Consider the following 56,473-nt stretch of genomic DNA (forward strand, 5'->3'; position numbering starts at 1 on the left):
CGCCCGCGGGCGGGCCGTCCGCGCGGGCGATCGTCGCGGTGTGCGCGGTGTCGGCGGTCGCGGCCGTCCTGCTCGGCGTCACCGCCTTCGTCGTCGCGGACGGCGCACCCGACCGGCGGGCGGACGCCGCGGGCGCCCGGCCCACGGCCACGACCCCGGACGCGGCGTCTCCGTCCACGCCGCCGTCCACGCCGCCGTCCACGACGCCCCCGTCCACCGCGGCGTCCCCGGCCGGGCCGGCCATGCGCAAGATCGTCTACACGTTGTCGGGAACCCTGCCGAAGGCCCAGGTGCAGGTCTTCCACCCGGACGGCGGCGCGTCGACCCGGACCGTGAAGCTGCCGTGGCGCGGGACGTACGAGGTCGAGGACTTCGTCATCCTCGGCGTCGGCGGCAACACCGGCGTGCGGTCCGGGACGATCCGCTGCAGCATCAGCGTCGACGGCGAAGTGGTGCAGCGGCGCTCCTCCGAAGGGCAGTTCGCCAACGTGAGCTGCCAGTACCAGGAGCCCGTGGGCTGACCGGCGCCGGTCACCCGATGCCCGTCGCCGGCAGCGACACCCAGCCGCGGGTGAACGGCGACATGATCCGTTCCGCGTTGTCCAGGTCCACGCCGACGCGGGGGTGCGCCCCGAGCAGCTCCTCCAGCGCCACGCGGGCCTGCAGTTTCGCCAGGTGCGAGCCGATGCAGAAGTGGGCGCCGCTGGAGAAGCCCAGGTGGCGGTGGATCGTCCGGGTGACGTCGAGCCGGTCCGCGGACGGCCCGAACTCCCGCTCGTCCCGGTTCGCCGACCCGAACAGCATCATCACCTTCGCGCCCTCCGGGATCTCCGTGCCGTGCAGCGTCACGGGCCGCGTCGTCGTCCGGCCGAGGGCCTGCACGGAGCCCTCGAGGCGCAGGAACTCCAGCAGCGCGCCCGGGATCAGCGACGGGTCCGCCGCGAGCCGCTCCCGCTGCGCGTGGTCGCCGTCCAGCAGCGCCACCCCGTGCGAGATCAGGTTCGCGGTCGTGTCGGTGCCGCCCGCGACCATCACGAAGCAGAAGCCCAGGACGTCCCAGTCCGTCAGCCGCCCGCCGTCCACCTCGGCGGCCGTCAGCGCGCCGATCAGGTCGTCGGACGGCTCCGCGCGGCGGGCCGCGATCACGTCGCCGAAGTACGCGAACATCTCCGCGACCGCGTCCACCGCGTCCCCGGCCATCGACGCCGGCGCGAACCCGTCGTCCTGCAGCGTCGTCAACGCCCGCACCCACGGGCCGAACCGGGCCCGGTCCGCCTCCGGGACGCCCAGCAGGTGCGCGAGCGCGAACGCGGGGAGCGGCGAGGAGAAGTCGCGGTGCAGGTCCGGGGTCCCGCCGTCGGCGGCCGTGCGTTCCATGTCCGCGATGCGCGCCCGGACGAACTCCCGGAGCGTCCCCTCCAGCGCGGCCGTCCGCCGCGGCGTGAACCCGTGCCCCACCAGCCGCCGCAGCGCCGTGTGCCGCGGCGGGTCGAGCATCACGAGCGTCGGCGCCAGGCCGAGCGCGCCGATCTCGTCCGGGTGGAACGTGAGGCCCTGCGCGGACGAGAACGTCGCCGGGTCCCGCGTCGCCGCCCACACGTCGGCGAACCGCGAGAGCGTCCAGAACGGGGGATCGTCGTGCCGGTGGACGGGCTCGTCGTCGCGCAGCCGCCGGTACGCCGGATAGGGGTCGGCCTGGAACGCCGCATCGAACGGGTCGTAGACGTCCGCCATCGCGGCCTCCCAGAGTTGTAACGACCGCCGTTATTAACGCCCCCTGTTAGTATCATCCGCGTGCCGAGAGACGCAAGGGCCACCCGCGACCGCCTGCTGCGCGCCGGCGCCCGCCGCTTCGCCGCCGACGGCATCGACGCCGCCCGCACCCGCGACATCGTCGCCCTCGCCGGCCAAGGCAACGACTCCGCGATCACCTACCACTTCGGCTCCCGCGCCGGACTCCTCGAAGCGATCCTGCGCGCCGGCGTCCACCGCATGGACCCCGCCCGCGCCACCGACCTCGACCCCGCCGACCTCCCCCGCATCGTCGCCGCCATCGTCGAACCCACCGCCGCCGAACTCCGCACCGACCACGGCCGCGACTTCCTGCGCATCATCGCCCAGCTCGCCGGCCGCGCCGGCGTCCGCGACCACGACCTCCCCGCCCTCCTCCACGGAACCAACCTCGCCCGCCAGCTCACCCTCCTCGAAACCGCCTGCCGCACCGCCCTCCCCGAACCCGTCGCCCTCGAACGCATCGCCGGCGTCATCGGCTTCCTCACCACCGCCCTCGCCGACCGGGCCGTCCGCGGCGACGAAGGCTCCCTCCTCGGCCACGACGCCTTCGTCACCGACCTCACCGCCATGCTCACCGCCGCCCTGCAGGCCCCCGTTCACGCCCCCGCAACGCCGCGTCCCTAATCAATTTGCGCAACCCCCCGCCGCCCCATACAGTTAAGACATCAACGCGACGCGGGGTGGAGCAGTTCGGTAGCTCGCTGGGCTCATAACCCAGAGGTCGCAGGTTCAAATCCTGCCCCCGCTACGAATCGGGAATCCCCTGGTCGGTGCGCTTCGCGCACCTTCCAGGGGATTCTTCGCTTTTTACCGGGGGGGCGACCCCCCGAACCCCCGTGCCTCCGCCATCCCCCGCCCGCCCCTTTTGGGGCGGGCGGGCGGGGGTGGCTTTTCGGGTCAGTTTCTCGGGGTCGCCGCTTCGATCTTGTTCTTGAACTGCTCCACGTCGCGGACGCTGCCCCAGGAGGGCGGGAGGTCCGAGTGCTCCACCGTGATGCCGAACATCTCGTCGTCCCGCTCACCCTGCAGCCAGATCCCGTCCGTGTACGGCGCGTAGAGAGGCGCCGCGGCGGGAATCGCGGACGGGCGCCGCACCGCCGTCACCGGATCGGGCCGCCAGCCGGTGATGTCGTCCAGCACCGCCACGATCTCGGCCTTCGGGTTCAGCTCGGCCAGCCGGTTCGGCGTGACCGAACGGTTCTTGCGCATCGAGACGTAGACGCGGCCGCCGGTCACCTGCCGCGCATCGCCGTCGAGCACCCTGTCGACGTCGATCACGAAGGTCGCGTACGCGCCCTCTTCCCGCTCGTCGCGCGCCCGGTCGCCCTGCACGAGCCGGATCCCGTCCGTGACGTCGACGAGGGTGCCCGACACGATCAGGTCGGCCTTCCCGACGGCGTCCGCCGGCGAGGACAGCGGGGTGTAGTCGACGTGCCTGCCCTGCCCCGCGGCGCCCGCGAGACCGCGGGCCGACCCGCCGTTCGCGTCGGCGGTGGCGGCGGAGCAGCCCGCGGCCGTCACCGCGAGCGCCGTCGCCGCCAGCAGCGTCTTCAGTGCGAACTTCCTTCTCATTCGAGGTCTCCCATCGTGGCGACGCGGCGTCAGTACGTCTGGTTGATGTGGTACCGGTCGTGCGGATGGAACCTGCGCCACGTGACGTCGGTGTTGGGCACCTCACCGCTCATCATCGCGCAGTCGTGGGCGCCGGGAGAGTGGTGCCCGAGACCGACCGTGTGGCCGAGCTCGTGGACGGCGGTCTTGCGCCGGTCGTGCCAGTCGTTGCCGCCCTTGTCGAGCTCCGCGAAGTCGAGGCGGATGTCGGCGCTGTCGCACCGGTTGCCCGAGACCCAGGTCATGCACTGGGCCTCGCCGCGAACACCCGGCCCCAGGTCCCGCTTCCACCACCAGACGTCGGTGCCCGAGGCGCAGGACTCCCGCTTGGCGACCATGTCGGTCGGCTTTTCGAGCTGCTCGACCATCGCGTACTCGACGGCCTCCTTCTGCGAATGCCACCAGGGATTGCTCCCGGACGACTCGATGAAGCAGTAGGCGTGGGTGCGGCTGTCGGCCAGCCACGTCTCGGGGAACGGGGTCGCCTGCGCCGCTCCCGGGGTGAGGGCGAACGCCGTGGCGGCGGCGAGCGCCACCACGACCACGCGCCAGAGCCGGTCGGCGAGCCGCCGGGCGGCCGCCATGGGGGGTCTGTTGGCCATGTCCTGCCTCTCCGTGCCGATCAAGATCACGATTGATCAACAGAAACGGTGCGGAATGGACATCTGGTGTATGGCGTGTGAATAGCGGCGAAATCAGTTGGGTTGGCCGGACGGGTCCTGGGCTTTCCGCTCTCGGCGATCACTCGCGGGGGCTCTGCGCGACCGGTCCGGCCCCGGAGTCGGCCGCCCGGTCGAGCGGGCGTGCGCGTGCGGATAGCGTGAACGCATGCAGCGGAGTGTTCTGGCCGGTCTCGCGGACGTCGTCTGCGTGCTGGCGTTCGTGGTGATCGGGCGGGCCGAGCATGACGGGTCCGGCGGGCCGATCGGGTTCGCCACGACGCTCTGGCCGTTCCTCGCCGGCGGCGCGGCCGGGTGGGCGATCGGGCGCGTGTGGCGTCGGCCCGAGGCGATCGTGCCCGCCGGGGCGGTCGTGTGGGCGTCGACGGTCGCCGTCGGGATGCTGCTCCGGGTCGTGTCCGGGCAGGGGACGGCGCTCGCCTTCGTGATCGTGTCGCTGGTGTTCCTCGGGGTGACGATGCTCGGGTGGCGCGGGGTCGCGCTGCTGCGGGCGCGGAAGGTCGCCGCCGCGAAATGACCGGGCGGTCTTTTTGGTGATTCCGGCCGGTTGACGCGGACTGCCGGGCGCTGGTGAAGTTACCCACGAGTCACGTGGGTGACCGATCTGGTATGTCGAAAGGGACATGATGGCATCTGCGCTGCGCGACTGGCTGGACAAGCCGAACCCCGGACGCGGCGTTCACCTGGCGACCGACGACGGCGGGTGGGACTTCCGTGACTACGGCGCGCTGGCGACCGCCGCGCGGCGCACCGCCGGGGCGCTGATCGACGAGGGCGTCCGGCCCGGCGACGTGGTGTGCGTGATCCTGCCGACCGACTTCACCTGCGTCGAGACGTACTTCGGGGTGTGGGCCGCCGGGGCGACCGTGTGCCTGATCACCCCGCCGCTGTTCCAGGACGGCGACGACTACGTGGCGCACGTGGCGGCGATCCTGCGGCAGGCGCGCCCGGTGCTGGTGGTGGCGTCCGACGACCTCGCGGACTACGCGGGCCGGGCGATGGCGCAGGCCGGGATCGACGGGACGCCGTGGCGGCCCCGCCAGGGCGACGACGTCGCGGTGCAGCCCGCCGGGGAACTGGCGCTGCTGCAGTTCACGTCCGGGTCGAGCGGCTCGCCGCGCGGCGTGATGGTCACCTGGGAGAACCTGGAGGCCAACAGCGACCTGATCGCGCGGACGGCCGGGTTCGAGGACGACGACGTCGTCGCGTCCTGGCTGCCGCTGTACCACGACATGGGGCTCATCGGGACGTTCCTGACGCCGATCGCGCGGCAGGGGATGCTGCGGCTGATGCGGCCCGACCACTTCATCCGCGACCCCGCGCGGTGGATCCGCTGCTTCGCGGAGGCCGCCCACACGGCGGCGCCGCCGTTCGCGTACGCGTACTGCGCGCGGCGGGTCAAGCCGGAGCAGTTGGAGGGGCTCGACCTGTCCGGCTGGAAGATGGCGCTGATCGGCGCGGAGCCGATCGACCCGCACGCGCTCGAGGTGTTCGCGCGGCTCGTGGAGCCGTTCGGGTTCTCCCGGTCGGCGTTCCGGCCCGCGTACGGGATGGCCGAGACGACGCTGCTCGTCACGATGGACAACACCTGGCGCCCCCCGCTCGCGGTGCGGCCCGACCCGGACGCGCTGTCGTTCGGCGAGCCCGTCCGGATCCTGGAGCAGCATCCGCTCGGCCCGGAGTCGCTCGGCGCGAAGGCGGGGTGGATCGTCGGGTGCGGCACGCCGGAGGACGACGTCCCGGTGGCGATCGTGGACGACGCGGGCCGCGAGCTCGGCGAGGGCCTGCTCGGCGAGATCGTCGTCGGTGGCGCGTCGGCGTGCCCGGGGTACTACGCGGGCGCGGAGGCGAAGTCGACGCGGTTCATCGGCGGGCGCGTGTTCACCGGGGACGCCGGGTTCTTCCACGAGGGGCAGCTGTTCGTCCTCGGCCGGATGGGCGACAGCATCAAGGTCCGGGGCCGCTCGGTCTACGTCGAGGACCTCGAGGCGAAGATCGCGGAGAGCACCGGCCTCGGCAAGGGCCGCATCGTGGCGGTCGGCGTGCCCGGCGCGGGCCGCAAGGGCATCGCGCTGTTCGCCGAGACGCAGGACGAGACGTGGGCGCCGGACGTCCGGGAGATGCTGCGGCGCCGCCTCGGGGACGACGTGGAGGTGACGATCGTCGTCGGCGGCGGCCTGATCCAGCGCACGTCCAGCGGCAAACCGCGCCGCCGGTACATGCTCGAGCGCTTCCAGGCGGGCCTGATGGAAGGCGCGCGCGTCCTCGATTGATAAACGCGGCGCGAACGGACACCATGTCGTTGACGCTCTGAAAGGTCGACGATGCCGTCTGTGTCCGGAATGTTGCGCCGGTTGGGGTCCACCGCGCAGAACGCCCTGGAGGTCGCCCGCTTCGGCGGGTTCGACACCGATGAGGACGCCTCCCCGTGCGAGGTGGTGACCGAGCAGCGGGTGTACCGGCTGCGGCACTACTTCCCGGACGCCGGCGGCGGCCCGGCGGTGCTGCTCGTCCCGCCGCTGATGATCACCGCGGAGGTGTACGACGTCTCGTCGCGGTCCAGCGCGGTGGGCGTCCTGCGCAGGCTCGGCGCCGACCCGTGGGTCGTCGACTTCGGCGCACCGGAACGCGAGCCGGGCGGGCTGGAGCGGACGGTCACCGACCACGTCCTCGCGGTGAGCGACGCCGTCGACCGGGTCCGGGAGGCCACCGGACGGGACGTGCACCTGGCGGGGTACTCGCAGGGCGGCATGTTCGTCTACCAGGCGGCGGCGTACCGGCGCAGCGAGGGCGTCGCGTCGGTGATCACGTTCGGCAGCCCGGCCGATACGAGCGTCGGGCTGCCGTTCGGGGTGCCGAGCCGGGTCGCGGTCGAGGGCCTGGAGCGCGTCCCCGACTGGCTGCTGGGCGAGTTCGCCGTCCCCGGGTGGGTGACGCGGCTCGGGTTCCAGCTGCTCAGCCCGGTGAAGTCGGTGCGGTCGCGCGCGGAGTTCATCCTGCAGCTGCACGACCGGGAGCGGCTGGCGCCCCGGGAACGGCAGCGGCGGTTCCTGGAGCGGGAGGGCTGGGTGTCGTGGCCCGGGCCCGCCCTGGCGGAGTTCCTGCGGCAGTTCATCCAGCACAACCGGATGCTGACCGGCGGGTTCGTCATCGGGGACCGGCTCGTCACGCTCGCCGACATCACCTGCCCGGTCCTGACGTTCGTCGGGGAGGTCGACGAGATCGCCGCGCCCGCGATGGTGCGCGGCATCCGGCGGGCCGCGCCGCGCGCCCAGGTGTACGAGACGTCGCTGCGCGCGGGGCACTTCGGGCTGGTGGTCGGGACGGTCGCGACCGAGCAGACGTGGCCCGCCGTCGCCGCGTGGGCGCGGTGGCGCGACGGGACGGGCGGGCCGCCGGATACCGTCGTGCCCGTGACGGGCGACGAGGAGGTCCGCGCGCCGCGCCCGCCGGGCGGCCTCGCCGGATACGGGCTGCAGCTCGCGATGGGCGTCGGGTCGAGCGCGGCGACGTCGGCGGTGCGGGCGGTGTCGCGGGCGGCGAGCGGCACCCGGCAGCTCGCGGGGGAGGCGGCGCAGAACCTGCCGCGCCTCGCGCGGCTGGAGCGCATCCACTCCTCCACCCGCATGTCCATGGGCCTGCTGCTGGACGAGCAGGCGGCGCGGATGCCCGACGAGGTCTTCTTCGTCTACCAGGGACGCGCCCACACGCACGAGGCGGCGAAGCGGCGCGTCGACGCGGTGGTGCGCGGCCTGATCCACATCGGGGTGCGGCAGGGCGACGCGGTCGGCGTGCTGATGGGGACGCGGCCGTCGGCGCTCGCGCTCGTGGCGGCGCTGTCCCGGCTCGGCGCGGTCGCGGTGCTGCTGCGCCCGGACGGCGACCCGGCGGCGGAGGCGCGGCTCGGGAACGTCACCCGGGTGATCGCCGACCCGGAGCACGCGGCGCGGGCGGCGGACCTGGGCGTCCCCGCGCACCTGCTCGGCGGCGCCCGCGGCGAGGGACGCGACGTCCTGCCGGACATGGAGCGCATCGACGTCGACGCGTTGAAGCCGCCCGCCTGGTACCGGCCGAACCCCGGACGGGCCGGCGACCTCGCGTTCGTGGTGTTCAGCGGGGACGGCGAGCATCTGCGGGCCAGCCGGATCACGAACCGGCGGTGGGCGCTGTCGGCGTTCGGCACCGCCTCGTCGGCCGCGCTGTCGCCGTCCGACACCGTGTACAGCATCACCCCGATCCAGCATCCGTCGGCGCTGCTGATGAGCCTCGGCGGCGCCGTCGCGGGCGGCGCGCGGCTCGCGCTGGCGGGCGGCTACGACCCGGCGACGTTCTGGGACGAGGCGCGCCGGTACGGGGTGACGGTCGCGTCGTACACGTGGACGCTGCTGCGCGACCTCGTGAACGCGCCCCCGGACCCGGCCGAACGGCACCACGCCGTCCGGCTGTTCATCGGGTCGGGGATGCCGCGCGGCCTGTGGCGGCGGGTCGAGGAGCGGTTCGCGCCCGCGCGGGTGCTGGAGTTCTACGCGTCCACGGCGGGCGAGTCGGTGCTGGTGAACCTGAGCGGCAAGAAGCCGGGGTCGCTGGGCCGTCCGCTGCCGGGCAGCGCCGACGTGCGGCTCGCCCGCTACGACCTGGAGCGGGGCCGGCTCGCCGAGGGCCCGGACGGGCTCGCGGTCGAGTGCGAGCCCGACGAGATCGGGATGCTGCTGTCGCGGGTGCGCCCCGCGGCGCTCGGCGACGCCGCCCGCCCGGTGCGGGGCGTGTTCGAGCCGGACGACGCCTGGTCCATCACCGGGGACCTGTTCACCCGCGACGCCGACGGCGACTTCTGGCTCATGGGCCGGGACGCCGAGCTGATCCGGACGGCCGAGGGCATCGTCCCGCCGGGCCCGATCCGGGACGCGCTCGGCGACCTGCCCTACATCGACGCCGTCGCCGTCTACGGGATCCCCGTGGGCGACGCGGAGATCGTCGCGGCGGCCGTCCGGCTGCGCGACGGCGCCGACCTCAAACCCGTCGACCTGTCGGAGGCGCTGCTGCGGGTGGACCCGGGCCTGCGGCCCGCGCTGGTGCGGGTCGTCGACGAGATCCCGGTGACGGCGGGACGGCGCCTGCAGACCGGGCCGCTGCGGGACCAGGGCGTCCCGAAGGCGGGCGACGGGGCGTACGCGCGCGACCGCGGCGGCGGCTACCGGCCGCTGTCGGAGTACGCGCGCCGCCGGCTCCTCACGCCGCCCGGCAAGCCCCCCGGCAAGGGCGTCGCAGGTCACCCCGGATAAGTCTGGACTTACCGGCGTCCGCTGCGTTACAACGAAGCAACAGATAACGAAGCAACAGTTTCCGTCCCTTTGTTGCGCAACCCCCCGGAGGTGCCATGACGGGCGTCCTCGCGCCGCCGCCCCAGGGCAGCGACCTCAAACCGGTCCCGGGCGTGCCGGGCATCCCCTACATCGGCAACACGCTCGCCGTGATGCGGGACCCGATCGGGCAGGCGCGCAAGCGCTACGACGCGTACGGGCCGGTCGCCTGGGGCTGGCTCCTCGGGCAGCGCACCTGCACCGTGCAGGGGCCCGAGGCCGCGGAGGCCGTCCTGGTCAACCGGGACAAGGCCTTCGCGAACGGCCCCGCCTGGAGCTACTTCATCGGCCCGTTCTTCAACCGCGGCATCATGCTCCTGGACTTCGAGGAGCACCTGCACCACCGCCGCATCATGCAGCAGGCGTTCACCAAGGCCCGGCTGCGCGCCTACATGGACGCCATGGCGCCCGGCATCGTGAAGGGCCTCGACGCGTGGGAGCCGGGGCAGGGGTTCAAGGTCTACGACCACGTCAAGCAGCTCACGCTCGACCTCGCCGTCGACGTGTTCATGGGCGTCGAACTCGACCGCGCCGAACGAGACCGGGTCAACGGCGCGTTCATCGACGCCGTCCGCGCCGGAACGGCCTACGTGCGCTTCCCCGTCCCCGGCCTGCGCTGGCACAAGGGGCTGCGGGCCCGCAAGGTGCTCGAGGAGTTCTTCTACCGGCACCTGCCCGCCAAGCGCCGCGACGGCGGCGACGACCTGTTCGCCGCCCTCTGCCAGGCCGAGACCGACGACGGCCACCGCTTCACCGACGAGGACGTCGTCAACCACATGATCTTCGCGCTGATGGCGGCGCACGACACCACCACCATCACGCTGACCACGATGGCGTACCACCTGGCGAAGTACCCCGAGTGGCAGGAGCGGCTCCGCGACGAGTCCCTCGCCCTCGCGAAGCCGCAGCCCGATTACGAGGACCTCGACGCGTTCACCGGCATCGACATGGTGATGAAGGAGTCGCTGCGGATGGTCGCGCCCGTCCCGGCGCTGCCCCGCAAGGTCGTCAAGGACACCTCCATCCTCGGCTACCACGTCCCCGCCGGGACCGTCGTCGTGGTGCCGATGCTCAGCAACCACCACATGGCGCAGTGGTGGCCCGACCCGGAACGCTTCGACCCCGAGCGCTTCTCCCCGGAACGCCGCGAGGACAAGGTGCACAAGTACGCCTGGGCGCCGTTCGGCGGCGGCGCGCACAAGTGCATCGGGCTGCACTTCGCCGGTATGCAGGTGAAGACGATCCTGCACCAGGTTCTGCAGCGGTACCGGTGGAGCGTCCCGGCGCGGTACGAGTGGCCGCTCGACACCACGTCGCTGCCCTCGCCCAAGGACGGGCTGCCCGTCCGCCTCGACCGATCGGAGCAGCCGTGAGCAAGGTCATCGCGATCACCGGCGCGGCGCGCGGCATCGGCCTCGCCACCGCCCGCGCCGCCAAGGCGCGCGGCGGGACCGTCGTCATCGGCGACATCGACGAGGCGGCGGTGAAGGCGGCGGCGGACGACCTGGGGATCACCGGGCTCGTCGTGGACGTCACGTCCCGCGCGTCGTTCGCGGCGTTCGCCGACCGCGCCGAGGACGAGGCCGGGCCCCTCGACGTCCTGATCAACAACGCGGGGATCATGCCGATCGGGCCCGTCACGGGGGAGAGCGAGGCCGACGCCCGCCGCTGCATCGACATCAACGTGCACGGCGTGATGACCGGCACCAAGCTCGCCCTCGACCGGATGCTGCCGCGCGGACGCGGCCACGTGATCAACGTCGCGTCGCTGGCCGGGATCCTCTACACCCCGGGCCTCGCCCTCTACAACGCGAGCAAGGCCGCCGTCGTCGCGTTCACCGAGGCGACGCGGCTGGAGGTGCGGGACCGGGGCGTGCACGTGAGCGCGGTCCTGCCGTCCTTCACCAACACCGAGCTGGTCGCCGGGACGGCGAGCCCGGCCGGGATGCGCAACTGCGAGCCCGAGGAGATCGCCGCCGCGATCGTCGAGCTGATCGGACGGCCGCGCCCGCAGGTCGTCGTGCCGAAGAGGCTCGGGACGCAGACCCGGCTGGGCGCGCTGCTCCCGGACCGGGTCCGGCGGGCGGTGGCCCGCCGCTACGGGCTCGACCGGATCTTCCTGGAGTACGACCCGGCCGCCCGGAAGGGCTACGACGCCCGCATCCGCTCCGGGACCTGAGCCCCGCCCCGCCGCGGGCCCCGCTGCGGGCCCCGCCGCGCCCTCCGCGCCTCCCGGAAGGCGCGGCGGGCCTGCGGCAGGTACCGGACGGACTCCGGCAGCAGCGGCCACACGGCGTTCCCCCGCCGGACGAGCGCGGCGAACCGCCGGTGGCGGCGCTCGTCCGCCGCGCTCCACGGCAGGCCGAGCAGCTCCCGTGTGCGGGGCGGCAGGCCGCCGACCGTGATGAACCGGGCGACCGCGTTCAGCGGCGGCGACACCGCGCGCCACACCGGCGCCGGGACCCGCGGCGGCGCCGGCAGCCCCTTGGTCACGTAGCCGACGCCGTACCTGGCGGTCTTGTGCGCGACGAGCTCCTCGTCGAGCATCCGGCGCCAGTACCGGCGGAAACCGTCCCAGTCGTCCGGCATGGCCCGGTCGCTGACCCCGTACATCCGGAACCAGACCTTCGACTCCGCGTAGATCCGGCGCTTCTCCGCGTCCGACAGCGGGCGGACGAACGTCTCGACGCCGTAGATCATGTTGTCGAGGAAGGTGGCGTGCGCCCAGTAGTACGTCTCCGGGTCGAGCGCGTGGTAGCGCGAGCCGTCCGGCATCGTCCCCTTGATGTCGCGGTGGTAGTCGCGGACCGTCCGCCCGGTCGCGGCGGCGCGCTCCCCGCCGTAGACGGTGTCGAGGATCGGTCCGGCGGACCGCCGGAGCCGCGCGAACGTCTCGGTGAAGAACACCGAGTGGTCGAGGACGCCCTGGCCGAGCGCGGGCAGCATGTTCTGCAGGACGGCCGCGCGCGGGCCGACGAGCAGCATGCGGGTGTCGCCGAAGTAGCGCCAGGTGAGCGAGCCGGGGCCGAGCGGGCCGGGGGCCGGGTCCGTCATGAGCACCGCCTGGGAGGACGCGGAGGAACAGAATGACGAAGATTGTAGCTTTGTTGCCCGGCGGTGGTCCGCGGCGGGTCCGGGACGCGGCTAGGGTGCGGGCATGACGACGGATGCGACCCGCGGGAACGCGGAGGGCGGCCTGCTCGCCCGGCTGTCGTCGCCCGAGCCGGGCGGCGCCGACGACCTGGACGGCCGGATCCTGGACGCCGCGCTCACCGAGTTCGAGACCTACGGGCTCCGCCGCGTCAGCGTCGAGGACGTCGCCCGGCGCGCGGGCGTCGCGCGCACCACCATCTACCGCCGGTTCGCCAACAAGGACCGGCTGCTGCAGGCGGTCATCCTGCGGGAGGTGCGCCGCTTCCTCACCGCGATCGCCCGCGCCACCGAGGGCCTCGCGACGCCCGAGGACGCCGTCGTCGAGGGGTTCGTCGCGGGCCTGCAGGGCGCCCGGCGGCACCCGCTGATGCGGCGCGTCCTGGAGAGCGAACCCGAGACCCTGCTGCCGCAGCTCGGCATGAACGGCGGCGCGGTGCTGGTCGCGGCCCGCGACGTCCTCGCCGACCGGCTGCGCCGCGCCCGCCCGGCGGACGCGGCCGACCACGACGCGGTCGCCGAGGTCCTGGTGCGGCTCGCCGCCTCGCTGCTGCTCGTCCCCGGCGGCGGGCTGCCGCTGGAGGAGGACGCCGAGATCCGCGCCTTCGCCCGCGACTACCTCACCCGCATGCTCCGCCGGTGAGGAGCCGCCGTGAGGGGCGGCCGATAGGGGGTCGCAGGTCAGGGTGCCGTCCCTTAGTCTTCGGTTGTTCGAATTTCGTTCTAGAACCGGAGGCGCGAAGATGGAGCCGGTCGTCGGCACGCAGCACGGCAGGGTCCGCGGCATCACCAGGGACGGCGTCACCGCCTTCCTCGGCGTCCCGTACGCGGCGCCCCCGTTCGGCCCGAACCGCTTCCAGGCCCCGCGACCGCCCGAGCCGTGGGACGGCGTCCGCGACGCGACCGCGTACGGCCCGACGGCACCGAAGCCCGGCTACTCGGGCCCGTTCAAGACCCTCCTCCCCGACCCGGACATCCCGGGTGAGGACTGCCTGAACCTCAACGTCTGGACCCCCGCTCCGGGAGGCGCCGGCGGGCAGGGGCTGCCGGTGATGGTGTGGATCCACGGCGGCGCGTTCGCGAACGGGTCCGGCGCCGTCCCCACCTACAACGGGCACAACTTCGCGCGGGACGGCGTCGTCTGCGTGACGATCAACTACCGGCTCGGCGTCGAAGGCTTCGCGAACCTGCCGGGCGCCCCGCTCAACCGCGGCCTGCGCGACCAGATCGCCGCGCTCGAATGGGTCCGCGACAACATCGCCGCGTTCGGCGGCGACCCCGCCCGCGTCACGGTGTTCGGCGAGTCGGCGGGCGCGATGAGCGTCACCACCCTGCTCTCCCTCGACCTCGGCCTGTTCCACCGCGCGATCGCGCAGAGCGGCGCCGGGCAGATCGCCCAGGACCCGGACGACGCGCTGCTCGTCGCCAAGGAGATCGCGGCCCGCCTCGGCGTCGAGCCGACCGCCGAGGGGTTCGCCGCGCTCGACCCGGCCGCGATCCTCCCCGTGCAGGCCGCCGTGTCCGGCGAGGTGTCCGCGATGCCCGACCCCGGCCGCTGGGGCGCCACCACCGCCGCGGGCGGCATGGCGCTCACCCCGATCCTGGACGGCGAGCTGATCACCCGCCGGCCCGAGGACGCCATCGCGGCGGGCGCCGGGAGCGGCGTCGACCTGCTCACCGGCTACACCGCCGAAGAGTTCCGGCTGTTCCTCATGCCGACCGGCGTCGCCGCCGTCCTCACCGACGAGCTGATCGGCGCCGCCACCGCCGGGATGGGCGTGCCGCCCGCGGTCGCCGCCGCCTACCGGGAACGGCATCCCGAGCTCACCGCGGGCGAGGTGATGGCGACGATCGTCACCGACAGCCTGTTCCGGGTCCCCGCGCACCGGACCGCCGCGGGGCACGCCGCCCGCGGCGGGCGGACCTGGATGTACGAGTTCGGCTGGCGGTCGCCGAACCACGACCTCGGCGCCTGCCACGCGCTCGAACTCGGCTTCGTGTTCGACAACCTCCTGCCCGACTCGGAGCTGGCCGGGCCGAACCCGCCGCAGGCCCTCGCCGACGCCATGCACCGCGCGTGGGTGCGGTTCGCGGCGGACGGCGACCCCGGCTGGGACCGGTTCGACGCCGGCGCCCGCGCCGTCCGGGTCTTCGACGGCGCGGCCGACGCGACCGTCCGCGACCCGCGGGGCGCCGACCGCGAACTCTGGGACTGACGCCCGTCCGCCCCGTACCGGCCGGGAGACGCCTCCCGGCCGGTACGGGTCAGCCGTTCAGCCGCTTGCGGCTCTGCGCCCGGACCCTCTTGCGCTGGGACGGGTCGAGCATCAGGTACCCCGCGAGCGGCGCGGCGATCACGCCGAGAATGATCAGCGCGGTCACCCACCACGGGAAGACGAACAGGGTGAGGAAGCCGACGGCGACACCGCCGATGATGATCTTGGTCTGGGTCGACATGCCTACCTCCGATGTGGCCGCCCTATCAGGGACAACGGCCGTGCGCCGACCGTCGTTCCACGATATGTCGCGAGTCGCCCAGAAGAAAGTGCCCGGACGGGGCCCGGACGCGCCCTCAGGCGCGCCCCTCAGGCGCGCCCCTCAGACGTGCCCCTCAGACGTGCCCCTCGAACGCGCCCCTCAGATGCGCAGGGAGAGCTGGCCGCCGCCGAGCGTGCGCAGGACGTCCGCGTGCAGCTTCCCGTTCGTGCAGACGACGCTGCCGCCGTCCGGCCCGGGCACCCCGGTCAGGTCGGTGAACATCCCGCCTGCCTCCTCGACGATCACCTGCAGCGCCGCGAGGTCCCAGAGCGACACCTCCGGCTCCGCCGACACGTCGACGGCGCCCTCGGCGACCATCATGTGCGACCAGAAGTCGCCGAACGCCCGCGTCCGCCACACCTCGCGCGTCAGGTCCAGGAACCGGGCGAGCCGCCCCGACTCCTCCCAGCCGCTCAGGCTCGAGAACGACAGCGACGCGTCCGACAGCTCCCCGACCTGCGACACGCTGATCGGGGTCGCGCGGTTCAGGTTCCGGCCGGTGAACGCGCCGCCGCCCCGCGCCGCCCACCAGCGCCGGTGCAGCGCGGGCGCGGACACGACCCCGACGACCACCTCGTCGTTCTCCATCAGCGCGATCAGCGTCGCCCACACCGGCACGCCCCGCACGAAGTTCTTCGTCGCGTCGATCGGGTCGATGATCCAGCAGCGGTTCCCGCCGCCGGTCCGCCCGTACTCCTCGCCGAGGATCGCGTCCCGCGGCCGGGACCGGCCGAGCGTGGCGCGCAACTGCTCCTCCACGCCGCGGTCGGCGTCGCTCACCGGCGTCAGGTCCGGCTTGGTCTCGACGTCGAGATCGAGCGCCCGGAAGCGCTTGGTCGTGATGTCATCGGCCTGGTCCGCGAGCACGTGCGCGAAACGCAGGTCATCGGAATAGCCCGCCACGGCGTGCCACGCTACCGCGACCGGCGGGCGTCCCGACACACCCGGTGCCGCCCGCGATGGCCCCCTTTCCGCTTTTCGTGCCGCCCGTCGGCGTGACGGCCCGCCCGGAAGGCCCGTCCGGTGGCAGCATGGGCGCATGTCCCACGACCTGCCCGGCTGGGTGGCCGAACTGACCGACCCTCGCCGGGCGCAGACCCTGGACGAGCTCGCCGACCGGCTCGTCCCCCTCGCCGAACACGCCATCGACGTCTCCCGCAGGCTCCAGGCGCAGCTGAACGAGCTGAACGACCCGTTCAAGCGGGAGGCGCTCTACGGCCGCGTCGAGCGGCTGAAGGCCCGCGCGGGCGAGGCCCTCGAGGAGATCACCGGGGAGATCGCCAAGTCGGGGGAGCGGCACATCGAGCGCCTCTGGGCGGACCGGGCCGGACGGCCGGGCGGCGCCGCCGGGGGCGGCGCGGCGGACGCCGCGCGCGAGCGCGAACTGCGGCGGCTGCTCGACCGCGACGTCGTCCCGGTCCTGTCCGAACGGCAGCGGGAGGTCGCCGAACGCGTCGCCGAGCGGACGTCCCGGGTGCTGGAGCAGGCGACGCAGACGCTCCTCACCCGCGTGGAGGAGCTGGCGAAGGCCGTCACCGGCCTCGTCCACGACGTGCTGCCGCTCGCCCGCGAGGGCCTCGAGCTCGCCGGCCGGGTCTCCGCCCTGTCGGGCTCCGCCCGCCGCGCGGGCCGCGGCCCGGTCCCCGCCGACCTGGCCCGCTCCGCCGCCGAGGTGACGCGCGCGTTCGACGAGGCCGTCGCCCGCCTCGAACTCGAGTGGGCCGCGCTCGGCGCCCGCTCCGCGACCGTCCGGGCGGCGCTGCGCGGCGCGGAGGAGAGCGCGTTCAGCCACGTGACTGAGGAGATGACCCGCTGCGTCGAGGACCTCGCGCCCGAGCACGTCAAGGCGCTGAACGAGGCCGAGGAGCGCGCCCGCGCCCTTTTCGGCGGGTCCGCGAACGGGTAGCGGCCGTCACTCGGCGCGAAGCGTCTTCAGGAAGGTCTCGTAGTACGGGACCGTCTGGCCCCACGAATCTGCGCGGGTGACCAGGACGGTCTGATAGACGGCGCCGTTGAAACGGAAGACACGCGCGCGGCAGCGTCCCGCGACGCCCTCCCGTGTGAACGTGAACTCCAGCTCCGCCGCGTCGCCCCCCTGGTAGTCGAAGCCGCGGCGGAAGTCCACCTGCCGATAGTCCCGATAGGACGTGTCGTTCTCGAACCGCCCGGCCGCGTCGGCCATGGAACCGCCCAGGTCGGCCGCGTTCTCGGCGATCCGCTGGATCGCGATGCCGCGCCTGCCGCCCTGCGCCGGGTCGCTGAACGTGACGTCGTCACCGGACGCCTCCGCCTTCCACCCCTTCGGCACCGCGACGGTGAACCCCGGCCCCCGGTACGGCTCGTAACCGGCGGGGACGGCGACGTTCGGCGACCCCGTGGAACCGTTCCCGGATGCCGTCGCCGCCGACGAGCCCGCCTGCCCCGGACGACCGTTCTTCTCACCGCTCTGCGTCAGGAAGACGGCGGCCGAGAGCACCCCGGCGGCCAGCAGGACCGCGAACACCCCGAGCGGGAGGATCACCGCCCACCGCGGGCCGTGCCGTTCCCCGTCCGTCCGGACACCGCCGGGCGGGACGGTGCCGGGCGGGACGGTGCCGGGCGGGACGGTGCCGGGCGGGACGGTGCCGGGCGGCGGGGACGTCGGCGTCCCGCCCGGGAGGCCCGCGCCGGGGTCGACGGTCAGGTGCGGCGGGGGAGGGGGGACGGGCGCCGGGGAGTCCGGCGGCGCGAACGGCGCCGGTGTCCCGGCGGCCGCCCGCCGGAGCAGGCGCTCGGCCTCGTCGTGCCCGGCGCGCTCGCCCGGCTCGGCGCGCAGCAGGCCGTGCAGGACGGGCGCGAGCGCCCCGGCCCGCCGCGGCGGATCGGGCTCGTCCGCCAGCAGCGCCCCCATCACGCCCCACACGTCCGGGCGCTGGTACGGCGACCGGCCCTCGACGGCCGCGTAGAGCGTCGCGCCGAGCGACCACAGGTCCGACGCCGGGGACGCCCGCTGCCTGCGGGCCTGCTCGGGCGCCAGGTACGCCGGGGAACCGATGATCGCGCCGGTCTGGGTGATCGTCTCGTCGCCCGCGACCGTGGCGATGCCGAAGTCGGTCAGCACGGCCCGGTCCGGCGGCAGCAGCACGTTGCCCGGCTTCACGTCGCGGTGCACGACCCCGGCCGCGTGCGCCGTCCGCAGCGCGTCGAGGAGATCGAGGCCGAGCGCGGCGACCCGCTCGGGCGGCAGCGGCCCCTCCTCCTTGATGATCGCTGCGAGCGACCTCGCCCGGACGAGCTGCATGACGATCCAGGGACGCCCGTCCTCCTCCACCACGTCGTACACGGTGACGATCCCCGGATGGTCGAGCCGCGCCGCCGACCGGGCCTCCCGGAACGTCCGCGTGTACACCCGGCCGATCTGCTCGTCGTCCAGGCCCGCGGGCGGCGTGACCTCCTTGATCGCGACCTCGCGGTCCAGGACGCGGTCGCGGGCCCGCCACACCGCGCCCATTCCGCCGCGGCCGAGCAGCTCCACCGGCTCGTAACGGTCAGCGATCACATGGGGCATGGAAGGGACGATACCGACGCCCCGGACGCTCCCGGACGGTCACTCCGGTTCGCCCTCGCGGCTGGCGAGCAGCCGGCGCAGCGACTCCAGGCGCGCCCGGCCCGCGTGCCCCTCGGCGACCCAGCCGTCCAGCCCGCAGTCGTCCTGGAAGTGGTCGCACTGCGGCGGGCAGCGCTCGGCCGCGCCCTCCGCGAGGTCCTCGAACGCGTCGATGACGTTCGCCGGGTCGACGTGCGCGAGGCCGAAGCTCCGCACGCCCGGGGTGTCGATGATCCAGCCGTCCCCGCCGGGCAGCGCCAGCGCGATCGCCGACGACGACGTGTGCCGGCCCCGCCCGGTGACCGCGTTGACGTCCCCGACCGCCCGCTCGGCGTCCGGGACCAGCGCGTTCACCAGCGTCGACTTCCCGACCCCCGAGTGCCCGACCAGCACGCTCGTCCGCCCGGACAGGTGCGCGCGCAGCTCGCTCAGGTCGCCGTCGTCGCCCCCGGCCAGCCGCGTCGCCACGCACGGGAAGCCCAGCGGGGCGTACTCGGCGATCAGGCCGGAGGGGTCGGCGAGGTCGGCCTTGGTCAGGCACAGCAGCGGCTCCATGCCCGCGTCGTAGGCCGCGACGAGCTGCCGGTCGATCATCCGGGGGCGCGGCTCGGGGTCGGCCAGCGCCGTCACGATGACCAGCCGGTCGGCGTTGGCGACGACGATCCGCTCGAACGGGTCGGTGTCGTCGGCCGTCCGGCGCAGCGCCGACGCCCGCGGCTCCACCCGGACGATCCGGGCGAGCGTGTCCGGGTCGCCCGACACGTCCCCGACCAGCGCCACCCGGTCGCCCACGACCACGCCCTTGCGGCCGAGCTCGCGGGCCCGCATCGCGGTGACGGCCCGCTCGTCGCCGGTGCCGGGATCGGCCAGGCACCGGTAGCGGCCCCGGTCCACCGCCAGCACCAGCGCCGGGGTGGCGTCCTCGTGCGCCGGGCGGCGCCGCGTGCGCGGCCGCGACCCGCGCCGCCCGGGCCGCACCCGGACGTCGTCCTCGTCGTATTCGCGTCGTCGTGCCAGCGTCCCGCCCTCTCGTCCTCAGCCGGACGTCCGCAGCGACGCCCACAGCCCGGTGAAGTCCGGCATCGTCTTGCCGACCGTGCCCGGATTCTCCACTTCGACGCCCGGGACGGCCAGCCCCAGCACCGCCGCGGCCATCACCATCCGGTGGTCGTCGTAGGTGCGGAACACGCCGCCGTGCAGCGGCCGCGGCCGGATCTCCAGCCCGTCCGGCAGCTCCCGGGCGTCGCCGCCCAGCCGGTTCAGCTCGGCGACCAGCGCCGCCAGCCGGTCCGTCTCGTGCCCCCGCAGGTGCGCGATGCCGGTCAGCCGCGACGGCGACCCGGCCAGCGCCGCGAGCGCCGCCAGGACGGGCGTCAGCTCGCCGACCTCGTGCAGATCGGCCTCCAGCCCCGCGTACTCCCCGGCGCCCGGGCCCCGCACCGTCAGCCCGTCCGGGCCGAGCGACACCTCGGCGCCCATGTCCGCGAGGAGCCCGCGCAGCGCGTCGCCCGGCTGCGTCGTCGCGCCCGGCCAGTCCGGGACGGTCACGCGACCGCCCGCGACCAGCGCCGCGCCGAGGAACTGCGCCGCGTTCGACAGGTCGGGCTCGATGACCCACTCGCCGCCGCGCAGCGGGCCCGGCGCCACCCGCCACAGGTTCTCGCCGGTCTCCACCGTCGCGCCCGCCGCGCGCAGCATCTGCACGGTCATCGCCAGGTGCGGCGCCGACGGCACCGGGGGCCCCTCGTGCCGCACCTCCACGCCCTTGCCGAACCGGGGCGCCGCCAGCAGCAGCCCCGACACCAGCTGCGACGACCCGGACGCGTCGATCGTCACCGCACCGCCCGCCACCGCGCCCGTCCCGCGGACCGTGAACGGCAGCGCCCCGCGCCCGCCGTCGTCGATCTCCGCGCCGAGCGCCCGCAGCGCCTCGACGATCGGGCCCATCGGCCGCTCCCGGGCCCGCGGTTCGCCGTCGATCGCCACCTCGCCGCGCGCGAGCGCCGCCACCGGCGGCAGGAACCGCATCACCGTGCCCGCGAGGCCCACGTCCACCCGCGCCGGGCCCGCCAGCTCGCCCGGAAGGATCTGCCAGTCGTCCCCGTCCTCGCCGACGCCGACGCCCAGCGCGCGCAGCGCGTCCGCCATCAGCTCGGTGTCGCGGCTGTGGAGGGGGCGGTGGACGCACACCGGCCCGTCGGCCAGCGCGGCCAGGATCAGCGCCCGGTTGGTCATCGACTTCGACCCGGGCAACGCCACCGTGGCGTCCACGGGCCCATCGGCGACCGGCGCGACCCAATGCGGAGAGGAAGAGGCCATACCGCGAGTTTATTGCGTCGCCGCATCGCTCCGGGGCGCCGATGGGCCCGCTCCGCTCCGCTCGGGTCGCGGCCGGGCGGGGGCGCCGTCAGCGTTTGACGGCGTGCATCACCTTGCCGGCTTGGACGGCGGTGCCCGCCTTCACCGTCTGGCCCGCCTTCATCGCGCGTTGCGCCTGGGCGCTCGTGCCGGCCTTGACCGTCCTGCCCGCCTGCTTGCCTTGCTGCATGCGCGCCTGAATGGTGCCGGTGCCGTTCCTGCCCGTGCCCTTCGCGGCGGTCTTGAACGGGCTCATGCCGATGGTCCGGGTGGTGCGGCCGCCCTTGCGGGCGCCCTTGCCCACGCCCTTGCCCACGCCCCGGGTCAGGCCCCTGGCGCCCATCCCGGCGCCCTTCGTCATGCTCTTCGCGCTCTGGGCGATGCCCATGCCCTTGCCCGCGCTCTTCCCGGCGCGGAAGCCCATGCCCGTCTTGGCCGCCTTGCCGGCCTTCGCCGCCTTCGCCGTCTGCTTCGCGGCCTTCTTCCCGCTCTCCGTGCGGGCGATCCGCACCTGGCGGGCCGCCTCGCGGCGCGCGTCCCGCAGCGTCGTCACGGCCTCGCGGCGCAGCGCCCGCGCCTCCGCGCCCCGCTTGATCTGCGTCTCCCGGGCGGCGCGCCGCACCTCCGCCATCCGGGGCGCCCGGCGCGGCTCGGCCGCCACCATCAGCAGCGCCCCGAACAGCCCGGCGTTCTTCAGCAGGTGCGCGCGCTCGTTCGCCCGGTCGTCCGGGTCGTCCTCGGTCCAGTAGCGGTGCTCGGTCGCGAGGGCGGGGACGACCTGCGCGGCGAGCAGCATCGCCGTCAGCCGGCGGAACCGGCCCGTGAGCAGGAGGACGCCGGTGCCGACGCTCAGCGCGCCCTCCATCCGCACGAGGGCCTCGGGGTCCTTCGGGAGCCATTCGAGCCGGTCCGTCACCGGCTTGGCCACCGGCGCGACCCGCTCGGCGCGCTCCCGCGGGTCCCGCATCGCGTCCAGTCCGGTCATGATGAATGGGGCCGCCACGAACGGGCGGGCCAGAGTCGTGAACGGTCGCATGAAGCGCTACATGCCCAGCACGCCGCGCCTCAAGCGCGGCAGGATGGAGCCATGTGCGGTCGATATGCCACCTCCCGGGCCCGCCAGGAACTGCTCGACGAGTTCCGCGTGCAGGTCGACGCCGTCGAAGGCGAACTCGAACCCGACTACAACGTCGCCCCGACCAAGCGGGTCCCCGTGATCCTCGACCGGGCGCCGAAGGACGCGCCCGAAGAGGCCGCGCCCGTCCGGCAGTTGCGGACCGTCCGCTGGGGGCTCGTCCCGTCCTGGGCCAAGGACCCCGCCATCGGGAACCGGATGATCAACGCGCGGGCCGAGACGGTGCACGAGAAGCCGTCCTACCGCCGCGCGTTCGCCAAGCGCCGCTGCCTGCTGCCCGCCGACGGCTACTTCGAGTGGTACGTCCTGCAGAACGAGCAGGGGGACGGGAACGCGGAGAAGAAGCCGAAGCGGCCGCAGAAGCAGCCGTTCTTCATCCGCCCCAAGGACGGCGGCGTCATGGCCATGGCCGGCCTGTACGAGCTGTGGAAGACGCCCGAGGACGAGTGGCTCTGGACGTGCACGGTCATCACCACCGACGCGCCCGACGACCTCGGCCGCATCCACGACCGGATGCCGATGATCGTCGAACCGGACCGGTGGGACGCGTGGCTCGACCCGTCCCTCACCGAGCCCGACCGCGTCCGGGGCCTGCTCGTCCCCGCCATGGCCGGGACGATGGACGCCTACCCGGTGTCGAAGGCGGTCAACAGCGTCAAGAACAACGGACCCGAGCTCGTCCTGCCGGCGAGCGGCGGGGACGGCGACGCCGCCCCGTCCGGCGCCCTGTTCTGACCCCGGTCAGGACCGGACGGCGCTCGCCAGCAGGTGGATCCCCGACTCGTCGCCCGGCGGCGCGTTCAGCTCGGTCCGCACGAGCCGGTCGAGCGCGCGCGGCGAGCGGCCGAGGACGTGCTCGACCGTCGACGGGGACAGCACCGTCCGCGGCCTGATCCACTCGACCTCGAGGCCCGCGCCGCCGAGCAGCTCGCGGAGCTGCTCGGCGCCGAAGCACCGGGTGATCGTCCCGTCCGGCCACGGCACCAGGACGACCTCCGCGCTCGGCACGTCCGACAGGTGCGCCCAGTAGTTGCGCTCGGCGAGCAGCGCCATGCCGAGCGTCAGCGAGTCGACGCACAGCAGGACCCGGCCGCCGGGCCGCAGCACGCGGGCGATCTCGCCGACGGTCGCCTCGGTCGCCAGGTGCCGCGACAGGACGCGGTTCTCCGCGACGACCGCGTCGACGGACGCGTCGTCGAGGAAGTCGAGCGTCCCCGAGTCGCCCAGCACCGGGACGGTCGCGGCGGCGCGCCCGTCCCCGCGCCCGTCGCCGTGCCCGTCGCCGGGCGCGCCGGACCCGCCGTCCGGCGCGGCCCGGTCCAGCAGCGGGTCGCGGACCTCCAGCACCGAGTGCCCGGCCCCGGCCGCGCGCCCGGCGCACCGCCCGTCCCCGCCGGACAGGTCCAGCACCCGGGACGGGGCGCGCGGCAGCCACCGCGTCAGCTGCGCATCGGCCACCGCCCAGTAGAAGGTCCAGTAGCGCTCCAGAGAGTCCCCCGCTCCGTCGCCGGAGGGATCGCGCAGGCTGGCGATGGTGGGCTCGGGAGGTCGTGCCGGCACCGGTAGCACCGATTTGCTCCTGTTCTCGCCATATAAGTCACTTCTTCCCCGTCCGGGCCCGATCATCACCCTCCGTGCAGGACACTCCGGCGAGGCCCTCCCACCCGGGCCGCGACCGTGATCGGGATCGCGGGAATCGACGGGGACGCCCCGGCGTTGCACCGTCTCATAAGCGTGAGACGAACGAGTACAGCCGGAGGTGGGCCTTCCATGACCACGGCCGTTGCCGATTACCCGCGCGGTGCCGGGGTATCGCCCCTCGGCAAGGCACCGGCACCCAGGGGCGCGCTCAGGTTGCGCGGCCCGATATCGTCTAGCGGAGACGACACGGCCGGTGTCGCCGCAGTCGAGGGGGTGGGTCAGGTACCGGGCACCACGGAGACCGTGGAGCAGCGCCAAGAGCGCTTCCAGCGCGATGTGCTCCCGTTCTTGGACCAGCTGTACTCCGCCGCGCTGCGCATGACGCGCAACCCGGCGGACGCCGAGGATCTCGTGCAGGAGACGTTCGCCAAGGCGTTCGCGTCCTTCCATCAGTTCAAGGAGGGCACGAACCTCAAGGCGTGGCTCTACCGCATCCTGACCAACACGTTCATCAACTCCTACCGCAAGAAGCAGCGCCAGCCGCAGCAGTCGGCCACCGAGGAGATCGAGGACTGGCAGCTCGCGCGCGCCGAATCGCACACCTCCAGCGGGCTGAAGTCCGCCGAGGCCGAGGCGCTCGAGCACCTGCCCGACTCCGACGTGAAGCGGGCGCTGCAGGACCTGCCGGAGGAGTTCCGGATCGCCGTCTACCTCGCCGATGTCGAGGGATTCGCCTACAAGGAGATCGCCGACATCATGGGCACGCCCATCGGCACGGTGATGTCGCGGCTGCACCGGGGCCGGCGTCAGCTGCGCGGCATGCTCGAGGACTACGCTCAGGAGCGCGGCCTCACGCGGGCGGACGGAGGGCGGTCATGACGCGCACGCCCGTCCGCCGCCCGGAGCGGAGCGACATGCCGAGCACCGCGCTGAAACGCGGCGCGGTGAGCGAGAAGGGTGAGTGAGCCATGAGCTGTGGCAATCACCATGACACCCCCTGCGACGAGGTCCTGGCCCGGGTCTACACCTACCTCGACGGAGAGCTCGACCAGGGCGGCTGCGGCGAGGTCCGGCGGCATCTCGACGAATGCGGGCCGTGCCTGCGCGAGTACGGCCTCGAGGAGGCCGTGAAGAAGCTGGTGAACAAGTCCTGCGGCTGCGAACCCGCGCCGGAGGACCTGCGCACCAAGGTCCTCGGCCGCATCGAGCAGATCTGCGGCGAGATCAAGACCACCGGCTCCGAACGCGCGGAAACCGAGACCGCCTGATGAACCGAACCGCCTGAACCGAACCGCCCGGCCCCGAACCCCCCGAACCCGAACCGCCTGATCGGCGGTCCGGGCGGCGCGGGTTATCGTTCTTCCGTGTTCGTCATGGTCACCGGCGCGGCCGGCTTCATCGGTTCCCATCTCGTCGACAGGCTCCTCGCCGACGGCCACGAGGTCGTCGGCGTGGACGACCTGTCGTCCGGCGCGAACGTGCGCCCCGACGTCGAGTTCTGGGAGCTGGACGTCGCGGACCCGGCGCTCGTCGAGCGGGCCGCCGCGCGGCGGCCCGAGGTCGTGTGCCACCTGGCCGCGCAGGTCAGCGTGCGGGCCAGCGTCGCCGCGCCGCTGGCCGACGCCCGGACGAACGTGCTCGGCACGGCGAACGTCCTGGAGGCGGTGCGGGCCGCGGGCGGCCGCAAGATCGTGTTCGCCTCCAGTTGCGCCGTGTACGGGGTGCCGGACGCGCTGCCCGTCCCGCCGGACGCCGAGCTGCGGCCCGCGTCGCCGTACGCCGCGTCGAAGGTGGCCGGGGAGGTCTACGCGCAGACGTACCGGGCGCTGCACGGCGTCGACTTCACCGCCCTCACGCTCGCGAACGTGTACGGCCCTCGGCAGACCCCCGAGGGGGAGGCGGGCGTCGTGTCGATCTTCACGGACGCCCTCCTCGGCGGGCGCCCGACGAAGGTGCACGGCGACGGCACGCAGACCCGCGACTACGTGTACGTCCTCGACGTCGTGGACGCGTTCGCCCGCGCGGTGGACGAGCGCGGCGGCGGCCTGCGGCTCAACGTGGGCACCGGGGTGCAGACCACCGACCGCGAGCTGCACACGCTCGTCGCCGCGGCGGCGGGGGCGCCGGACGAGCCCGAGTTCGCCCCGCCCCGGCTCGGCGACCTCCCCGCGATGGCGATCGACCCGGGGCCGACCCGGGGGGCGCTCGGCTGGACGCCGCGGGTGTCCCTGCCGGACGGGCTCGCCGCCACGGTCGCGTGGGCCCGTGAGCGCCGCTGAGGCGCGGCCGTCCCCGGCGCGCGGGGGCCCGGTGTGCGAAGCGTCCGGGAACCGCCCGGGATGCCGACTGCGGCGCCGATCGCCGTTGAATGACCGGCCTATCCCTTTCCGGGGTCATTTCTGGTTGTTTAGTTTACTGTTTGCCTTCTGCACGTGCATTTAGATCGTGCATAAGGTCGGTGCGCATACGTTGCGTGTTTTACGACCGAGAAATGATCACTTAAGGTGACGGTTGGTTCACACTTTGCTCACGATTCCCCGCATGCCTGTGTGACCTGGGCAGTTCGCGTTAGGCTTGTGCCGAATTCAGCGACGGGAGCACGGTGCGCACCCGGGAATTCGGGGTATGTGCTCGCCCGGAGGTCGGGGCCGTTCAGAGTCCCGGCCCGCCGGTCGTGCGCCGGCGTTCCGGATTTCCGTGGGGGGAGGCAAGGAGTCATGCTGCATCGCGAGATGCCTGTCCGGACGGCCCGGCACTCGAGCGCCACGGCGTCGTCGCTGATGATGCCCAAGGGCGTGTCCTGGGTCTAGTGCCGGCAGGCACGAGCGATCCCGGCGGCGGCCCGCCCATTCGTCATCCCCGAGGGGGCGGCAATGCGTGGACTACCTCTCGCTGCCTGGGCGTACGTGTGCGGTGTGGTCGTCCTCGCGGCCGGCCTCATCGCGACGTCGTCCTTCGCGGAGCTGGACTGGAAGAAGCTGGCCGTGCTGGCCGTGCTCTTCCTCGTGTGCGATTCCGCACCGGCCCGGCTGAACGTCGAACGCGCGCGCGTCTCGATGAGCTTCGCCGCCAGCCTCGCGTCGGTCGTCCTGCTCGGCCCGGCCGGCGCGGCGCTGCTCGGCTGCTGCGCCGTCGTCACCGGCCAGCGGATCCTCGCCCCCGAGAAGCGGCTGTTCAACGGCGCGCAGTTCGCGCTCAGCGGCTTCATCGCCGGAACCGTCTTCGAACTGCTCGGCGGTGACCGCTTCCGCCCCGAGCAGGCCCGCTGGGTCGAGAACGTCATCGGACCGTTCCTCGGCGCGCTCGTCGCGTTCGTCCTCGTGAACCTCGCGCTCACCGCCGGGGTGCTGCTGCTCAGCCGGCAGGCGGCGCCCCGCGAGCTGATCCGCGACAGCGGCCAGCTCGCCGTCGGCTGCCTCGCCTACGGCATGTTCGGCCTGCTCATCGCCGGGCTGTGGCCGCGGGTCGGGCCGCTCGCCGCCGTCCTGGTGCTGCTGCCGCTGTTCATCGCCCGCTGGGCGATGGAGCAGGCGCACGACCAGCACCAGGCGCACGCCGCCACCCTCGCGTCGCTCTGCCAGGCCGTCGAGACGAAGGACTACTACACCCGCGGCCACTCCGAACGCGTCTCCCGGGGCTCCGTGATGATCGCCAAGGAGATCGGGATGCGGCCCGACCGGGTCGAGGCCATCCGCTACGCGGGGATGCTGCACGACGTCGGCAAGCTCGGCGTGCCCACCAAGGTCCTGCAGAAGAACGGGCCGCTGACCGAGGAGGAGTTCGCCGCGATCCAGCTGCACCCGATGCGCGGACTGGAGATCGTCCGGGAGATCGGCTTCCTCGACGAGGCGCTCGCCGGCATCATGCACCACCATGAGAAGGTGAACGGGCGCGGCTACCCGATGGGCCTCGCCGGCGACGAGATCCCCGAGTTCGCCCGCGTCATCTCCGTCGCCGACGCGTTCGACACCATGACCTCCACCCGTTCCTACCGGCCCGCCCGCAGCATCGAGGAGGCCGTCGCGGAACTGCAGCGCTGCACCGGCGACCACTTCGACCCCGTCATGGTCGAGGCGTTCCTGCGCGCGATCGAACGGGACGGCTGGGAGCCGCCCAAGCCGATGACGCCGCCCGACGACGACGTCGCGGAGACCACCCGGCAGGACCACGACGACCCCAGCGCGCCGCTGCGCGTCGCCGGGGACGAAGTGCGCAAGTGACCGACCCGGCGGGAAAGCAAGCGTGACCAGCACCCAGATCCGCGCCCGGGAACGGGCCGCGTGGCAGTCCATCGACTCCGGCCAGCTCCTGCTCATCGCGACGGCCGGGCTGTTCGTCGTCGTCGCGATCACCCAGGTCGCCGCCGTCGGGCTCGTCCAGCCCGACATCGCGGTCATCTTCGGCGTCCTCATCGCGCTCGGCGAGCTGTTCCGCATGGTGATGCCCGGCAACCGGGAGATGGCGCCCATCGCCACCGTCGGCGCCATCGGCTACGCGCTGCTCGTCGGCGCCGGCCCCGAGGGCGCCCCGGCGGACGCGCCGCTCGGCGTCGTCCCCGCCGTCCACTCGCCGCTGCAGGTCGTCGCCGTCACCGCCGTCGGCATGCTGATCGGGTCGCTGCCGCACATCGCCGTCGGCCGCACCCCCCGCCCGGACGCGATGGCGCGGCGGCTGTTCACCGTCTCGATCGTCGCACTGTGCTTCCGCCCGCTCCTGGACTTCCACCTCGCCTGGTACCTGCTGCTCGCCGCGATGGGCCTGGTCGTCGTCGCGTCCTGCTTCACCGACGTGGTGATCGCCGCGCTGATCCGCGCCGAGGCCGTCCGCACCCGGTTCGGCATCGCGCTGCGCGACGAGATCGGCGCGAAGATGGCGCTGTGCGCGGCGACCAGCGCCACCGCCATGCTCATCGCCGTGTCCACCACCGCGATGGGACAGGCCGCGCTGCTGATCTTCACGGTGCCGATCCTGGTGACCCAGTTCGCGTTCCGCCGGTACGCGGGCGTCCGCGCCACCTACCTGCAGACCGTCCGCGCCCTGTCGCGCGTCACCGAGGTCGGCGGCTACGTCGAGACCGGCCACTCACGCCGGGTCGCCGAGTTCGCCGTCGCGATGGGCCGCGAGCTCGGCATGGCCGAGGCCGAACTCCTCGAACTGGAGTACGCGGCGCTCATGCACGACATCGGGCAGCTGTCCCTCGGCGACCCGATCCCCGGCGGCGCCACCGTCCTCGCGTCCCCCGCGGAGCAGCGCCGCATCGCCGAACTCGGCGCCGAGGTCATCAAGGAGACCGGCGTCCTCGACCGGGTCGCGCACATCGTCCGGCTCTCCTCGCACCCCTACCGGACGGGACGGCCCGCCGACGACGCGTCCGACGCGGGCGACGGCGACGCCGACCGTCCCGTCGCGCCGCCCCTCGCCAGCCGTATCATCAAGGTCGCCAACGCCTACGACGACCTGGTCGGCGAATCGCCCGACCGCGACCGCGGCGCGGCCGTCCTGGAACGACTGCGGCTCGACTCCGCCGCCGAGTACGATCCGACGGTCGTCGAGGCGCTCAGCCGCGTCGTGGACCGCCGCCCCCGGCCGTGAGCGACAAATCCACGGCCCGGTATTTGTCACCCGTGCGGCCGGACGGGCACCGCCGCGGCCGCTAGTGTCGGCCGGGGCGGTGCCCGACCGGCCCGCCGTCCCCCGAAGGAGAGTCCGCAGGTGTTCGAGTCCGTGCTCGTGGCGAACCGGGGAGAGATCGCCAGCCGGATCATCCACACCGCACGCGCGATGGGCCTCAAGGCCATCGCGGTGTACTCGCAGGCCGACGCCGACCTGCCGTTCGTGTCCGAGGCCGACGAGGCGATCCTCATCGGCCCCGCCGAACCCGCCCGCAGCTACCTCAACGCCCCCGCGATCATCGAGGCGGCGCGGCGGACGAACGCGCAGGCCGTCCACCCCGGCTACGGGTTCCTCGCGGAGAACGCGGACTTCGCCCGCCAGGTCGCCGCCCGCGACCTGGTCTGGGTCGGCGCGCCGCCGCTCGCCATCGCCCGGCTCGGCGACAAGATCAACGCCCGGAACCTGGTGAAGGAGGCGGGCGTCCCCGTCGTGCCCGGCGTGTGGGAGCCGGTCCCGGACGCCGACACCGCCGTCGAGGAGGCCGAGCGCATCGGCTACCCCGTCATGGTCAAGCCCGCCGCGGGCGGCAACGGCATCGGGATGAGCGCCGCGCACGACGAGGCGGGCCTGCGCCGCGCCTACGAGACCGCCCGCGCCCGCGGCGAACGCGTCTTCGGCCGCGCCGACATCCTCCTCGAACGGTTCGTGCCGCACGCCCGCCACGTCGACGTGCAGATCCTCGGGCTGCCCGACGGGACGATCGTCGCGCTCGGCGACCGCGACTGCTCCGTGCAGCGCCGCCACCAGAAACTCGTCGAGGAGTCGCCGTCGCCCGGCGTCGCCCCCGAACTCCGCGAGCGCATGCTGGCCGCCGCCGTCCGGGCCGGCGAAGCGGTCGGCTACCGCGGCGCCGGAACCGTCGAGTTCCTCGTCGACCCCGCCGCGCAGGAGTGCCACTTCCTCGAGATGAGCGCCCGCCTCCAGGTGGAGCACCCCGTCACCGAACTCGTCGCCGGCGTCGACCTCGTCGGGCTGCAGTTCCGGATCGCCGCCGGCGAGCCCGTCCGGGACGCCTTCCCGGACCCCCGCGGCCACGCCATCGAGTTCCGCGTCTACGCCGAGGACCCCGAGCGTTTCCTGCCCTCGCCCGGCCGCATCAAGGTGTGGGAGGAGCCCGTCGGCGACGGCATCCGCATCGACGCCGGCTACGCCGAGGGCAACACCGTCACGCCCCACTACGACCCGCTGCTGGCCAAACTGTGCGTGCACGGCGACGACCGTGCGCACGCGCTGAGCCGGGCGCGGGCCGCGGTGGACGCGTTCCGCATCGAGGGGCTCGCGACGAACCTGCCCTTCCACGCGGAGCTGCTCGGCCGTCCCGAGTTCGCGGACGGCTCCTACGACACGGGCCTGGTGGCGCGCATGCGCGCCCCCGAGCACCGCTGAACCGTCCGGGAGGGGAAGAGCCGTGGCCGACGTCCGCGCGGAGACGGTCGCCGCGCCCGGAAGGCGGCCGAGGGCGGCGACCTCGTCGCCGTCGCCGACTGGTCCGCGGGTACGGTAGCCCATCGTGGAGACGTACTGCGACCGCTGCGGCGAGCCCGCCGACCGGGGCGACCACGCGGGCTGCCGCGCCGCCCGGCTGATGGAGCCGCCCCGCTACTGCGCCCGCTGCCGCCGCCGGATGGTCGTGCAGGTGACGCCGCTCGGCTGGACGGCGCGCTGCTCCGAGCACGGCGACCTCCGCGGCGACGCCCCGGGCCCGGGTCCCGCCGGGGACGCCACCGCGCGCCCCTGACCACCGCGCGCCCCTGACCACCGCGCGCCCCTGACCACCGCGCGCCCCTGACCACCGCGCGCCCCTGACCGCCGCGCGTCCGCGAGCCGCAGGGCGGGTCGCCAGGTCAGGGCGGGTCACCAGGTCAGGGCATAGGTGATGAGGCGCAGGCCGGGGACGGGGGACCAGTCGCGGTCGGGGGTGCGGGCGAAGCCCATCCGGTCGTAGAGGCGGTGCGCGTCGGTCATGTTCGCCTGCGTCGACAGGCGCAGCCCGCACAGGCCGGCGGCGCGCGCACGGTCGACGCAGGCCGCCACCAGCGCGCGTCCCGCGCCGTGGCCGCGCGCCTTCGCCAGGACGGCCAGCATGCGGAACTCGGCCTCGTCGGGCGCGGCCAGCTCGGCGTACGGGCTGCCGGGCGGGCAGTACGCGACGGCGCCCGCGACCTCGCCGCGGACGTCGGCGACCAGCAGCTCGGTCTTGGCGGCGCGGTCGGCGGCGTCGGCGAGCTTCGCCACGTACGACGACTCCGGCGAGACCAGCCCGCTGTGCACGTACACCTCGACGGTCAGCGCGCCGATCAGGTCGTACTCGTCCGGCCGCGCCGTCCGGACGATCACGGGTTCGGGCACCGATGCACCTCCGGATCCGGTTCGCGGCCCCGCCGGGACGGACGGGGCCGAGCCCAGGTTAGCCGCGCCCCCGGACGTCCCGGCCATAGTCGTTAGAGGGTTGACGACGCCCGCCCTCGCACGGTTGATTGGCGGGAGCCGACCCCCTGGAGGCGTCATGCCGGTACCACGTTCGATCCTCGGTGCGGACCACCCCGACATGGACCTGGAGGTGATCGCCGGAGCCTGGCCGGACGACGTGCGCGGGCACTACGTCGTCAGCGCCTCCGACCAGCGCAGCCACCCCGTGCACGCGTTCTTCGGCGACGGGATCATGGCGCGGCTGCCGCTGCGGCCCGGCCCCGGCGGCCGGTTCCCGTGGCGGGCCCGCGTGCTCGACACCCCGTCCGTCCGGCTGAAGCGGGCGCGCCCCGACCTGTTCACCCCCGGCCCCGTCGGGACGAGCTCGCCGTGGGGGTTCGTCAACTGCGCCAACACGGCCCCGCTGCCGTGGGGCGACCGCCTGTTCGCGACATGGGACGCCGGACGGCCCGTCGAGGTCGACCCGGTCACGCTCGGGTTCGTCGCGGAGGTCGGGCACCGCGACGACTGGAAGCCCGCGATGGACCAGGCCGTGCTGCCGCTGATCTCGACCACCGCGCACCCCGTGGTCGACCCCGACCGCGGCTGCATGTGGAGCGTCAGCCGCGACGTCCTCACCGGCACCGTCTCGGTGATCCGCTACGACGGGACGGGCTCGCGGGTGCACCGCTGGGACGTCGAGAACGCGGTGCTGCCGCAGGCCACGCACACCATCACGCAGACGCGCGACTGGCTCGTCCTCGCCGACACCGCCTTCAAGATCGACCCCGATGAGATCTTCGGCGGGGACCGGACGGTCGCCAACAACCCCGACGGTCCGCTTCTGCTCGTCCGCAAGGACGACCTCGTCCCCGGCAAGAGCGCGGTCGCCTGCAAGGAGTTCCGGATCGCGCCCGAGGTGAACCACTTCTACGCGCGCTACGACGACTCAGACGGCGTCCAGATCGTCATGGAGAACACCCCGGGCGTGGACATCGGGATGTACCTGCGCGAGGACGACGTCGACGTGCACGGTCGCCCCATCGACCCCGCCCTGCGCGGAATGTACTGCCACGGCATGACCCCGGCGTTCACGACCATCATGCAGTTCGACCCCGAGACCGGGCAGGTGCGCGAACGCGCGCGCGCCCAGAACCCGTCCCGCTGGTGGCAGGCCGAACTGTCGGCCATCGACTGGAGCCTCGAAGGGCAGTCCGACCCGACCCGGCACCACCTCGTCTACATCGGGTTCCACCCCGAGGCGATCAACCGGCGGGCCCTCCGCAACTACGAGGGCCGGGTCGACACCTCGCTGTTCCCCGCCGAGGAGACCCCGGCCGTCCTCGTCACCCACGACCGCGACGACCTCGAACCCCTCGCCGAGTGGACGTTCGCCCTCGACGACTACCCGACGTCGCCCGCGTTCGTCCCGCGCGGCGCCGCCGGGCGGGACGGCACCCGGTACGCCGGCGCCTCCCCGGGCGGTCACGACGGCTACCTCGTCGTCGCCGTCCACAACGACGACCGGTTCCGCGTCGAGCTGTTCGACGCCGCCGACGTGGGCCGCGGGCCCGTCGCCGTCCTCGCGCCGCCGCACGGCACGACCGTCCCGTTCCTCATCCACTCCGCGTGGATGCCCGAGGCGCGTCCCGCCCCGGACGTCGAGCGCCTGACCTTCGCCGCCGACCTCGACGCCCGCCTCGATCAGCTCGACCCCGACCTGCGGACCGTCGCCCGGGAGGTGGCCGAGGCCCTCGGGGGCTGATCCCGCCGCGAGGGCCGGTTTTACAAACCGCCCCGCCGAAACCTGTGGGATTCGGCGACGGACCGCGCGCCGGGGCCCGCGCTAGTGTGCCGGGCGTGAGCGTGCTCGTGATCACCGGGACCTGTACCGGCGTGGGGAAGACCGTCGTGACGGCGGCGCTGGCCGCCGTCGCCGCCGCGCGCGGCACGTCGGTCGCGGTCGTCAAACCCGGGCAGACGGGCGTCGCGCCGGGGGAGCCCGGCGATCTGGGCGACGTCCGCCGGCTCGCCGGGATCGAGGACGTGCACGAGTTCGCGCGGTTCCCCGACCCGCTGTCGCCGGCCGCCGCCGCCCGGGTCGCCGGGGCGCCGCCGGTGCGGCTGCCCGAGGTCGCCGAACGCGTCCGGGCCCTGGCGGACGACCGCCGCCTCGTGCTCGTGGAGGGCGCGGGCGGCCTCCTCGTCCGCTACGACGAGGAGGGCGGCACGATCGCCGATCTCGCGCGCTGGCTGGGCGCCGCGGTCGTCGTCGTCACCCGCCCGGACCTCGGCACCCTCAACCACACGGCGCTGACGCTGGAGGCGATGGCGCACCGCGGCGTGCAGCTCGCGGGCGTCGTCATCGGCGCCTGGCCGGACGAGCCGGACCTCGCGCAGCGCAGCAACATCCGGGACCTGGAGACCATCGCCGCCCGTCCCCTCGCGGGCGCGCTGCCCGAAGGCGCGGGCGCCCTGGACGCCCCCGAGTTCCTCGTCGCCGCGCACCGCGGCCTGGCCCCCGCGTTCGGCGGCGCCTTCGACCCTGCTACCTTCCGCGACAGCTACGGCCTCGACAAGGAGAACACGTGAGCGACATTCTGGAGATCGCCCGTAGGCAGGTGCTGGAGGAGGGCGAGGGGCTCGCGGCCGACCAGGTCCTGGAGTGCCTGACCCTGCCGGACGACCGTCTCGAGGAGCTGCTCGCGCTCGCCCACGAGGTCCGGATGCGCTGGTGCGGCCCCGAGGTCGAGGTCGAGGGGATCGTGTCGCTCAAGACCGGCGGCTGCCCCGAGGACTGCCACTTCTGCTCGCAGTCCGGCCAGTTCGAGTCGCCGGTGCGCTCGGTGTGGCTGAACATCCCCGAGCTGGTCGAGGCCGCGAAGGAGACCGCGAAGACCGGCGCCACCGAGTTCTGCATCGTCGCGGCCGTCCGCGGCCCGGACGAGCGCCTGATGTCGCAGGTGCGCGACGGGGTCCGGGCCATCAACGACGCCGTCGAGATCAACATCGCGTGCTCGCTCGGGATGCTCACCCAGGAGCAGGTCGACGAGCTCACCGCGATGGGCGTCCACCGCTACAACCACAACCTGGAGACCGCCCGCTCGCACTTCCCGAACGTCGTCACCACCCATTCGTGGGAGGAGCGCTGGGACACCCTGCGCATGGTGAAGGACGCCGGCATGGAGGTGTGCTGCGGCGGCATCATCGGGATGGGCGAGACCGTCGAGCAGCGCGCCGAGTTCGCCGGCCAGCTCGCCGAGCTGGAGCCCGACGAGGTCCCGCTGAACTTCCTCGCGCCCCGCCCCGGCACCCCGTTCTCCGACCTGCCGCTCGTCGAGGGCGCGGACGCCCTGCGCACCATCGCCGCGTTCCGGCTCGCCCTGCCCCGGACGATCCTGCGCTACGCGGGCGGCCGCGAGCTCACCCTCGGCGACCTCGGCACCCGCGAGGGCATGCTCGGCGGCATCAACGCGATCATCGTCGGCAACTACCTCACGACCCTGGGCCGCCCCGCCGAGAAGGACCTCGACCTGCTCACCGACCTCCAGATGCCCATCAAGGCCCTCAGCAAGACCCTCTGACGGCCCGCCGCCCACCCGTCCGCCCCGGCTCCGCCGGCCGGACGGACGGGGCGCGCCGGCGACGTTCCGGCGGACGCGCGACGTCGCGTTGCGTTCAGGTGCCGGGGGAGTGGTGCGCGGGTCAGATCAGTGGCGGCGCAGGCGGGTGATGAACTTGTACCGGTCGCCGCGGTAGAGGGACTGGGCCCACTCGACCGGCTGGCCCGTCGTGTCGAAGGCGTGCCGGGACAGCAGGAGCATCGGCAGGCCGACGTCGACGCCGAGGAGCTGCGCGTCGTGCGGGGTGGCGAGGACGGTCTCGATCGTCTCCTCGGCCTCGGTGAGGTGGACGTCGTAGGCGGTCGCGAGCGTCTCGTACAGCGAGTGGTGGCGGGACAGCTCGCGGCGGAGGCCCGGGAAGCGGCGCGCGGGCAGGTGCGAGGTGTCGATCGACATCGGCTCGCCGTCGGCGAGGCGGAGCCGGTGGACGCGCAGGACGCGGCCGCCGGGGCGGATCCCGAGGAGGGCGGCGAGGTGCTCGTCGGCGCTGACGTACCCGGCCTCGAGGATGCGGGTCTCTGGCCGCAGGCCGTGGTGCCGCATGTCGGAGGTGTAGCTGACGAGTTGCAGCTCCTGGGACACCTTCGGCTTGGCGACGAACGTGCCCTTGCCCTGGATGCGCTGCAGGCGTCCCTCGACGACGAGTTCGGCGAGGGCCTGCCGGACGGTGGTGCGGGACGTCTCGTACTTCTCCGCGAGGGCGCGTTCGGGGGGCAGCGGGCTGCCGGGCGGGAGCGACTGGATCAGCTCGACCAGCAGTTCCTTGAGCTTGTAGTACTTCGGGATGCGGGGTGCGTGGCTCGAGTGGTGCCTACCGATGTCGCTCAACGAGGCCCGATCGAATCCGTGCTCGAATCCGCCCCCGTGCCGGGGTCCGCCCCTGACCTCCGTCACGGCATCTCCTCACGTTCATCATCGGTTCTCCCCGATGTTATGCGTGAAGACTACGGCCGGTAGCGCGCGCGATCTCCGCCAGGGCGTCCCCGAGGCTTGTGAGGTCGGCCTCGTCCACCGTGGCGCGGGCGGTCAGCCGCAGGCACGCGCGTCCCTTCGGCACCGAGGGCGGCCGGAAACAGCCTACGCGGACGCCGTGGTCAGCGCAGATCCCGGCGCCGCGGAGGGCGGTGTGCGGCTCGCCCAGGTAGACGGGGACGACGGCCGCCGCGGGCTCGGCGGTCTCGAGACCGGAATCGGCCGCGAGCCGGGTCATCCGGCGGGCGACGGCGCGGGCGCGGGCGGGCAGGCCGGGGTCGGCCTCCAGGACGTCGAGGGCGGCCAGGGCGGCGCCCACGGCGGGCGGGTTCAGGCCCGTGTCGAAGATGAACGAGCGGGCCGTGTCGACCAGGGCGTCGATCACCTCGGGGGCGCCGAGGACCGCGCCGCCCTGGGACGCGAGCGACTTCGACAGCGTGAGCGTGAGGACGACGTCGGGTTCGCCCGCGAGGCCGGCGGCGTGCGCGGCGCCGCGGCCGCCCGCGCCGACGACGCCGAGGGCGTGCGCCTCGTCGATCACGAGGAGGGCGCCGTGCGACCGGGCGAGCGCGTGCAGGTCCGCGAGGGGCGCGACGTCGCCGTCCACGGAGAACACGGCGTCGGTGACGACGATCGCGTGGTCCTCGTCGCGGTCGGCGAGGGCCTCGGCGACGGCGGCGGTGTCGCGGTGCGGGACGATCGCGACGCGGGACCGCGACAGCCGGCAGGCGTCGACGATCGAGGCGTGGTTCGCCTGGTCGGACACCACGAGGACGTCGGGGCCCGAGAGCGCGGTGACGGCGCCGAGGTTGGCGAGGAAGCCGGAGGAGAACACGAGCCCGGCGGCCGCGCCGGTGAACGCGGCGAGCCGCCGGTCGAGCTCGGTGTGCAGCTCGGTGGTGCCGGTGACCAGCCGGGACCCGGTGGAGCACGTCCCGAACGCGCGGGCCGCGGCGGCGGCGCCGGCGGCGAGGCGGGGGTCGTCGGACAGCCCGAGGTAGTCGTTGGACGCCAGGTCGATCAGGTCGCGGCTGCGCGGCCGGAGCGTGCGGCGCAGCCCCGCCGCGTCCCGCCGCGCGGCCGCGTCCCGGAACCTGGCGAGCGGGTCCGCGGCGGCGTTCATGCGGGAATCCTGCCAGGCCGCCCCGGGAGGGGGACGCGCGGGCCGCGCCAAAAGCGATGGGCGATGATGGTGGTGTGCCTACCTTGACCGATCTGGTCCGTGATCACACCGACCTGACCGAGACGGACGTGGAGTGGCTGCACGCCCTCGTGTCGGACTGGCAGCTGCTCGCCGACCTGTCGTTCGCCGACCTGCTGCTGTGGGTGCCGCTGCGGATCGGGGACGCGCCGCCCGCGGACGGGCGCAACCGGGCGCTCGACACCGGCGCGGCCGTCCCGGGCTGGGTGGCGATCGCGCAGATGCGGCCCACGACCGGCCCCACCGCGTACCCGGAGGACCTGGTCGGGAAGGTGGTCCGGACGGGACGCCGGAAGCTGATCGACGTCGCGTGGCGGGAGCGCCGGATCGTCCGGGAGGGCGACCCGGAGTGGGGGAGCGGCATCCCGGTGCGGGAGGAGTCGATCCCGGTGCGGCGCGGCGCGAAGATCCTCGGGGTGATCCAGCGGAGCACGAACCTGAGTTCGGCGCGGACGCCGAGCCGGCTGGAGCTGACGTACCTGCAGTCCGCCAGCGACCTCGCGAAGATGATCTCCGAGGGGCGGTTCCCGGTGCCGGGGGAGGAGCCGAACCTGGTGCGGTCGCCGCGCGTCGGGGACGGGCTGATGCGGCTGGACCGGTCGGGACGCGTGACGTACGCGAGCCCGAACGCGCAGTCGGCGTACCGGCGGCTCGGCTACCCGGCGGACCTGGTGGGCGAGAACCTCGGGGAGATCACCGCGGAGCTGTGCGACACCGGGGAGCCGCTGGAGGAGGCGCTGAGCGTGCTGCTCAGCGGCCGCGCGCCGCGCGAGGTCGAGGTGGAGGCGCACGGCCCGATCATGCAGCTGCGGACGATCCCGCTGGTCGTCGGCGGCACCCGGATCGGCGCGATCGTCCTGTGCCGGGACGTCACCGAGCTGCGGTGGCGGGACCGGGAGCTGATGACGAAGGACGCGACCATCCGGGAGATCCACCACCGGGTGAAGAACAACCTGCAGACGGTCGCGGCGCTGCTGCGGCTGCAGGCGCGGCGGCTGCGGATCCCGGAGGGGCGGGCGGCGCTGGACGAGGCGGTCCGGCGGGTCGGGTCGATCGCGATCGTGCACGAGACGCTGTCGCTCACCCCGGACGAGCTGATCGACTTCGACGACATCGCCGACCGGGTCATCACGATGGCGGGGGAGGTGTCGACCCCGGAGACCAAGGTCACGCCGAAGCGGACCGGGAACTTCGGGGTGCTGCCCGCGGAGATCGCGACGCCGCTCGCGATGGCGCTGACCGAGCTGCTGCAGAACGCCCTGGAGCACGGTCTCGCGAACCGGTTCGGGACGCTCGAGGTCAGCGCGCACCGGATCGGCGGCGGCCGTGACGGCGCGGCCGACGAGCCGTCCGACCTGCGGCGCAGGGCGGCGCGGCAGCCGGTGTGGGGGGAGCTGTCGGAGGTGGGCGAACCGGAGCCGCGGCCGGACGGCCCGGACGTCCGGGACGTCGCGGCCGCCGAGCGGCGCCTCGTCGTGGTGGTCGCCGACGACGGGGTGGGGCTGCCCGCCGACTTCGACGTGGAGAGCAGCAACAGCCTCGGGCTGCAGATCGTCCGCACGCTGATCGTGGGGGAGCTCGGCGGGAACCTGGATTTCCGGCGGCGCGAGAGCGGCGGCACGGAGGTCGTCGTGGACGTCCCGCTGGACATCGATCACCGCTCCGGGCCGCCCCGCCGGTGACCGTCCCGCACGGCGAAGTGCCCGTGACCGGGGTCACGGGCACTTCGGGGTTCTCGCGGCGCCGGGTCGGCTCTCCGGCCGGACGGGCTCGGAGGCGGCGCCGTGGCGCGGACGCCGGTTACAGGCTCGCGTTGGCGCGGGTGCGGGCGCGGGCCGCGCGGCGCTTGAGGGCGCGGCGCTCGTCCTCGCCCATGCCGCCCCAGACGCCCGAGTCCTGCCCGGACTCCAGCGCCCAGCGCAGGCAGGCGTCGGTGACGTCACAGCGCCGGCATACCTGCTTGGCCTCTTCGATCTGCAGGATCGCGGGCCCGGTGTTGCCGATCGGGAAGAACAGCTCGGGGTCCACGTCACGGCAGGCTGCGCGGTGGCGCCAGTCCATGCGGTCCACTCCTTCGTCAGGTGGTGGAGACACTCCACCCAATTGTGAACGGTTTCACATGTCGCGAACGCCCGGAGCGGCGGTGGCCGGGTCCAGGGGTGGTTGTTCGACGGCGCCGCGTGCAGGTGGCCGGCGTCGTCGGGACCCCTGTCGTTCGGGCGCACTTTGAGCGTGTCAGGGGCGCGCTACCAGGCGCAAGACCTTTGAGAAACGATTCTCAAAGTATGGGTGTCGCATGTGTCACATCAGTGGGTCGATCATGTTACTTGGATCTCAACACAACGACCGGGGTGCCTCATATGACGATCCTGACCGCCTTCGGGACCGAACGGAACGTCACACTGCGGTGCTCGCCAAGGTAGTCGCCGTCGAGCTGAAAGGCGACGGGACGCTCCGCGCGCACCGTGACCTCCGCCGCGTCGTGCACGTTCACCACGTCCCGTCCCTGCACAGGGCGGGTGCGGGAGAGCAGCATCCCCGCCACGGCCGCCAGCGTCGGCCCCACCCGCAGCGACCGGATCCCGAACACGTCGAGCCCCCGCGCGAAGTGCGCGAGCGGACTCGGATTCACCGGGAAGCGGCCCACGAATGTCCACGGGGACGTATTAGAGATGAACACCAGGAACAGGCCCGATTTCGGCGGGCGCCCCGGCTGTTCCAACGTGAGCGCGGGCCGGCGCCGATCCGTGCCCGCGAAGAAATGGCGAACGGCCGTTCGAACATAGAGCGACGGATGGGCCTTCCGCCCCGTTCCGCGATGCCGCTCGACCTCCCGCACGACCTCCGCGTCCAGCCCGACGCCCGCGCAGAACGTGAAGTACCGCTCGGGGCCGTCGCCCGGCCGGGCCGCGCCCAGCCCGACCGTCCGGTACCGGCCCGCCCGCAGCGCCTCCAGGACGACCCGGGTCGCGCCGATCGGGTCGTCGGGCAGCCCGAGCGCCCGCGCGAACACGTTCGCGCTCCCGCACGGCAGCACCGCCAGCGCGGGAGGTTCGGCGACGCCCGCCGACAGCAGGCCGTTCACGGCCTCGTTGACCGTCCCGTCCCCGCCGACCGCGACGACGACGTCGTAACCGTCCGTGGCGGCGTCCCGGGCGAGTTCCACGGCGTGCCCGCGGTGCCCCGTCTCGGCGATGACGAGGTCGAGGTCGCCGGCGCAGGCCCGGACCAGCAGATCGCGGGCCCGCCGGGAGGTGGAGGTCGCCTTGGGGTTGGCGATGAGCATGGCGCGCACGGCGCCAGGTTACCGAGAGTCGCACCGGGCGTTCCCCCGGGCGTTCCCCGGACGGCCGCCGCGCGCCCGCCCGCGGCGACCCGGGAGAGCCCATCGGGGCGGGCCGAGTAGGGTTTCGTTGTGTCCAAGCGTCTGAGCGCCGCCCGCCCCAAGACCGTGTACGCCGCCGCCGGCCTCGAGGCCGCGGAGGGCGTCGCCGCCGTCGTGTACGGCGGGTACGTCGGCGTGGAGACCGCCATCGGGGAACCCGTCGACCCGGTCAGCGCGATCGGCGTGACCGTCCTCGCCCTCGCCGGCGGGATCGGGATGCTCGCCTGCGCCCGCGGCCTCGTGCGCGCCGACCAGTGGAGCCGCGCCCCGGCCGTCCTCACCCAGCTCTTCGCGCTGCCGGTGGCGTGGTCGCTGTGGCAGGCCGAGCAGTACGCCATCGGCGTCCCGCTCGGCGTCGCCGCCGTCCTCGCCCTGGTCACCGTGCTCAGCCCGCCCAGCACCGCCTGGCTCGTCACCGACCACGACGAGGACGACGAGGCGGACGAGAAGGGCGGGGCGGACGAGAAGGGCGGGGCGGACGAGAAGGGCGGGGCGGACGAGAAGGGCGGGGCGGACGAGAAGGGCGGGGCGGACGAGAACGGCGAGGGCGGCGAGAAAGACGGCGGCGGGGACGCGGAGCGGCCCGCGGGGAAGCCGTCGCGCGGAAAGTGACGGGCCCGGCGGCCGAAGCCACCGGGCCCGCACGGGTCACTCGTCCGCCGTCAGCCCTTCGCGGAGCTGCGCCAGCGTCCGCGCGAGCAGCCGCGACACGTGCATCTGCGAGATGCCGAGCTCGGCCGCGATCTGCGACTGCGTCATGTTGCCGAAGAACCGCAGCAGCAGGATCTTCTTCTCCCGCGCGGGCAGCTTCTCCAGCAGCGGCTTGAGGGACTCGCGGTACTCGACGCCCTCCAGCGACTCGTCCACCATGCCGAGCGAGTCCGCCACCGCGGGGGCGTCCTCGTCACCGGAGTCCGGTGCGTCCAGGGACACCGTGGAGTAGGCGTTCGCCGACTCCAGGCCCTCCAGCACCTCCTCCTCGCTCATCTGCAGGTGGGCGGCCAGCTCGCTGACCGTCGGCGCGCGGCCCTCCCGCTGCGCCAGGTCGCTGATCGCCTTGGTGAGCGACAGCTTCAGCTCCTGCAGCCGGCGCGGCACCCGGACCGCCCAGCCCTTGTCGCGGAAGTGCCGCTTGATCTCGCCGACGATCGTCGGCGTCGCGTAGGTGGAGAACTCCACGCCGCGCTCCAGATCGAACCGGTCGATCGACTTGATCAGCCCGATCGTGGCGACCTGGATGAGGTCGTCCAGCCACTCGCCGCGGTTGCGGAACCGCCGCGCGAGGTACTCCACCAGGGGCAGGTGCAGCTCCACGAGCTGGTCGCGGATGCGCTGGCGCTCCGGGTCGCCCTCCGGCAGCTCGGCGAGGCGCTCGAACAGGGCGCGCGCCCGGGCGCGGTCCGGGACCGCGCTCTCGGACCGCTCGTTGTCCTCGCCCGCCAGGGTCGTCTTCTCCGTCACTGGGCCCCACCCGCACCGCGCCGCTTCTGCAGCGTCACGGTGACCCGGTCGTCGGAGCCCGCACGCGCGTCCACCTCGCCGGCCAGCGACGACAGGACCGTCCACGCGAACGTGTCACGGCTGGGCTCCCGGCCGTCCACGGTCAGCACCGACACGGAGATGCGCATCGCCTCCCCGGTCAGCTCGAACTCGCACGACAGGTCCGTCCCCGGGACGGCCTGGGCCAGCAGCATCGCGCACGCCTCGTCGACCGCGATGCGCAGGTCCTCGATTTCGTCCAGCGTGAAGTCCAGCCGCGCGGCGAGCCCCGCGGTGGCGGTACGCAGGACGGACAGGTACGCGCTCGCGGCGGGCAACTTCACCGTCACCACGTCGCGGACGGACAACTTCGTACTGGCCGGCATTGCAGCGGTTTCCTCGGTCACGTCACTCCCTCGCAGGATGGTCCCGCTGCCTTCGAAACTACCGCCTGCGAAGCACTCCGCGAGACTCCAACTCGCGTGTTTGTGGCGTTGGTGGCGGGGAGCGGCCCCGGGACCGCGCCCGGCGGCCGCTTCGCGAACGGGTTCCCGCTCCGTTCGGATCCGGCTTCGCGGGCGATCGCAGGTCCGCTCCGGCGGGGGTGACGGCCGGGGCGGGCGCCCTGCCCCGCGGGCGGGCGCGGTCAGGGTGGCGAGGGCCGCCGGGGCGCGGGCCGTTTGGGTGAAACCTGGTCGAGATTTTGCGGCTCCGGGCGGAGCGGACCTTCGGTGACGGCGGGGCGCGAGGGTGCGATCGCTCACGTCCGGCGGGCGGTCAGGTCGTGGCGGGGGCGGGGAGGAGGGCTCCCCGGTGGGTGATGACCTCGGCGGCCAGGGCGGTCGCGGATTCGGCGGCCCGGCGGCGGGGGGCGCCGGTGAGGCGGGCGGCCAGGTAGGCGCCGTTGTAGGAGTCCCCGGCGGCCGTCGTGTCGACGACGTTCGCGACGTGGCGGGCGGGCACCGGCTCGGTGGTGCGGGCGTCGGCGATGAGGCTGCCCCGGGGGCCGAGCTTGACGGCGATCTCGGTGATGCCGGACGCGCGGAGGCGGCGGACGGTGTCCTCGGGGGTGCGGTCGCCGAACAGGGCGCGTTCGTCCTCGAAGGTGGGGAGGGCGATGTCGGTGCGGGCCAGGACGTCCGACACGGCGAGGGCGGCGAGGTTCGGCGACGGCCAGCCCGCGGGGCGGTAGTTGCCGTCGAAGGCGACGCGGCCGCCGCGGCGGCGGGTCTCGTCGAGGACGCCGAGGAGGCGGGCGCGGGCGGACGTGGTGAGGATCGACAGGGTGATGCCCGACAGGTAGACGAGGTCGTGGCCGGCGAGGGCGTCGTCGAGTTCGTCGGGGTGCCCGGGGCCGAAGAGCGAACGGGCGGCGGACTGTGATCGGTAGTAGTGGAAGGTCCGCTCGCCGTGGTCGTCGGTGCGGATGAGGTAGAGGCCCGGCTGGCCGCCCGGGATCACGCGGGTGTGGGCGGAGCCGACGTTGTGGGCGGCCCAGGCGGCGCGCATCTGGGCGCTGTAGGGGTCGTCGCCGACGGCCGTGACGAACTGGACGTCGACGGGTGCGGAGCGGGCGAGGTACACGGCCACGTTGTAGGCGTCGCCAGCGTAGCCGATCGCCAGCCGGTCGGGCGCGAGGTGGCTCAGTTCGATCATGCACTCGCCGATCAGCGCGACGCGGATGTTCTGCATGGCGGCTCCCGTCTGTGATGGGGCGACGATACATCTAGACAACAAGTGATCTGATGACTAACACTTCATGTGCCGTGCTTCACACGCCATGGAGGGCCCGATGGATCCGATGCAGCGCTACGAGACGGACGGCTACGCGATCTTCCGTAACGTGCTGGACGCCGACCTGATCGCCGAGGCGGACGAGCACGTCCGCTGGCTGCAGGCGCGGCATCCCGGGCGGGGCGGCGAGGACCTGTCGACCGAGCTCGTGGCCGAGGACCCCTTCTGGGTGCGGCTCGTGTCGGACGACCGGTTGCTGGACGTCGCGGAGCGGTTCGTCGGTCCCGACATCGCCCTGTTCGCGTCGGCGTACATCGCGAAGCCGCCCTACACGGGCAAGGCCGTGCTCTGGCACCAGGACGGCTCGTTCTGGCCGCTCGAGCCGATGCGGGTGGTGACGCTGTGGCTGGCCGTCGACCGTTCGACGCCGGAGAACGGCTGCCTGCGGGTCATCCCGGGCAGTCACCGCGGCGGGCTGCACGAGGTGCGGGAGCGCGAGGACGCCGAGGCCGTGTTCGGGGTCGAGAGCGCGCGGGAGGTGGACGAGAGCGAGGCCGTGGACCTGGTGCTGGAACCGGGGGACGTCGAAGTCCACCACCCGAACATCATGCACGGGAGCAACGCCAACAATTCGCCGTACCGGCGGTGCGGGCTGACGATCCGGTACATCCCGACGTCCACGAAGATCACGGCGGAGCCGTCGCCGTTCCCGTCCGCGCTGCATCTGCGGGGCGAGCGCGGAGTGAACGAGTACCGGCCGCGGCCCCGCTACGTGGCGGGCGAGCACTTCGCGTTCCGGGGCGCCGAGAGCTGGGCGTGATGCGGAACTGGGGCGCCCGCCTGCGGGAGATCACCCTGGCGGGCCTGCGCGCCTTCGTGCTGGAGAACGAGCTGGTGCGGGTGACCCTGCTGGCCGGCAAGGGCGGCGATGTCGTCGAGTTCCTCTACAAGCCGCGCGACATGGACTTCGTGTGGTGGTCGCCCGACGGGCTGCGCGATCCGCGGGACGTCGCGGGCGGCGCGGGCGACGACGTCGCGGCGTTCCTCGACCACTACGAGGGCGGCTGGCAGGAGGTCCTGCCGAACGGCGGCGCACCGAGCGTCTACCGGGGCGCGCGGCTCGCCCAGCACGGCGAGGTCGCCGGGCTGCCGTGGGACGCGGAGATCGTCGCCGATGACGAACGTGAAGTCGCCGTTCGGTTCAGCGTGCGCGCGCGCCGGATGCCTCTGCGGGTCGTCAAGACGTTCCGGCTGGTCGCGGGGGACACCGAGCTGGTCGTCGAGGAGGAACTGGCGAACGGCTCCGACGTCGAGCTGGACGTCATGTGGGGCCACCACATCGTGTTCGGTGCGCCCTTCCTCAAGCCCGGCCACCGGATCCGCGTGCCGGACGGAGCGCGGGTCGTCCCGCACGACGCCCCGATCGCGCCGGGCGGGCGCCGGGTGCGCGCGGGCGGCCCCTACCGGTGGCCGCACGTGCCCGCGGACGGCGGCGGGACGGTCGACCTGAGCGTCGTCCCCGCGAGGGGCGAACCGAGTGAGATCGTCTACCTCACCGATCTCGACGAGTACGCGGTGGTCGATCCCGCGGACGGGCTGGGGCTGAACGTGCGGTGGGACGCGTCCGTGCTGCCGCACCTGTGGCTGTGGCAGGAACTCGGGGCGACCGCCGGCCACCCGTGGTGGGGCCGCGCGTACGTGGTCGGGCTCGAGCCGTTCGCCGGTTACCCGACCGACGGGCTGGCGGCGGCGGTGGAGAACGGGACGGCGCTGAAGCTGGGCCCGCGGGCGGTGCGGCGGATGTGGCTGCGCGCGCGCGTCATCGAGGGGAGCACGGGGTGAGCGAGTTCGAGGGCAAGGTCGCGCTGGTCACCGGCGGGTCGCTGGGGATCGGACGGGCCGTGGTGGAGCGTCTCGCCGATGCGGGGGCGGCCGTGGTGTTCTGCGGGGTCGACGGGGTGCGCGCCGCCGAGGAGGAGCTGCGCGCGGCGGGACGCACCGTCACCGGCGTGGTCGCCGACGTGCGGGACGCGGACGCGGCCGCCGCGCTGGTGCGGACGGCCGTGACCGAGCACGGCGGTCTCGACACCGTGGTGACCTGCGCGGGGGTGCAGCGCTACGGGACGGTCGAGGACACGTCGGAGGAGACGTGGGACGAGGTCCTGGACGTGAACGTCAAGGGCGTCTTCCTCTCGTGCCGGGCGGCGGTCCCCGAGCTGCGGCGCCGCGGCGGCGGGACGATCGTCACGGTGTCGTCGGTGCAGGCGTTCGTGTCCCAGGCGGGCGTCGCCGCCTACAGCGCCAGCAAGGCCGCGATCAACGCGCTGACGCGGGCGATGGCCCTCGACCACGCGGCCGACGGGATCCGAGCGAACACGGTGTGCCCGGGGTCGGTCGACACCCCCATGCTGCGCTGGGCCGCGGACCTGTTCCGCGGCGGCGCGGACCAGGACTCGCAGGTCGCCGAGTGGGGCCGCGCGCACCCGCTCGGGCGCGTCGCCCGTCCGGAGGAGGTCGCCGAGGTGGTGGCGTTCCTGGCCGGCCCGCGCTCGTCGTTCGTCACCGGCGCCGAACACCGCGTCGACGGCGGCCTCCTCGCCCGCAACCCGGCGGCCCTGCCGGAGAACTGAGCCCCGCTGTATCCGTCCGAACCCCCCAACGGAGGTACCGCATGTCCAGATCCGCTCTCGCACTCGCCGTCGCGGCCGGGCTGGTGGTCGTGCCCGCGGCCCCGGCGGCCGCCCAGGCCGGCCCGGTCTGCTCGGGACGTCCCGCGCCGACGTTCGGCACCGCGACGCAGAACCTCGCGATGAACTGGAAGTTCACCGACTACGGCAACAGCAACGCACGGCTCGACGACTGGACGGGCGGCGACACGACGTACTCGCTGAAGCTGTCCGACGGCCGCATCGTCTTCGCCTACTCCGACACGTTCCTCGGCAAGGTCAACGAGGACGGGTCCCGCCCGCCCGTGGTCGAGGAGGGCGGGACGACACCGTTCATCAACAACTCGTTCGTCGTGCAGGGCACGAACGGGGCGCTGCGGACCGTCATCGGCGGGACCTCCGCGGACCCGGAGGCGCCCATGCCGCCGCCGCAGCCCGCCCACTGGTACTGGGCGGGCGACCTCACCCAGCACGGATCCGAGGTCCAGCAGCTCTACCGCGAGTACTACGACCCGGACCCCGGCAACGGGACGTCCTGGGACCTGAAGTGGAAGCGCAACGTCCTCGCGCGCTTCTCCACCGCGGACCTGTCCGACCCGAAGAGCGTCCAGGCGATGCCGTCGGCGATCGGCGTCCAGTGGGGCTCGGCTCTGCTGGAGGACGGCGGGTACACCTACATCTACGGCACCGAGGACTACATCGACCCCGACACGCAGAAGAACACCAAGTACCTGCACGTCGCCCGGGTGCGCGGCGACGATCTGCGCGGCACGTGGAGCTACCGGACGGCGGGCGGCTGGTCGTCCCGCGAGACCGACTCCGTCCGCCAGATGAGCGGCATCTCCAACGAGTTCAGCGTCACCCGGCGCGGCGCCCACTACATCCTCGTCAACCAGGACACCGAGTACGCGTTCGGCGCCGAGATCGACATCTCGCTGTCGTGCTCCGCCGAAGGCCCCTTCACCGCCGAGCGGGCCGTCTACACGACGCCGGAGACGGGCTCCTGGCCCGACGTCTACACCTACAACGCGCACCAGCACGCGTCGCTGTCGTCCGACGGCAACCTGGTGATCTCCTACAACGTCAACACGCTGGACGACGCGAAGGACGACGGCGTCAACGACAACTACCGGTACGTCAGCATCTACCGCCCCCGCTACATCGACCTGCCGGTGAGCGGCTGACCTGACCTTCCCCCCAGCGCTCCCCCGGGCTTCCTCCCTGCCCGGGGGAGCGCCCTTGACGACCTTTCGGAGGTGCCCATGTCCATGCCGCCGGGGCTCGACCGCCAGCTCGCCGACGCGCTGGAGGGCGCGCCCTACGTGGGGCTGGAGCATCCCGTGACGGCGCGCGCCGCGATGCGCGCCCTCGTGGCGGCGCTCGAGGAGCCCGCGGGGGACTTCCGGGTCGAGGTCACCGACCGGACGATCCCGGGCGCGCCGCCCGTGCCCGTCCGGATCTACCGGCCGGTGCGGGCCGCGGGCCCGACGCCCGTCCTCGTGTACTTCCACGGGGGCGGGTTCGTCACCGGCGGCCTGGAGAACGAGCACGGCCGCTGCCTCGCGTTCGCGGGGGAGGAGGGGATCGCGGTGGTGTCGGTCGGCTACCGGCTGGCGCCCGAGCACCCGTTCCCGGCGGGCCTGGACGACTGCCACGCGGCGACGACGTGGGCGCAGGCGCACGCGTCCGGCTTCGGCGGCGACCCCGCGCGGGTCGCGGTGGGCGGCGGCAGCGCCGGCGGCGCGCTCGCGGCGGCGGACGCGCTGCGGGCGCGGGACGAGGGCGGCCCGCCGCTCGCGTTCCAGATGCTGCTGTACCCGGTCCTGGACGACCGCATGGACACCCCGTCGATGCGCGCGTTCACCGACCCGCCGCTGTTCAACCGGACGGACGCGGCGCACATGTGGCGGCACTACCTGGGCGGACGGCCCGCCACCCCGTACGCGGCGCCCGCGCGGGCCGGCGATCTGGCGGGGCTGCCGCCGGCGTACGTCCTGGCCGCCGAGTTCGACCCGCTGCGCGACGAGGCCCTGGAGTACGCGCGGCGGCTGATCGAGGCGCGGGTGCCGACCGAGCTGCGGCACGTGCCCGGGGTGTGCCACGGGTTCGACGGGGTGCTCTCGGCGGACGCCGCCCGGCGGGCGTTCGCCGAGCAGCGGGACGTCCTGCGGCGGAACCTATGGACAGCTCCGTAAACTAAGTGATTAGATGACTTGACCTTCTGGGAACGAGGTGGCGATGGCACAGGATGTGGCCCGGCCGAGCCTGGCGGACGCTCTGACCGAGCGGATGCTGGAGCTGATCAGGGCGGACGGCCTGCGCCCGGGCGACCGGCTGCCCTCGGCGCGGGAGCTGTCGCAGCGGTTCGCGGTGACCACGCCGACGCTGCGGGAGGCGCTGCGCCGGCTCGAGGCGACCGGGGCGATCCAGCTCCGGCACGGCTCGGGCATCTACGTCGGCGCCGACCTGGAACGCGTCGTCATCGCGAACCCGAACGCCCGGACGCTCGACGGCGAGCGGGTGCTGCACCTGCTGGACGCCCGGCTGCTGATCGAGCCGCCGCTGGCCGCGCAGGCCGCGCGGCGGTGCGCCCCCGACGACCTCGGGCGGCTCCGCGCCGTCCTGGACGAGGCGGGCCGGAACCTCACCGCCGACGCGCAGGAGGCCGAGGCGCGGCTGCACGAGGCGAACATGGCGTTCCACCGCGCCACCGCCGGGGCCGCCGGGAACTCCGTCCTGTGCGAGGTCATCGACTCGCTGCTGAAGGTGCACGCCTCCGAGCAGCGCGAGATACAGCGGATCTTCGACGACCGCACCCGCGACTACGAGGAGCACCGGGCGATCCTCGGCGCGATCGAGCGGGGCGCGGACGGCGAGGCGGAGCACCTCATGCGCGCCCACCTCGCCGACGTCAAGCACGTGATCGAACAGCGGCTCGGCTGAGCCGCCCGCACATCCCGGACGTTCCGAACGTCCCGCACATCCCGCACATCCACGGAAACAGCCGTCCGGCCGGACAGGGCCGCACGGCCCGTTCACCGACCCCTCCCACCACTCCCACCCCCGAACCTCCCGATCCCCACCCCGATCGGGCGCCCCCCGATGAAGGAGGCTCACCATGTCGTCAACGAAGCGACTGCGGGTGACCGCGCTCGCCACGGGCGCGCTGCTGCTCGCCGCCGGCTGCGGCTCCGGCGGCGGGTCCGGCGATCCGAACCACCTCAAGCTGTACAACGACAAGGGCGCGTGGAAGCCGTACTTCGAGCAGATGGCGAAGCTCGGCGAGCAGCGCACCGGCATCGGCATGGAGCCGGTCGGCTACACCGACGAACCCGCCTACACGGCGTTCATCAAGTCGTCGTTCCGCACCAACGTCAAGCCCGACCTGTTCACCTGGACGACGGGGGAGCGGCTCCGCGAGATCGTCGAACTGGACCAGGTCGCGGAGACCACCGGCATCTGGTCGCAGGGCATCGAGGCCGGTGACCTCACCGAGCAGCTCCGCCAGTACTACACCATCGACGGCAAGCAGTACTGCGTCCCCCTGAACACCGCCTACTGGGGGATGTTCTACAACAAGAAGGTCTTCGAGGAGCACGACCTCGAGCCGCCCGAGACCTGGGACGAGCTGATGGACGCCGCCGCGAAGCTCAAGGCCGCCGGGCAGGTCCCGTTCCACCAGACGACGCCGACGTCGCTGTTCTCGTTCGTCTGGTTCGAGCAGCTCCTCGCGGGCACCGACCCCGAGCTGTACGACCGGCTGTCGAAGGGGCGGGCGTCCTACACCGACCCGGGCGTCGTCAAGGTGATGGAGCAGTGGAAGGGGCTCATCGACAAGGGCTACCTCACCGAACCCGGCGACAAGGCCGACCCCGCCGACCACTTCAAGTCCGGCGACGCCGCCATGGTCATGAGCGGCACCTGGTTCAACACCAGCATGACCCAGCGCGGACTCGACCTCGGGAAGGACTACGGCTTCTTCCTCGTCCCCAACGTGAACCCCGACCTGCCGAAACGGTCCCTGATCTTCGAGAGCGGGCCGCTGTGCTCGCTGAAGAAGGCGCCGTCGCCGGAGTCCAGCGAGAAGTACCTGAAGTGGTGGACGAGCGCCGAGGCCCAGGAGAAGTGGGCGAACGCGCGCGGCGACGTGTCGGCCAACCCCAAGGTGAAGATCGCCGACCCGGAACTGGGCGAGGTCGCCGAGAAGGCGACGAGCGACGAGAACCGGCTCGTCCTGCGGTACTTCGAGGCCACGCCGTCACCCGTCCTGACGGAAGCGCTCAGCGCGTTCGACAAGTTCCTCAACGAGCCCGGCTCGTACATGGAGGTGCTGCGGACGATCCAGAAGGCCAACGACCGGTACTGGAAGCAGCAGAAGGCCGGAAGCTGAGCACCCCATGACCACCCACAACGCCACCGCCGACCGCCCGGTGAAAGCGGGCGCGCGCGGGACCGGGCCGTCCGGCGGGCGCCGGCGGCCCGGCGGGAGCGGCCGGGCCGGGGCGGGATTCGCCCTGCACGGCCGGTTCCCGCACCTGTACGCGTCCCCCGCCGTCCTGTTCGTCGCGGTGCTGCTCTACCTGCCGTTCCTGTGGACGGTCTACCTGAGCTTCACCGCGTACGACGGGCTCGCCTCCCCCGAGTTCACCGGTGTCGACAACTACCGGCGGCTGTTCGAGGACGACGCCCTGCTCGTCTCCATCCGCAACACGCTGCTGTGGGTCGCCGGGACGGTCGTGCTGCCCGTCGGGCTCGGGCTGCTCGTCGCCGTGCTGTCGTACGACATCAAGGGAGGCGCGTGGTTCCGGCTGCCGTTCCTGCTCCCGTACGCGATGTCCGGTGCGGGCCTCGGCGTCATCTGGGGCTTCATCCTCCAGCCGGACGGCATGGCGAACCAGATCCTCACGTTCCTCGGGATGCCCGGCGGCGACACCGCGTTCCTGCAGGACGGCCCGCTCAACACGGTCGCGATGATCGTCGTGTGGACGTGGCAGCAGCTCGGCGTCAACATGCTGCTGTTCGTCGTCGGCCTGCAGTCCATCCCGCGGGGCCCGATCGAGGCCGCCCGCATCGACGGCGCGTCCGGCTGGAGCATGTTCCGGCACGTCATCTGGCCGCTGATGCGCCCGATCACCACGGTCGTGTTCGGCCTCGCGCTCGTCGCGAGCCTGAAGACCTTCGACATCGTCTGGGTGATGACGCAGGGCGGCCCCGGACGCTCGTCCGAGACGCTCGCCGTGACGATGTACCGCGAGGTGTTCGTCGCCGGGTCGTACGGCTACGGGTCGGCGATCGCGGTGGTGCTCACGACCGTCACCGGTCTCGCCTCCTACGTCTACCTCCGCCACCAGGCCGGCAAGGAGAACTCATGAACGCCCGCCTGCTCACCGGAACGGTCCGGCGCGTGATCCTGGTCGTGCTCGGGCTGGTGTGGCTGTTCCCCACCTACCTCGTGGTGGCGAACTCCGTCCGTCCGGCCGAGGACTACGACGCGTCCGACGCGGTGTCGCCGCCCACCTCGATCGGGCTGTTCGACAACGTCGCCGAGGCGTGGGAGCGCACCGACGTCGGGAGCACGCTGCTGAGCACCCTGCTGTACAGCATCGTGTCGCCCGCGATCGCGGTGCTGCTCGGCGCGCTCGCCGGATACGCGATCGTCGTGCTGCGGCTCCGGCACGGCTTCCTGTGGTTCGTGGTGATCTTCGCGGGGACCGTCGTGCCGTTCCAGATGCTGCTGATCCCGCTGTTCGTCGGGTACAGCCGCGTGTCGCTGTACGACAGCCAGCTCGGCCTGGTCATCGTCTACACGGCGATCAGCGTGCCGCTGGCCGCGCTGGTCATGCGCAACTTCTTCGGCGGCGTCGCCGTCTCGATCTTCGAGGCGGCGCGGCTGGACGGCGCGTCCACCTTCCGCATCTTCTGGCGCATCTACCTGCCGCTGTCGTCCGCGGCCCTGGCCGCCGTGTTCATCCTCGAGTTCACCTACGTCTGGAACGACCTGCTGTTCGGGCTGACGCTGTCGCAGTCGGAGACCGTCCGCCCGGTCTGGGCGGAACTGTCCGCGCTCACCACCGACGTGTACGCCGGGACGCCCGTGCCGATCGCGCTCGCCGCCGGCCTCGTCGTCTCCCTCCCCACCGTCGTGCTGTTCCTCGCCACGCAACGGCTGTTCACCCGCGGGCTCACGCTCGCCCAGTTCTGACCCCCCGTACTCGGCTCCCCGAAGGAAAACGCTGAACGATGACGAGTCGCCTGCTCCAGGCGAGCCTCGGCTCGCCCGACTATGACGGGATCCGCGACGCGCTGCGCCGCGACACGTCCGCCGAAGTCCTCGCCGTCCGCGGGCTGTCGGTCCGCGCCGCCGTCCTGCCGCTGTTCCAGCGGGACCCGGCCGGCGGCCTCCGGCAGGCCGTCCGGCTGACCCTGCACGCGGCCGGTGCGGACGGCCGCACCGGCGGCGGGCTCGAGGTCGCCCTCGTCGACGACGGCGCCGTCCTGGCGTCCGCCCCCGCCGACGGTCCCGCGGTCACCCTCCTCGTCCCCGAGGTCGACGCCCCCCGCCGCGTCACCCTCGAACTGCGGGACGGCGGCGGCCTCGTCGGCGCCGCGCCCCTCGACATCACGCCGCAGCGCAAGTGGACCGTGTTCGTCGTCCACCACTCGCACCTCGACATCGGCTACACCGACACGCAGGGCACCGTCCTGCGGCACCATCTCGACTACCTCGACGCGGCGCTGCGCCTCGCCCGGGAGACCGACGGGCGCCCCGACGACGCCCGGTTCCGCTGGTCGGTCGAGTCGTCGCTGCCCGCGCTGCGCTGGCTCGCCACCCGGCCGGACGACCAGGTCGCCGAGTTCGTCGAGCGGGTGCGGGCCGGGAACATCGAGATCACCGCGTTCCCGATGCAGCTCCACCTGGAGGCGTGCTCCACCGAGGAGCTGTACCGGCAGCTCCGCTTCGTCGAGGACCTGCGCCGCGAGCACGGCATCGAGGTCCGCTCGGCGATGCACACCGACGTCCCCGGCGCCGTCGTCGGCACCGTCGACGCGCTCAACGCGGCGGGCGTCCGGTACCTGGCCGCCGCGCACAACTGGGCCGGACGCTCGGTTCCCTACGTGACCGGCGGAGACAAGCTCGGGCGCCCGTTCCGCTGGCGCTCCCCGGGCGGCGGCGAACTGCTCGTGTGGTTCACCGACACCCCGCACGGCATGGCGTACATGGAGGGCAACACGGTCGGGCTCGTCGACGGCTACGACCTCGCCGAGGACCTGCTGCCCCGCTACCTGGCGGCCCTCGCCGACCGCCCCTACCCCTACGGGCCCGGCACGTTCGGCTGGTACGCCGCGCCCGGCCAGGTCGGCGCCGCCAAGGACCCCGACGTCCTGGACGCCGTCCACCTGCGGGTCCAGGGCGCGCACGCCGACAACGCGGGCCCGTCCATCGTCCCCGCCGACATCGCGCACCGCTGGAACGAGATTTGGGCGTACCCGCGGCTGCGGTCCGCCGTCAACGCCGACTTCTTCTCCCACGTCGAGGAGCACCACGCCGACCGGCTCCAGGTGCACGAGGGCGACTGGACCGACTGGTGGGCCGACGGGCTCGGCTCCGGCGCCCGCCCCCTCGGATACGTGCGCCGCGCCCAGAACGTCCTGCGGGCCGCCGAGACCCTGCACGCGTTCGCGGACGAGCGCAGCGGCGACCGCACCGGCGCCACGGCGGCGATCGACGCCGCCTACGACGGGGCCGCGCTGTTCGACGAGCACACGTGGGGCGCCGCGAACCCGTGGGAGGACGCCGAGGAGGGCGGCGACTCCGGCGCCCTCCAGTGGACCCGCAAGTCGCAGGTCGGCTACCAGGCCCACGACGACGCGCTCGACCTCCTGCAGTCCGCCGCCCGCCGCATCGGCGCCACCTTCGGGCCCGGACCGGACGCGCTCGCCTCGTTCGTCGTCGTCAACCCCGGCACCGCCGCCCGCACCGACGTCGCCCGCGCGTTCCTGCCCCGCGACGTCGTCCCCGTGGACGTCCCGATCGCCCTCGTCGACGCCCGCACCGGCGAACCCGTCCCGCACCGCGAGGAGGAGGTCGATCCGGACGAGTGGCCGACCCGGCCGATCGGCCGGCACCTCGACGCGATCGTCCGCGACCTCCCCGGCCACGGGCACGTCCGCCTCGACGTCGTCCGCGCGTCCGAGCCGGCGCCGGAACCCGCCGACCTCGGCACCGCCGACGCGACGATCGAGAACGCGCACTACCGCGTCGTGTTCGACGTCCGCGAGGGCCACATCGCCTCGGTGTTCGACAAGTCCGCGGGCCGCGAACTCGTGAACGCCGGCTCCGTCGCGGGCTTCGGCCAGTACGTCTACGACCGGTACGCGACCGCCCCGCACTTCAACCACATGTCCGGGCACATGCTCGTGCACGACACGACGATGCTGGGCGACCGCGCGATCGCGACCCACGCGACCGTCGTCCGCCGCGAGCGCACCCCCGCCGGCGAGCGCCTCGTCGTCGACGCCCTCGGCAAGGGCGTCGACCGGCTCCGCACGACCGTCGACCTGTGGACGGACGTCCCGCGCGTCGACGTCCGGTTCCGGCTCGGCAAGCAGCCCACCGCCGCGAAGGAGGCGGTGTTCTTCGCGTTCCCGTTCGCCGTCGAGGGCCCGCCCGCCGCGTGGGAGCTGACCGGCGGCGTCGGCGGGACGCACGTCCCGAACGTCCCGGGGTCGGCCGAGCACATGCGGCCCATCCGGCACTGGGTCGCGTTCGAGGACCCCGGCCTCACCGTCGCGTGGGCGACGCTCGAGGCGCCGCTCGTCCAGTTCGGCTCCATCCACATGCCGTACGCGCCGTTCCCGCCGACCCTCGACCGCGAGGACGGCACCGTCTACTCGTGGGCCCTCAACAACATCTGGGACACGAACTTCCCGTCCCAGCAGCAGGGCGAGACGACCTTCCGGTACGCGTTCGCCTCGGCCGCCGGGACGTCGGGCCGCCGCCTCGGCGCCCGCACCGCCGCCGGGCTCACCGACCCGTTCGTCGCGACCCTCGCCACCGGGACGGCTCCGGCCGAGGCGGGCGAGTTCCTGCGCGTCGACGACCCCGACGTGCTCGTCACGTCCGTCGGCCGCGCCCGCGACGGCGAGGGCCTGGCGGTCCGCCTCCAGTCCCTCGCGGCAGGCCCGGTGGAGACGCGCCTGCACGTTCCCGGCTTCACCCGGGCGCGCGTATCGGCGGGGCTGGAGCGGGACCCGGCGGACCTGCCCGTCCGGGACGGCACGACGACGGTCCGGCTGCCCGCGTGCGGCGTCGCCACCGTCACGGTTCGGCGTTGAGGAGCGGGGAGAAATGAAGATCACGGACATCCGGGCCACCACCGTCACCGTGCCCCTTGAGGCGCCCCTGCTGCACAGCAACGGCGCCCACTGGGGCCGGTTCGTCCGCACCATCGTCGAGGTGGAGACCGACAACGGCCTG

At 73.5% G+C, this 56,473-nt stretch carries 53 protein-coding genes and 1 tRNA gene (1 of these 54 cut by a window edge); 35 read left to right on the top strand and 19 right to left on the bottom strand.

All coding sequences use genetic code 11. The features are described 5' to 3' along the window. The coding region (locus tag ACFQ11_RS10290; RefSeq protein WP_378297780.1) for a hypothetical protein at nucleotides 1–521 on the top strand (521 nt) is incomplete at its 5' end. A 10-nt stretch (nucleotides 522–531) separates the two neighbouring features. Here ACFQ11_RS10290 and ACFQ11_RS10295 read toward each other — a convergent pair. Beyond that, a complete protein-coding gene (locus ACFQ11_RS10295; RefSeq protein WP_378297781.1) occupies nucleotides 532–1,734 on the bottom strand; it encodes a cytochrome P450 in 1,203 nt (400 codons plus the stop codon). A gap of 60 nt (nucleotides 1,735–1,794) precedes the next feature. Here ACFQ11_RS10295 and ACFQ11_RS10300 point away from each other — a divergent pair, with 60 nt between their 5' ends. After that, a complete protein-coding gene (locus ACFQ11_RS10300; protein WP_378297782.1) occupies nucleotides 1,795–2,418 on the top strand; it encodes a TetR/AcrR family transcriptional regulator in 624 nt (207 codons plus the stop codon). 50 nt (nucleotides 2,419–2,468) lie between these two features. Further along, nucleotides 2,469–2,542: transfer RNA gene (locus ACFQ11_RS10305), tRNA-Met, on the top strand. Between the two features lie 149 nt (nucleotides 2,543–2,691). On the opposite strand, the gene ACFQ11_RS10310 is transcribed toward ACFQ11_RS10305, so the two are convergent. Both ACFQ11_RS10310 and ACFQ11_RS10315 read right to left on the bottom strand, forming a co-directional pair. Next, entirely contained in the window at nucleotides 2,692–3,366 is a 675-nt protein-coding gene (locus ACFQ11_RS10310; RefSeq protein WP_378297783.1) for a hypothetical protein, read from the bottom strand. Nucleotides 3,367–3,395: 29 nt separating this feature from the next. Further along, the gene (locus ACFQ11_RS10315) at nucleotides 3,396–4,007 is read right to left on the bottom strand and encodes a hypothetical protein (RefSeq protein ID WP_378297784.1); all 612 of its coding nucleotides are present in this window, start codon (nucleotides 4,005–4,007) and stop codon (nucleotides 3,396–3,398) included. 226 nt (nucleotides 4,008–4,233) lie between these two features. Here ACFQ11_RS10315 and ACFQ11_RS10320 point away from each other — a divergent pair, with 226 nt between their 5' ends. The 5 genes from ACFQ11_RS10320 (at nucleotide 4,234) to ACFQ11_RS10340 (ending at nucleotide 11,624) form a co-directional block, all read left to right on the top strand. Beyond that, a complete protein-coding gene (locus ACFQ11_RS10320; protein ID WP_378297785.1) occupies nucleotides 4,234–4,602 on the top strand; it encodes a DUF3054 domain-containing protein in 369 nt (122 codons plus the stop codon). A 109-nt stretch (nucleotides 4,603–4,711) separates the two neighbouring features. Then, nucleotides 4,712–6,358 (top strand): AMP-binding protein, encoded by a 1,647-nt coding sequence (locus tag ACFQ11_RS10325; RefSeq protein WP_378297786.1) that lies wholly within the window; start codon nucleotides 4,712–4,714, stop codon nucleotides 6,356–6,358. A 60-nt stretch (nucleotides 6,359–6,418) separates the two neighbouring features. After that, the gene (locus ACFQ11_RS10330; RefSeq protein WP_378297787.1) at nucleotides 6,419–9,367 is read left to right on the top strand and encodes an AMP-binding protein; all 2,949 of its coding nucleotides are present in this window, start codon (nucleotides 6,419–6,421) and stop codon (nucleotides 9,365–9,367) included. Between the two features lie 95 nt (nucleotides 9,368–9,462). Continuing rightward, nucleotides 9,463–10,818 (top strand): cytochrome P450, encoded by a 1,356-nt coding sequence (locus ACFQ11_RS10335; protein WP_378297788.1) that lies wholly within the window; start codon nucleotides 9,463–9,465, stop codon nucleotides 10,816–10,818. Further along, nucleotides 10,815–11,624, top strand: a complete 810-nt coding sequence (locus ACFQ11_RS10340; protein ID WP_378297789.1) for an SDR family oxidoreductase — start codon at nucleotides 10,815–10,817, stop codon at nucleotides 11,622–11,624. Before ACFQ11_RS10335 ends, ACFQ11_RS10340 begins: the two co-directional genes overlap by 4 nt. Here ACFQ11_RS10340 and ACFQ11_RS10345 read toward each other — a convergent pair. Then, nucleotides 11,594–12,499, bottom strand: a complete 906-nt coding sequence (locus ACFQ11_RS10345) for an oxygenase MpaB family protein (protein WP_378297790.1) — start codon at nucleotides 12,497–12,499, stop codon at nucleotides 11,594–11,596. The two genes, ACFQ11_RS10340 and ACFQ11_RS10345, sit on opposite strands and share 31 nt — an antisense overlap. Before the next feature lie 103 nt (nucleotides 12,500–12,602). On the opposite strand from ACFQ11_RS10345, the gene ACFQ11_RS10350 reads away from it, so the two are divergent. Both ACFQ11_RS10350 and ACFQ11_RS10355 read left to right on the top strand, forming a co-directional pair. Then, nucleotides 12,603–13,238: a TetR/AcrR family transcriptional regulator gene (locus ACFQ11_RS10350; RefSeq protein ID WP_378297791.1), complete on the top strand. Its 636-nt coding sequence runs from the start codon at nucleotides 12,603–12,605 to the stop codon at nucleotides 13,236–13,238. Between the two features lie 100 nt (nucleotides 13,239–13,338). Beyond that, a complete protein-coding gene (locus ACFQ11_RS10355; RefSeq protein WP_378297792.1) occupies nucleotides 13,339–14,811 on the top strand; it encodes a carboxylesterase/lipase family protein in 1,473 nt (490 codons plus the stop codon). A gap of 49 nt (nucleotides 14,812–14,860) precedes the next feature. On the opposite strand, the gene ACFQ11_RS10360 is transcribed toward ACFQ11_RS10355, so the two are convergent. Together ACFQ11_RS10360 and hisN are read right to left on the bottom strand one after the other, a co-directional pair. Beyond that, nucleotides 14,861–15,052 (bottom strand): hypothetical protein, encoded by a 192-nt coding sequence (locus tag ACFQ11_RS10360; protein ID WP_378297793.1) that lies wholly within the window; start codon nucleotides 15,050–15,052, stop codon nucleotides 14,861–14,863. Nucleotides 15,053–15,232: 180 nt separating this feature from the next. Then, nucleotides 15,233–16,036, bottom strand: a complete 804-nt coding sequence (gene hisN / locus ACFQ11_RS10365) for a histidinol-phosphatase (protein WP_378297794.1) — start codon at nucleotides 16,034–16,036, stop codon at nucleotides 15,233–15,235. Nucleotides 16,037–16,172: 136 nt separating this feature from the next. Between hisN and ACFQ11_RS10370 the strand changes: the two genes are divergently transcribed. Beyond that, on the top strand, nucleotides 16,173–17,039 hold the full coding sequence (locus ACFQ11_RS10370) for a hypothetical protein (RefSeq protein WP_378297795.1): 867 nt from the start codon (nucleotides 16,173–16,175) through the stop codon (nucleotides 17,037–17,039). Between the two features lie 6 nt (nucleotides 17,040–17,045). On the opposite strand, the gene ACFQ11_RS10375 is transcribed toward ACFQ11_RS10370, so the two are convergent. The 4 genes from ACFQ11_RS10375 to ACFQ11_RS10390 all read right to left on the bottom strand — a co-directional run bounded on the left by ACFQ11_RS10375 (nucleotide 17,046) and on the right by ACFQ11_RS10390 (nucleotide 22,113). Then, nucleotides 17,046–18,680, bottom strand: coding sequence for a serine/threonine-protein kinase (locus ACFQ11_RS10375; protein WP_378297796.1), 1,635 nt, complete (start codon nucleotides 18,678–18,680; stop codon nucleotides 17,046–17,048). A 39-nt stretch (nucleotides 18,681–18,719) separates the two neighbouring features. Further along, nucleotides 18,720–19,697: a ribosome small subunit-dependent GTPase A gene (gene rsgA, locus ACFQ11_RS10380; protein ID WP_378297797.1), complete on the bottom strand. Its 978-nt coding sequence runs from the start codon at nucleotides 19,695–19,697 to the stop codon at nucleotides 18,720–18,722. Between the two features lie 57 nt (nucleotides 19,698–19,754). Continuing rightward, entirely contained in the window at nucleotides 19,755–21,038 is a 1,284-nt protein-coding gene (gene aroA / locus ACFQ11_RS10385; protein WP_378297798.1) for a 3-phosphoshikimate 1-carboxyvinyltransferase, read from the bottom strand. Between the two features lie 88 nt (nucleotides 21,039–21,126). Beyond that, the gene (locus tag ACFQ11_RS10390; RefSeq protein WP_378297799.1) at nucleotides 21,127–22,113 is read right to left on the bottom strand and encodes a DoxX family protein; all 987 of its coding nucleotides are present in this window, start codon (nucleotides 22,111–22,113) and stop codon (nucleotides 21,127–21,129) included. Nucleotides 22,114–22,164: 51 nt separating this feature from the next. On the opposite strand from ACFQ11_RS10390, the gene ACFQ11_RS10395 reads away from it, so the two are divergent. Next, entirely contained in the window at nucleotides 22,165–22,947 is a 783-nt protein-coding gene (locus tag ACFQ11_RS10395) for an SOS response-associated peptidase (RefSeq protein ID WP_378297800.1), read from the top strand. A 6-nt stretch (nucleotides 22,948–22,953) separates the two neighbouring features. Here ACFQ11_RS10395 and ACFQ11_RS10400 read toward each other — a convergent pair whose 3' ends face one another. Further along, the gene (locus ACFQ11_RS10400) at nucleotides 22,954–23,772 is read right to left on the bottom strand and encodes a class I SAM-dependent methyltransferase (RefSeq protein ID WP_378297801.1); all 819 of its coding nucleotides are present in this window, start codon (nucleotides 23,770–23,772) and stop codon (nucleotides 22,954–22,956) included. Between the two features lie 354 nt (nucleotides 23,773–24,126). On the opposite strand from ACFQ11_RS10400, the gene ACFQ11_RS10405 reads away from it, so the two are divergent. The 7 genes from ACFQ11_RS10405 to bsaP all read left to right on the top strand — a co-directional run bounded on the left by ACFQ11_RS10405 (nucleotide 24,127) and on the right by bsaP (nucleotide 31,264). Further along, on the top strand, nucleotides 24,127–24,732 hold the full coding sequence (locus ACFQ11_RS10405; RefSeq protein WP_378297872.1) for a sigma-70 family RNA polymerase sigma factor: 606 nt from the start codon (nucleotides 24,127–24,129) through the stop codon (nucleotides 24,730–24,732). 89 nt (nucleotides 24,733–24,821) lie between these two features. Then, nucleotides 24,822–25,121: a mycothiol system anti-sigma-R factor gene (gene rsrA, locus ACFQ11_RS10410; RefSeq protein ID WP_378297802.1), complete on the top strand. Its 300-nt coding sequence runs from the start codon at nucleotides 24,822–24,824 to the stop codon at nucleotides 25,119–25,121. Nucleotides 25,122–25,226: 105 nt separating this feature from the next. Beyond that, nucleotides 25,227–26,132, top strand: a complete 906-nt coding sequence (locus tag ACFQ11_RS10415) for an NAD-dependent epimerase/dehydratase family protein (RefSeq protein WP_378297873.1) — start codon at nucleotides 25,227–25,229, stop codon at nucleotides 26,130–26,132. Between the two features lie 594 nt (nucleotides 26,133–26,726). Then, on the top strand, nucleotides 26,727–28,073 hold the full coding sequence (locus ACFQ11_RS10420) for an HD-GYP domain-containing protein (protein WP_378297803.1): 1,347 nt from the start codon (nucleotides 26,727–26,729) through the stop codon (nucleotides 28,071–28,073). A 22-nt stretch (nucleotides 28,074–28,095) separates the two neighbouring features. Then, nucleotides 28,096–29,445: an HD-GYP domain-containing protein gene (locus ACFQ11_RS10425; protein ID WP_378297804.1), complete on the top strand. Its 1,350-nt coding sequence runs from the start codon at nucleotides 28,096–28,098 to the stop codon at nucleotides 29,443–29,445. 120 nt (nucleotides 29,446–29,565) lie between these two features. Continuing rightward, entirely contained in the window at nucleotides 29,566–30,912 is a 1,347-nt protein-coding gene (locus ACFQ11_RS10430) for an acetyl-CoA carboxylase biotin carboxylase subunit (protein WP_378297805.1), read from the top strand. 124 nt (nucleotides 30,913–31,036) lie between these two features. Beyond that, on the top strand, nucleotides 31,037–31,264 hold the full coding sequence (bsaP, locus tag ACFQ11_RS10435) for a biotin synthase auxiliary protein BsaP (protein ID WP_378297806.1): 228 nt from the start codon (nucleotides 31,037–31,039) through the stop codon (nucleotides 31,262–31,264). Nucleotides 31,265–31,380: 116 nt separating this feature from the next. Here the strand turns inward: bsaP and ACFQ11_RS10440 are convergent, their stop codons facing one another. Then, a complete protein-coding gene (locus ACFQ11_RS10440; protein WP_378297807.1) occupies nucleotides 31,381–31,875 on the bottom strand; it encodes a GNAT family N-acetyltransferase in 495 nt (164 codons plus the stop codon). Between the two features lie 157 nt (nucleotides 31,876–32,032). Between ACFQ11_RS10440 and ACFQ11_RS10445 the strand changes: the two genes are divergently transcribed. From ACFQ11_RS10445 to bioB, 3 genes are all read left to right on the top strand, one after another. Further along, on the top strand, nucleotides 32,033–33,700 hold the full coding sequence (locus ACFQ11_RS10445) for a carotenoid oxygenase family protein (RefSeq protein WP_378297808.1): 1,668 nt from the start codon (nucleotides 32,033–32,035) through the stop codon (nucleotides 33,698–33,700). A gap of 95 nt (nucleotides 33,701–33,795) precedes the next feature. Next, nucleotides 33,796–34,527 carry a dethiobiotin synthase gene (bioD, locus tag ACFQ11_RS10450; RefSeq protein ID WP_378297809.1) on the top strand — a complete coding sequence of 244 codons (732 nt, stop codon included), beginning with the start codon at nucleotides 33,796–33,798 and terminating at the stop codon, nucleotides 34,525–34,527. Then, entirely contained in the window at nucleotides 34,524–35,519 is a 996-nt protein-coding gene (bioB, locus tag ACFQ11_RS10455) for a biotin synthase BioB (protein ID WP_378297810.1), read from the top strand. Before bioD ends, bioB begins: the two co-directional genes overlap by 4 nt. A gap of 126 nt (nucleotides 35,520–35,645) precedes the next feature. Here bioB and ACFQ11_RS10460 read toward each other — a convergent pair whose 3' ends face one another. After that, a complete protein-coding gene (locus tag ACFQ11_RS10460) occupies nucleotides 35,646–36,386 on the bottom strand; it encodes a GntR family transcriptional regulator (RefSeq protein WP_378297811.1) in 741 nt (246 codons plus the stop codon). 103 nt (nucleotides 36,387–36,489) lie between these two features. Beyond that, entirely contained in the window at nucleotides 36,490–37,653 is a 1,164-nt protein-coding gene (locus tag ACFQ11_RS10465) for an 8-amino-7-oxononanoate synthase (protein ID WP_378297812.1), read from the bottom strand. 74 nt (nucleotides 37,654–37,727) lie between these two features. Between ACFQ11_RS10465 and ACFQ11_RS10470 the strand changes: the two genes are divergently transcribed. Continuing rightward, entirely contained in the window at nucleotides 37,728–39,413 is a 1,686-nt protein-coding gene (locus tag ACFQ11_RS10470; RefSeq protein WP_378297813.1) for a sensor histidine kinase, read from the top strand. A gap of 118 nt (nucleotides 39,414–39,531) precedes the next feature. Here the strand turns inward: ACFQ11_RS10470 and ACFQ11_RS10475 are convergent, their stop codons facing one another. Both ACFQ11_RS10475 and ACFQ11_RS10480 read right to left on the bottom strand, forming a co-directional pair. Then, complete coding sequence (locus ACFQ11_RS10475; protein WP_378297814.1) at nucleotides 39,532–39,792, bottom strand: WhiB family transcriptional regulator; 261 nt, start codon at nucleotides 39,790–39,792, stop codon at nucleotides 39,532–39,534. A 295-nt stretch (nucleotides 39,793–40,087) separates the two neighbouring features. Beyond that, entirely contained in the window at nucleotides 40,088–41,026 is a 939-nt protein-coding gene (locus ACFQ11_RS10480; protein ID WP_378297815.1) for a diacylglycerol/lipid kinase family protein, read from the bottom strand. A gap of 120 nt (nucleotides 41,027–41,146) precedes the next feature. On the opposite strand from ACFQ11_RS10480, the gene ACFQ11_RS10485 reads away from it, so the two are divergent. Continuing rightward, on the top strand, nucleotides 41,147–41,728 hold the full coding sequence (locus tag ACFQ11_RS10485) for a hypothetical protein (RefSeq protein WP_378297816.1): 582 nt from the start codon (nucleotides 41,147–41,149) through the stop codon (nucleotides 41,726–41,728). A 36-nt stretch (nucleotides 41,729–41,764) separates the two neighbouring features. On the opposite strand, the gene ACFQ11_RS10490 is transcribed toward ACFQ11_RS10485, so the two are convergent. From ACFQ11_RS10490 to ACFQ11_RS10500, 3 genes are all read right to left on the bottom strand, one after another. Further along, nucleotides 41,765–42,577 carry an RNA polymerase sigma factor SigF gene (locus ACFQ11_RS10490; protein WP_191329972.1) on the bottom strand — a complete coding sequence of 271 codons (813 nt, stop codon included), beginning with the start codon at nucleotides 42,575–42,577 and terminating at the stop codon, nucleotides 41,765–41,767. Beyond that, on the bottom strand, nucleotides 42,574–43,002 hold the full coding sequence (locus ACFQ11_RS10495; RefSeq protein WP_378297817.1) for an ATP-binding protein: 429 nt from the start codon (nucleotides 43,000–43,002) through the stop codon (nucleotides 42,574–42,576). The genes ACFQ11_RS10490 and ACFQ11_RS10495 overlap by 4 nt, the downstream gene beginning before the upstream one ends. Nucleotides 43,003–43,372: 370 nt before the next feature. Then, nucleotides 43,373–44,287 carry a sugar kinase gene (locus ACFQ11_RS10500; RefSeq protein ID WP_378297818.1) on the bottom strand — a complete coding sequence of 305 codons (915 nt, stop codon included), beginning with the start codon at nucleotides 44,285–44,287 and terminating at the stop codon, nucleotides 43,373–43,375. 100 nt (nucleotides 44,288–44,387) lie between these two features. Here ACFQ11_RS10500 and ACFQ11_RS10505 point away from each other — a divergent pair, with 100 nt between their 5' ends. The 11 genes from ACFQ11_RS10505 to ACFQ11_RS10555 all read left to right on the top strand — a co-directional run. Further along, nucleotides 44,388–45,149, top strand: a complete 762-nt coding sequence (locus ACFQ11_RS10505; protein ID WP_378297819.1) for a phytanoyl-CoA dioxygenase family protein — start codon at nucleotides 44,388–44,390, stop codon at nucleotides 45,147–45,149. After that, nucleotides 45,149–46,171, top strand: a complete 1,023-nt coding sequence (locus tag ACFQ11_RS10510) for a DUF4432 family protein (RefSeq protein WP_378297820.1) — start codon at nucleotides 45,149–45,151, stop codon at nucleotides 46,169–46,171. The genes ACFQ11_RS10505 and ACFQ11_RS10510 overlap by 1 nt, the downstream gene beginning before the upstream one ends. Continuing rightward, nucleotides 46,168–46,959, top strand: coding sequence for an SDR family NAD(P)-dependent oxidoreductase (locus ACFQ11_RS10515; RefSeq protein ID WP_378297821.1), 792 nt, complete (start codon nucleotides 46,168–46,170; stop codon nucleotides 46,957–46,959). The genes ACFQ11_RS10510 and ACFQ11_RS10515 overlap by 4 nt, the downstream gene beginning before the upstream one ends. Nucleotides 46,960–47,000: 41 nt before the next feature. Beyond that, nucleotides 47,001–48,179, top strand: a complete 1,179-nt coding sequence (locus ACFQ11_RS10520; protein WP_378297822.1) for a DUF4185 domain-containing protein — start codon at nucleotides 47,001–47,003, stop codon at nucleotides 48,177–48,179. 78 nt (nucleotides 48,180–48,257) lie between these two features. Further along, complete coding sequence (locus ACFQ11_RS10525; RefSeq protein ID WP_378297823.1) at nucleotides 48,258–49,190, top strand: alpha/beta hydrolase; 933 nt, start codon at nucleotides 48,258–48,260, stop codon at nucleotides 49,188–49,190. A 43-nt stretch (nucleotides 49,191–49,233) separates the two neighbouring features. Next, nucleotides 49,234–49,938, top strand: coding sequence for a FadR/GntR family transcriptional regulator (locus ACFQ11_RS10530; RefSeq protein WP_378297824.1), 705 nt, complete (start codon nucleotides 49,234–49,236; stop codon nucleotides 49,936–49,938). A 175-nt stretch (nucleotides 49,939–50,113) separates the two neighbouring features. Beyond that, nucleotides 50,114–51,385: an ABC transporter substrate-binding protein gene (locus ACFQ11_RS10535; protein WP_378297825.1), complete on the top strand. Its 1,272-nt coding sequence runs from the start codon at nucleotides 50,114–50,116 to the stop codon at nucleotides 51,383–51,385. Nucleotides 51,386–51,392: 7 nt separating this feature from the next. Continuing rightward, nucleotides 51,393–52,367: a carbohydrate ABC transporter permease gene (locus ACFQ11_RS10540; RefSeq protein ID WP_378297826.1), complete on the top strand. Its 975-nt coding sequence runs from the start codon at nucleotides 51,393–51,395 to the stop codon at nucleotides 52,365–52,367. Further along, nucleotides 52,364–53,197: a carbohydrate ABC transporter permease gene (locus tag ACFQ11_RS10545; protein WP_378297827.1), complete on the top strand. Its 834-nt coding sequence runs from the start codon at nucleotides 52,364–52,366 to the stop codon at nucleotides 53,195–53,197. The genes ACFQ11_RS10540 and ACFQ11_RS10545 overlap by 4 nt, the downstream gene beginning before the upstream one ends. Before the next feature lie 38 nt (nucleotides 53,198–53,235). Next, nucleotides 53,236–56,331 carry a glycoside hydrolase family 38 N-terminal domain-containing protein gene (locus ACFQ11_RS10550; protein WP_378297828.1) on the top strand — a complete coding sequence of 1,032 codons (3,096 nt, stop codon included), beginning with the start codon at nucleotides 53,236–53,238 and terminating at the stop codon, nucleotides 56,329–56,331. Between the two features lie 13 nt (nucleotides 56,332–56,344). After that, on the top strand, nucleotides 56,345–56,473 hold the beginning of the coding sequence (locus ACFQ11_RS10555; RefSeq protein ID WP_378297829.1) for an enolase C-terminal domain-like protein. The gene runs 1,104 nt beyond the window's last position; 129 of the gene's 1,233 nt are visible here — the first part of the coding sequence; its start codon is at nucleotides 56,345–56,347; its stop codon lies beyond the right edge, outside the window.

Source organism: Actinomadura sediminis, from assembly GCF_042675525.1.
Lineage (GTDB): Bacteria > Actinomycetota > Actinomycetes > Streptosporangiales > Streptosporangiaceae > Spirillospora > Spirillospora sediminis.

Bases quoted from the DNA above. Each gene is read 5' to 3' on its own strand.
- ACFQ11_RS10415 (WP_378297873.1), top strand. From the start codon at position 25,227: ATGGTCACCGGCGCGGCCGGCTTCATCGGTTCCCATCTCGTCGACAGG.
- ACFQ11_RS10505 (WP_378297819.1), top strand. From the start codon at position 44,388: ATGGATCCGATGCAGCGCTACGAGACGGACGGCTACGCGATCTTCCGT.
- rsrA (WP_378297802.1), top strand. From the start codon at position 24,822: ATGAGCTGTGGCAATCACCATGACACCCCCTGCGACGAGGTCCTGGCC.
- ACFQ11_RS10550 (WP_378297828.1), top strand. From the start codon at position 53,236: ATGACGAGTCGCCTGCTCCAGGCGAGCCTCGGCTCGCCCGACTATGAC.
- ACFQ11_RS10395 (WP_378297800.1), top strand. From the start codon at position 22,165: ATGTGCGGTCGATATGCCACCTCCCGGGCCCGCCAGGAACTGCTCGAC.
- ACFQ11_RS10520 (WP_378297822.1), top strand. From the start codon at position 47,001: ATGTCCAGATCCGCTCTCGCACTCGCCGTCGCGGCCGGGCTGGTGGTC.
- ACFQ11_RS10360 (WP_378297793.1), bottom strand. From the start codon at position 15,052: ATGTCGACCCAGACCAAGATCATCATCGGCGGTGTCGCCGTCGGCTTC.
- ACFQ11_RS10345 (WP_378297790.1), bottom strand. From the start codon at position 12,499: ATGACGGACCCGGCCCCCGGCCCGCTCGGCCCCGGCTCGCTCACCTGG.
- ACFQ11_RS10445 (WP_378297808.1), top strand. From the start codon at position 32,033: ATGCCGGTACCACGTTCGATCCTCGGTGCGGACCACCCCGACATGGAC.
- ACFQ11_RS10420 (WP_378297803.1), top strand. From the start codon at position 26,727: ATGCGTGGACTACCTCTCGCTGCCTGGGCGTACGTGTGCGGTGTGGTC.
- ACFQ11_RS10530 (WP_378297824.1), top strand. From the start codon at position 49,234: ATGGCACAGGATGTGGCCCGGCCGAGCCTGGCGGACGCTCTGACCGAG.
- ACFQ11_RS10295 (WP_378297781.1), bottom strand. From the start codon at position 1,734: ATGGCGGACGTCTACGACCCGTTCGATGCGGCGTTCCAGGCCGACCCC.
- ACFQ11_RS10375 (WP_378297796.1), bottom strand. From the start codon at position 18,680: ATGCCCCATGTGATCGCTGACCGTTACGAGCCGGTGGAGCTGCTCGGC.
- ACFQ11_RS10545 (WP_378297827.1), top strand. From the start codon at position 52,364: ATGAACGCCCGCCTGCTCACCGGAACGGTCCGGCGCGTGATCCTGGTC.
- ACFQ11_RS10320 (WP_378297785.1), top strand. From the start codon at position 4,234: ATGCAGCGGAGTGTTCTGGCCGGTCTCGCGGACGTCGTCTGCGTGCTG.
- ACFQ11_RS10350 (WP_378297791.1), top strand. From the start codon at position 12,603: ATGACGACGGATGCGACCCGCGGGAACGCGGAGGGCGGCCTGCTCGCC.
- aroA (WP_378297798.1), bottom strand. From the start codon at position 21,038: ATGGCCTCTTCCTCTCCGCATTGGGTCGCGCCGGTCGCCGATGGGCCC.
- ACFQ11_RS10310 (WP_378297783.1), bottom strand. From the start codon at position 3,366: ATGAGAAGGAAGTTCGCACTGAAGACGCTGCTGGCGGCGACGGCGCTC.
- ACFQ11_RS10535 (WP_378297825.1), top strand. From the start codon at position 50,114: ATGTCGTCAACGAAGCGACTGCGGGTGACCGCGCTCGCCACGGGCGCG.
- ACFQ11_RS10325 (WP_378297786.1), top strand. From the start codon at position 4,712: ATGGCATCTGCGCTGCGCGACTGGCTGGACAAGCCGAACCCCGGACGC.
- ACFQ11_RS10500 (WP_378297818.1), bottom strand. From the start codon at position 44,287: ATGCAGAACATCCGCGTCGCGCTGATCGGCGAGTGCATGATCGAACTG.
- ACFQ11_RS10335 (WP_378297788.1), top strand. From the start codon at position 9,463: ATGACGGGCGTCCTCGCGCCGCCGCCCCAGGGCAGCGACCTCAAACCG.
- ACFQ11_RS10315 (WP_378297784.1), bottom strand. From the start codon at position 4,007: ATGGCCAACAGACCCCCCATGGCGGCCGCCCGGCGGCTCGCCGACCGG.
- ACFQ11_RS10510 (WP_378297820.1), top strand. From the start codon at position 45,149: ATGCGGAACTGGGGCGCCCGCCTGCGGGAGATCACCCTGGCGGGCCTG.
- ACFQ11_RS10370 (WP_378297795.1), top strand. From the start codon at position 16,173: ATGTCCCACGACCTGCCCGGCTGGGTGGCCGAACTGACCGACCCTCGC.
- ACFQ11_RS10465 (WP_378297812.1), bottom strand. From the start codon at position 37,653: ATGAACGCCGCCGCGGACCCGCTCGCCAGGTTCCGGGACGCGGCCGCG.
- ACFQ11_RS10540 (WP_378297826.1), top strand. From the start codon at position 51,393: ATGACCACCCACAACGCCACCGCCGACCGCCCGGTGAAAGCGGGCGCG.
- ACFQ11_RS10390 (WP_378297799.1), bottom strand. From the start codon at position 22,113: ATGCGACCGTTCACGACTCTGGCCCGCCCGTTCGTGGCGGCCCCATTC.
- ACFQ11_RS10525 (WP_378297823.1), top strand. From the start codon at position 48,258: ATGTCCATGCCGCCGGGGCTCGACCGCCAGCTCGCCGACGCGCTGGAG.
- ACFQ11_RS10475 (WP_378297814.1), bottom strand. From the start codon at position 39,792: ATGGACTGGCGCCACCGCGCAGCCTGCCGTGACGTGGACCCCGAGCTG.
- ACFQ11_RS10355 (WP_378297792.1), top strand. From the start codon at position 13,339: ATGGAGCCGGTCGTCGGCACGCAGCACGGCAGGGTCCGCGGCATCACC.